Source organism: Clostridium sp. AM27-31LB (genome assembly GCF_003480745.1).
Classification (GTDB): Bacteria; Bacillota; Clostridia; order Lachnospirales; family Lachnospiraceae; genus Butyribacter; species Butyribacter intestini.
On record NZ_QUJS01000005.1, the window covers coordinates 173881 to 231551 of the forward strand.

A 57671-nucleotide genomic window follows, 5' to 3' on the forward strand; every position below is an offset into this window, starting at 1 on the left:
GCGACTGACAGCTCGCTGGCAGGTTTATGAATGTAAGAAATGCAAGGCTGAACTGTTACTTATTTCTAAAAAAGGAGATTTATCATGAATGTTTTCTATCAGACGGAGCGTCTTATTTTAAATATATTGCCGCCTTTGTGGGCACCTGCAGTTTTGAATTTTTATAAAACTAATAAGGATGTTCTTGAGGGCGTTGAGCCTGCAAGAAATTCACGATTTTATACCGAATCTTTTCAGAAAGCAAATCTCTCGGTAGAGTACAACAGCTTTTTTAAAAATAATTATATGCGCTATTGGATTTTTGACAAAAAAAATCCCGATTTTCCTATCGGGACTATTTGTTTCAGCAATTTTCTAAAAGGTGCTTTTAAAAGCTGTATGGTCGGTTATAAACTCGACAAAAATCATACCGGAAATGGCTATATGACGGAAGCACTCCGCTTTCTTCTCCCCGAACTCTGCCATAATTATCCCCTGCATCGCATAGAAGCCTATGTAATGCCTGATAACACAAGCTCCATACGGCTTCTCAACAATCTGGGATTTGTTAAAGAGGGATATCTCCACTCATTCGCAAAGATAAATGACAAATGGGAAGACCATCTTCTCTATACTTACTTTAGTGGATGAATCCAATAGCCGAATGTACCATTTTTGTCCTTAACTTCCCCTATAGGCTGAAAATATATAAAGCCATGCTGTCTTGCTATATTTTCATCATAGCTGTTATAAATCCCCGGCGAACCAACAGCATACTGCGTCTCTATGTCAGAAATCTTTATTTTTGCAAATATGATATGCCTGTAGCTGCAATAACCATGCAATAAAAATGTATTGTTTGCAAGTACCCACATTTTTATTGGAAGACAGCCTATGTCTTTCAATTCAATACGCACACTTTTATCTATTATTCCTGATGCAAACGGATACATCACCGGAAATGTGCTAAGTATCCTCTCCCCGAAATCTTTGTCGTTTTCCTCATAAACACTTGCTTTTATCACCATTTTTTCCGTATTTATGTCACTTTCCGCTCTTGTCTCAGCAACACTTGCGACCTCATCAGAGTCCATATTCTGCCCTGCATACTTTCCGAATTTTTCTGTATCATTCACCTCATATCCTTTGCCTGCCAAACTATTATCTGATAAATTATATACCTGCATACACTCATCACTAACATTTTCAAATATATTATTTTCATTTATTCTCTCTGCATTTTCTATATCTGATGTATTATTTTCATTCAGTCTTTTTTCATTTTCCATATCAAATACATTTTTCTCTTTTACGCTCTTCATATTGCCACTCTCATAAATATTTTTTCTCCCTGTATTGCTGCTCTCAGATATATTGTTTTCATTCAGTCTCTTTGTATTTTCTGTTTCAAAAATGCTGTCGGCAGGCATCTCCCTTGTTTTTGAAACAATCTCTATCTGCCCCAATTTAACCTCATCCCTCACCCATGAAGTCGCAAAAAACATTTCATCCGATATGTAAACCACAAGTCCGTCTATGTCATCAAATGAATAACCGGTCTGCTCAATATTGTTTTTATCAAGAGCAAATCTGCTGACAAGATTTCCCGATTTTGTCCCCATGTCCGACACTTCTATGCATTTTGCACCATGCTCTTTTTGAATATAAAGATATACTTTTGGAAACACTTCAAACGGAACCATCCTCATCTGAACAGTAAACCGGCACTGCACATCCATAAGTTCAATTCTTACAAATCCTGTATTCTGGCTTTTTGCACCATTTATATATTTGTATAAGTAAGATACCATTCTTTTATACTGACCCATAACATGCCTCCACTTTATAGCGTAAATTTTTGTGCATAAACCAGTTACCGGTCACAAATATTGTAAACAACATCAAAACCTCGTCACTGTCCACGCATACATTGCACGCAGCAACAAAAAATATGCACAACTTTAGTAACAGTTCAGCCATAAAAAGATAGTTGGCAGTACAATGAGCTTGTTCATTGTATTATTAAGTATCTTTTTATGGTAGAATAGCCTTTCATTTCTGAAATGAAATAAACATAAGCTGCATAGCAGCGACTGACAGCTTGCTGGCAGGTTTATGAATGTAAGAGATGCAAGGCTGAACTGTTACCAACTTTATGATATAAATATATGATATGTTTACAAAGATTATGACAAATGTATTTTTGACACTCCAAAACTAAAATGTTATACTACGATATTGAAGTTAATAAATAATTATGGAGGATAGTGCGAAAAATCCGATTTTTCGCACACAAGATTTGTGTCTGCGCACACTTGACACAAATTTGATATGCCCAAAAAACGTGTGCAGAAATGAGGATTATTATGAGTGAAAATTGTAATCATGACTGCTCTAGCTGTGGTGAAGCCTGTGCAAGCCGTGACCCTAAGAGTTTTATAGAAAAACCAAATGAAAAAAGTACAATCAAAAAAGTAATCGGTGTTATAAGCGGAAAAGGCGGTGTCGGCAAATCAATGATTTCTTCAATGCTTGCCGCAAACTTCCAGAAAAAAGGCTATAATACAGCCGTTCTTGACGCAGATATAACAGGTCCGTCAATCCCTAAGGCTTTTGGTATTACAGAGAGAGCCAGAGGTGATGAAAGCGGAATATACCCTGTTTATTCAAAAACGGGAATACAGACAATGTCCGTAAATCTTCTTCTTGATGATGCGACTGACCCGGTCATATGGCGTGGTCCTGTTATCGCCGGAACAGTAAAACAGTTCTGGCAGGATGTTATATGGACTGATGTTGATTATATGTTTGTAGATATGCCACCCGGAACAGGTGATGTAGCACTTACGGTATTCCAGTCAATACCGGTTGACGGAATCGTTATCGTAACATCTCCTCAGGAGCTTGTATCAATGATAGTTGCAAAAGCCGTAAAAATGGCACAGATGATGAATGTTCCTATTATAGGAATTATTGAAAATATGAGTTATGTGGAATGTCCGGACTGCGGAAAACACATCGAAGTATTTGGAAAAAGCCACCTTGCTGAAGTCGCCGCAGTATATAAACTGCCGATACTCGGTCAGATACCTATGACTCCTGCTATTGCAGCCGCAAGCGATGCCGGCGATGTAGAAAGTCTTGATGTTGACTGGTTTGATAAAGCAATAGAAGCTATAGTTGATGCCACTAAAGAATAACTGTAACACGCTGTAAACATATAAAATTTACTGATTATTGAATTATATATATTTACAGCCATAAGAAAAACAGCGTACAAATCATAAAATACAAAAACAGGGAGATAGAAACAATTATTTCTATCTCCTTGTCGTTTTTAACACTATCAATCACATATGCATATGTGCATATTTTTCCTTTGTAGCCATTCCTCCCCTTATATGTCTCTCTGATTTGTTCAGGTCAAGAACTTCCCTTACCTGCCCTGCCAGTGACGAATCAATGTTTTCGAGCCTTTCTGTAAGGTCTTTATGTACGGTAGATTTGCTTACTCCAAACACTTTAGCAGCCTGCCTTACGGTAGATTTATTTTCAATCATATAATTAGCAAGACTTACGGCTCTCTGACTTAATCTTTCATCTATTATGTATGCATTTTTTCTTCTCCTGTTTCTAAAATTTAGCTTTTCCACATTAAAAGCTCCTCTTATTTTTTTACATCATATGAGGAGCTTTTTTATTTTATGACAGGCTGCTGTTAAAAATTATTTAATGACACTCGCTTTACACCGTTTTTTATAACAGGCAATTCCATATTTAAAAATCCGCTACATACCATCATCACGAAGTTTTTCTTCATCCTAATATCTTCAAACTTCTGCCTGCTCTAACTCCCTCTGTTTCCAACTCATAAATCCATACATATCATTCATAAAAAATATACTAAAATTCACAACAACAGGAATATATGCCGGGTCTTTAAGTGATGCGAGCACCCACAGTATTATCAAAACAACATCGTTCGCAGCATACCACACCGCATAATACGATGACCTGAGCATCGTAAGTGACGCTGCAATAAAACTTGTAATTATCGAAATCGTACTAAAAATAATATTAGGTGTGTTAAAACTTTTAAGAATATAATAAAAAACTGCTGTCACAATTATTCCACTTATACAAAGTGCCACTATATGTTTTTTACTTAAAGACTGTATCTGTACTTCATTTCCATTATTTTCCGACGGATTTTCAATCCATGTTATCGTAGACCATACAGCCATTGGAAGCGTCATTCCGAGATATGTCATCATCTCTCCCCAGTAACGAAAGCGGAATGATATTATCCCGTAAAGAATACTAAAAAGTATCATAAGCACCTGACCACACACATTTCCTTTTGCGGCAAAAATAAGCGATGTTACACCTGTAAGTGCCGCAACAAGTGTGAGCAGGTCAAAATCTTTTGTCGCAAGATTTGATATTAGAACTATTATTATTGAGACAAGCCAGATAGACCATTCTTTTTTTGTCAATGTTTTTACCGGATTATTCATTATTATCTCCATTTCTTAAAAATCATTGTCTATTCTCCCATCTTCTTTACCAGCAATTCATGCATTACAATCATAAGTATAACAACGATAAACAGACCTCTCCAAAATGTTCCTATGTATAATAACATCAAAAATTTACGGTTTCAATGATAAATATCACACAAAAAAATACCCCATACAGACTATATTATAATAGTCACATACGGAATATTTCTTTTTACATTTCCACTAAAACAACTCAATCAATTCCAAATATTTCCGTACATATCTTCCTGCCGGAAGAAGTCTTAAAAATGCTGTCATATGCGTGTTTTACCGCCTTTTTTGACAGACTATCCTCATACATATTCACCAAAAAATCTGCTTCTACAAGAATTTGGTAATCAATGCCATCTATATCGTTATATGTATGATGACGACCAATAAGGTATTGCACTCTCTCTGACACATTCTGCGGAAAATCAAGACTTTCAAGCAACTTTTGTGCAAGTGCAGGTCCTTCTTTTTCCTGAAGTTTGCCATTGCAATCTCCATATTTTTCTTCGCACAAATGTATTCCTATATCATGTGTAAATGCCGCTGTTTCAATAATAAATAATGTGTCTTTATCGACATTTTCCATCTCGGCAATAAGTTTTGCATAGCTGTGGACTTTACAAAAATGCTGTATTCTTTTTGCGTCACCATTATATAATTTTATCATTTCAAAATGTAATTTATTTAACATTCCTACTCTTACTTCCTCACAATCCATCCGTAAATCCTTCTTTCTTTTTTATATTATGCTGTTTGTCATTCAGACTTAATCTGCCCTATTAACTCCAAAACCTTATCCTCTGTCTCCTCAATCTCGTCTGCTATCTGTGCTATAGCTTTGCCTTTGGCAAGTTTCTTTTTTATCTGTTCTTTTAAACTTTCGTTTCTTCCATTTTCTTCGCCAATCAGTATTCCCTTGTTATACATCTTCTTTGCTTCTGTCTCTATCACTTTTCCTCCCATAATTCCGTCAACTCCTTTCCTTATTCTCTCATATTTCCTTGCTATATTATCTATTACCTTTTTAGATAACTCAATAATTATTCTGCGTTCAAGTTCTGTCATTTTCCCCTGCTGTGTCAGTTCTTCCATTTTAATACATATTTCTTTAAACTCATTTACAAGTTCCTGTAATAAATTTTCATCCTCATTATACTTCGGAAAATTCGCTTCATGCGTAAATATATAAAACGGTATGAGCAAATAAATTTCTTTTTCCCATATATCCTCTAATGTATATGTCTGCATCTTTATTATCGGTATGTCATACTTTACCTCTCCACCGGGAGTCACAAACCTCATTGTCATAACATCGCCAGTATTTTTGTTTGAACGAAGATATAATACCGCTGAATGTGGGAATGTAACTGTTAATACTCCGTCACTCTTTTTGCCGCCATCATCACCGACTATCTTCTCAATAGTCGCATCATCGAGTGCTATCTGAGAATCATACTCAAAGAAACGAAGTACCATGCTGTTGTCTATCGTGCTTTGACACTCCAAATGATATTTCTTTTCTATATCACCTTTAATAACCTTGAAACTTGCGTCTGTGATTATCTTATCTTCCGCTCCTTTTTGTTTATTCTGATAATGATAGTCATTTGCAAAAACGATTGTTTCCGTGCCGTCATAGTTTTCCCCGAATACCTCATTCAGAAGCGGCAGTATAAATCTTGAGCAGTCGTTTAACATAGTTCGGAACACATCGTCATAAGGCGTGCCGGTTATGTTTTCACTATTTACTTTTTCGTAATTCTTTTTAATATCACTTGCTTTTATTCTAATATTATTATGATATTCCAAAGTGTTACTGTTTTGATTTTTATCATTTTTAATTTTATTCTCGCTTTTTTTCTCCATCTATGTACCTCCATTATACTTATTTTATATTTTATTTTCAATAAAATCCGTAACACTTCAGCCATAAAAATAATTGGCTGATTTATGAATTCAGAAAATGAAAGACTGAACTGTTATTCCAAAATTCAGATACTTCGTATTTGTGTCTTATTTTCAATTACCATTGCTGATTTTTATCTTTGAGTGAAGCGGGATATTGACAATTCGATTTACTACTGATACAGGCAAGTCCACACCTGCTATTTATTACTCTATGCAATAAAAACGTGGAAGTTTATTGATAGTGTCATATTTCAAAATTTAAGCCTTTTCTGATTTGATTATTTTAGTACCATAAAATTGTAGTTATCAGAGAGTAATTAACTCTCACATCTGCACTTATTTTTTATACTCCAAAAGCACCATATTGATTATTATTGATTTCTTTAATTATATGGATTATATTTGAGGAATTTTGTTTTGATTTTTAATGTAAAAATGACTACATGATATATAAATATCAAAAGAAAATATTTTCAATGAAAAAATGACTTAATACCTACATTAATAAAAATAAGAATATGCAAAAACATTACCGACAGCACCATATACGCATGGTTTTAACCGGTAACTAAATGTTTTCAGATATGGTAACATACACCCAGACTTTTTTCTATTGTAATTTTCCACAATTTTATTTTTTCTTTTTGTATATTTTCCACAACAACATTGATATATCCATGCACATGATTTATATTATTTACAGATAGTTTTTGTTTTCCGAAATCACTTTAGGAGGTACATATGAATTTTTTTGAATACACTGACAAAGAATTATTTTTCCGCAATGACGGAGAACTTCTAAGTATTATGGCATGGGGCAATAACAGTCTGCGTGTCCAGTCATCACTTATGGATAAAATTCCCGACGGATGCGTTGCTCTTATAAATCCTGATGTCGACAATATGTCTGATATTGATATTAAGATTACTGACGAACGCCATGCCCATATCCGAAACGGTCTTATCACCGCAAAATTATATGTTCAGGAATGGGGCAATGCCTTACAGATTTCTTTTTACAATGAAAAGAACGAACTCATTCTCCGTGAGATAGCAAACGGCGGTGCTCTTACCAAAAAAGCTCGTTATTTCCACACGCTAAACGGTGACAGTTACCGATTAAAAGCAAGTTTTGAGCCTTCAGCTTCAGAAAAGATTTATGGAATGGGACAGTACCAGCAGGAAATTTTTGACCTAAAAGGATGCAATCTCGAACTTGCACACCGCAATTCACAGGCAAGCATACCTTTTTATATTTCAAGTCTCGGCTATGGTTTTCTGTGGCATAATGCCGCTGTCGGAGAAGTTCATTTTGGCAAGAATACTACTGAATGGGTTGCCGAGTCAACCGACAAACTTGATTATTGGATAACCGCCGGAAATTCTCCTGCACAGATTGAGGAGCAGTTCGCCTGCTGCACCGGAAAATCCCCTATGATGCCTGAGTACGGTCTTGGTTTCTGGCAGTGCAAACTCCGTTACTATAATCAGAAACAGGTTATCGATGTCGCAAGAGAATACAAAAAGAGAGAGATTCCTATTGATGTTCTGGTTATCGACTACTACCACTGGTCACACTGCGGTGACTGGCATTTTGACGAGGAATACTTCCCTGAACCGGAAAAAATGATAAAAGAACTTAAAGATATGGGAATAGAGACAATGGTTTCTATATGGCCTCAGGTTGAATGGAACAGTGAAAATTTCGAGGAAATGAAGCAGCAGGGACTTCTCGTAAAGCAAAATTCGGGTATTGATGTTCAGATGACTTTTCACGGAAACAATGTCTTTATGGATGCGACAAATCCACGCACAAGAAAATATGTGTGGGAAAAATGTAAAAAGAATTATGCTGATATGGGAGTTAAGACATTCTGGCTTGACGAAGCTGAACCTGAATTTACCAATTATAATTATGAGCGTTACCAGTATCATGCCGGACCTGTCTCAAAAATCGGAAACATATATCCGAGAGAATATTCAAAACTTTTTTATGAGGGTCAGAAAGAGATGGGACAAAATGATATTGTCAATCTTGTGCGCTGTGCATGGGTAGGCAGTCAGCGATATGGTGCTCTTGTCTGGTCAGGAGATATTTTTTCTTCCTATGAAGATTTCCGCAAACAGATATGTGCCGGACTTCACATGGGACTCTGCGGTATTCCATGGTGGACAACTGACATTGGAGGATTTCACGGTGGAAATATTGAAAGTGATGATTTTAAAGAGCTTCTTTTACGCTGGTTCCAGTTTGGAACATTCTGCCCTGTCATGAGAATACACGGCTGCCGCCAGCCATACACAAACCTCAAAAACAAAGCCGGTGAAGTCCGTGAGGGAACGGGAGCTGACAATGAAGTCTGGAGTTACGGCGAAGAAGCCTATACGATAATGGTTAAATTCATCCATGTGCGTGAACTTATGAGAAATTATATCCGCAGCCTTATGAAAGAAGCACACGAAAAGGGAACTCCTGTTATGCGTACGCTTTTCTATGAATTTCCTGACGATGACTGTTGGAATATTTACGATGAGTATATGTTTGGCAGTGAAATTTTAGTTGCTCCGGTATGCCATGAGCATGAAACAAAACGAGAAGTTTATCTGCCATCCGGTCATTCATGGACTCTTGCACACAATGGCAAAGTGTATGAGGGCGGTAAAACTTACAGTATTGACGCACCGATAGATACGCTCCCTGTCTTTCTTAAAGACGGTTCAAACGAATATCTTATCGGTGAAATCTGATTTTATACTATGATGCAAGGGTCAAAAGCAGATAGCAATGTATGTTTACATACAAATTGCTATCTGGTGGCTTGACCCTCCAAACACCGACAATAAGCTTGGAGGTGTTTGGAGGATTGCGAAAAATGTATTGCTATCGGATTTGCTGAAAGCGAAATAAAAATTATTCTTAATATGCACAAAAAAGGATTTCCTTTAGAACAGATAGCTTTAGCCACTGACAAAAATATTGATGATATAAAAACTATTATTGATAGTCCCAAAAATAAAGCTATTTAATATTTTATTCACCCATACCTGCATCAATCCACGGCTCATTCTTCTCTCTCATAGCGTATATCTTTTCAAGCCATGATATAACAGCCTGTTTTTTCTGCACAAACGGCTCTCTGTGACTGAGAAGAACATATGGAGCCGCCATCTTTTTTAATATATCAATCTGCTGTTTCAAAATTCCGGCATTATAGACAGTCTTATCACCCTTATGAGCCGGATACAGAGCATCGCCAAGCAGACAATATTTATTATTAACCAAAAGAGCAAGCGAACCCTTAGCATGGCTTGACGGCATCTGAAAAATTCTAAGTTTTATGTCTGTTTCATCCACATTTATATCACTCTCAACAATCTCACCGATATGTGTATATTTGTATGTGTTTTTCCCCTGATACAGACTCTCCCACTTTATATGTTGCACATTTGCAATATGGTCAGGATGAAAATGCGACAAAATAATCTTAATCTTCTTTCCTTTTTGCTTTGAAATCTCCGCAAGCATTTCAGGAATATTTTCATTACTTCCAACATCATAAACCCACAGATACTTTTCACCCTCAATCACGGACACATTAGCAGAAAGCGGTTTTATAGCCGGCGTGATATAAGAAAAATAATCCGTAACACACTTCCATGTCGGAAACTGTTTATTATTGCTGTTATCAACATCCTGAATCTTTGTAATCTCTGCACTGTTTTCTCTCATATCCGCTGCCATAATTAACGCCCTCTCATTCTTCAATACATACAACTGCCAAACCCTTTTTTATCTGGTAAAGCAGATATTGGTGGTACGCTCTGCCACTTTGCGACTTCCTTGATAGGATTCAAATCTAACAGCATTGTAGCATTTTGTATATACAATTTCAATTACTTGCATCAAAAACAGCCGTAAATATGGATTATTAGTTACTGTCCACACCTACGGTGTTCTCCGAGCGAAAGCGTCACTGAGGTGAAATATAATCCTTATTTACGGCGTCCGTTTTCCAAATCCAAAAAATCTACAACTCTTCATCCATCTTAAGCAATGTATTTAAAAGTACATTTGCTCCTTTTAAGCAATTCTCAGGTGTGGAATATTCAAGTTCGCAATGACTGTGTCCCTCTACACTAGGCACAAATATCATTGTCGTTGGTATAACATCACACATATACTGTGCATCATGTCCGGCACCACTATACATTTTTTTGTATGTATAGCCGAGTTCTTTTACGCTGTCCTCGACAAATCCGACAAGTTTTTTATTAAAATATACAGTATCTCTTGCCCATGCTTCTTTTTTTTCGACAGTGCATTTTTCTAATGACTCAGGCAGATTTTTTATTACTTCGACTACCTGCTCCATGACTTTCGGGTCTTTATGCCTTGAATCAAGTGTCAGTTTCACTTCATCAGGTATTATCGTGTGAATGTTTGGATGTGCTGATATTTTTCCTGTCGTATAGACGAGTTCTGCATCAAGCTTATCAAGATTTTCATGCAGATAATCTATGACTTTTGCACAGGCATACAGTGCATCTTTTCTGTATTTCATAGGAAATGTTCCCGCATGGTCTGCCTGTCCACGCATCGTAAATTCATAATTTACCATGCCGCACACGCCCTCGACTATTCCGACCTCTTTATTTTCCGCATCAAGCACCGGTCCCTGCTCAGCATGAAGTTCCACAAGTCCTGCCGTCTTTTCAGGGTTCATCCTGTTTTCTTCACTGCCCTTATATCCGCTTTTTTCGAGTGCATCTTTAAAATAATATCCCGTAATATCTTTAGCTTCACTGTTAAGCATATCTTCCTTTTTAAATTTACCACACAAAACTCCGGATGACATCATTGCAGGCTCAAATCTTGCACCCTCCTCGTTTGTCCAGACAACAACCGTTATCGGATGACGATGTGGTATCTTGTCAGTGACTATTGTTTCAACTGCCTCCATCGCACTTAAAACGCCAAGAACACCGTCATAATTTCCGCCCTGTCTTACCGAATCAAGATGCGAACCACTAAGTATAGCAGGAAGATTTTCACTTCCTGGAATAGTGGCATATATATTTGCCATATCATCGGTCACGATATTTGCTCCAAGTTTTTTTAATCTCTCACAAAACTCCTCCCTTGCCGCCAAAGCCTCATCCGACAGCGAAAGTCTTGTAATACCGCCATTACCTGTATCACCAAACTTGCTAAAAGTTTTAATTTTCTCACTCAGTCTGTCTAAATCACATTTATACATAAAACCTGCCTCCCTCATCTAAAATCACAAAAGCATAGCACGAGCGTGCCTGCGTTATTATCCGTTATATAGACACAATCAACACAACCTGCAATATATTTTTCGCTCCAAAAAATCATACACTCATATACTTCTTACTAAGCTCATCCGTAAGTTCGTCCATCTGCCCCTGTGCCACAATTGAACCTTTCTGCATAATCAAAAATCTGTCACCAAGTTTTCTTGCAAATCTAAGGTTCTGCTCGACTACTATTATCGGTACTTTCTTTTCCTTATGATACCTTGTAAGTATATCCGCTATATCCGACACTATATTAGGCTGTATTCCCTCGGTCGGCTCATCTAGTATCAATATCTTTGGATCACTCATTAATGCTCTTGCGATTGCAAGCTGCTGCTGTTGCCCACCCGATAATACACCGCCTTTTCTCTTTAAGTGCTGTGTAAGTACCGGAAAATATTCAAATATTTCCTCAACTTTTTTTGCATAATCCACCTTGTGTGCCAATGCCCCAAGTTCAAGATTTTCCTGCACCGTAAGCTGTGGTATTATCTCCCTGCCCTGCGGAACATATGCTATTCCTTTTCTTGAACGCTCATACGGTTTTAGTTTTGTCACTTTATCTGAATTAAGACTTATATCTCCCGTTTTTGCCGGAAGAAGTCCTATTATGCTTTTTAATAATGTTGTCTTTCCAACACCGTTTCTCCCAAGTAAAATAAGTTTCTCGTCATCTTTTATCTCAAATGATACATTATAAACAACCTGACTTTTTCCATAACTTACCGATACATCATCTACTTTTAACATAGCAAGCCTCCTTAATCAGTTTTCAGATATACACGCACAACCTCAGGATTTGAGGTTATGTCATCATAACTTCCCTCGGCAAGTATCTCGCCCTGGCTGAGTACCGTTATCTTCTCTGAAATCTGTTTTACAAAATCAATATCATGTTCTACCACGATTAATGTTTTATCTTTCATCACATTTAAGATAAGTTCACCTGTCTTGTATGTTTCATCCGCCGTCATTCCCGCGGTAGGCTCATCAAGTGTTATTATCTCAGGATTTTGTGCAAGAACCATACCTATTTCAAGCCATTGTCTTTGTCCGTGTGAAAGATAGTTTGGAAGTATTTCTTTTTCATCTTTTAGATTTATCTGTTCCAGAATTTCGTCTATTTTTTCCTGAATGTTCTTTTTTCTTCGATATGTAAATGTCTTTAATAAACTGCTGTAACCAGAAAGTGCAACTTCTACATTTTCCTCGACCGTCATATAATCAAATATATTCGGTCCCTGAAATTTTCGTCCTACTTTAAATTTATCCGAAATTTCATATGCATCTTTGCCCGCTATATTTTTGCCATCTAAAAGTATGCTTCCATATGTAGGCTTTGTTTTTCCTGTTATCATATCTATTATGGTGGTCTTTCCCGCACCATTTGGTCCGATAAGCGTTCTGAGTTCACCCTTTTCAATCGTCATGTTCACTTCATTGACAGCACGAAAACCGCTAAATTCAACCGTCAGATTTTTTAATTCAAGATAGCCCATATAGTCACCTCTTTCTACGCTTTCTTTTTGGTTCTGCGATTATACTGGATATTTTTCAATGTTCCTATAACACCGTTTGGCAGGAACAATACGACTACTATCAAAATCACACCGAGTACAAGCTGCCATATCTCTCCAAAACTGCTTGACAATTTACTCTGCAGAAAACTTACAAACAATGCACCTATCATCGCTCCTGAGAGATTTCCCCTGCCTCCCACGGCAAGCCATACAAGCATCATTGTTGAAAATGTGACACCCGCACTTTCTATTGAGATAAATGATGTCATCGGTACATAGAGCATACCTGCATATCCTGCTATTGCTCCCGCAATGGCAAATAATGTCATCTTAAACACTGCCGGATTGTAACCTAAGAAACGAAGTCTTGCTTCATTATCTCTTACCGATTTGATGACTTTTCCAAATCGTGATTCAGTAATCCATAAACACAAAATATAAATAACAACAAGTGATATAAATGCTATGTAATACCACTGCACTATGCTTACCGGATGCCCGCCTATCGTTATCTTATTCAGTCCTAAAGCAATTCCGTTGACACCGCTTGAACCTCCGGTATAAGACTGGTTTGTTGTTATAAAAAGTTCAAACAACCCCGCAAATGCAAGCGTTATAACATTGTAAAATACACCTTTTATCTTGCTCGTAAAAATAAAATAACCAAGTACAAGTGCAACAAGTGCCGGAATTAAAACTCCGAGTATTATCGCAACAGGAATACTTTTGAGTGGTGCATAAATTGCCGGAAGTTTCCCAAGACTGCTCATAAATGCAGGAAGTCCGTCCTGACAGGCTAGAGAAATTCCAACGATATAACCGCCCATTCCAAAAAATACCGCAAAACCGAGATTCATCAGACCGCCATATCCCCAGAGGATGTCGAGTGCGAGAGCAGCAATCATATATGTTATAAATTTTCCTAAAATCTGTGTACTGTATAAATTTGCCACAAACGGTACAAATGCAAGTGCAATTATCACTATAATTGCAAGATATTTGTCGATGGTAGCTTTTTTTAATCTTTCTTTCATGGTACTGCCTCCTTTCCTATCTCTTATCCTTTGCTGAGAACAATCCCTGCGGCTTAAATCTGATAACAACTATTATCACGACAAATATAAGAAGTTTTGCCGTTACAAGACTCATAAAACTTGCCATTACCGAAACTGCTTCCTGAATGACTACCGAGCCAAACAGCGAGCCAACGATAGAATTTAATCCGCCAAGTATAACAACTAAGAAACTGTCTACGATATAGTCAGTTCCCATTCCGGGTGATACACTTGAAACAGGAGCGAGAAGTATTCCCGCAAGTCCTGCGAGTGCACATCCGTATCCGAATGTTATCTTGTCGATAATACCTGAATTTACACCGAGACACTGTGTCATTTGTCTGTTCTGTGTGATGGCTCTAAGCTGCATTCCATAAGATGTTTTATAAAACAATCCGAGTGTAACAAAAAGAACTATTAATGCCATCATTATAAGAAACATATCGTAATAAGGAATTGTCACACCTCCAAGATGCAGGCTTCCTTTTATCGGCATTGCAAGATTTTGATTTTCAGGTCCGAATATCATTCTCACTATCTGCTGTATGATATATGTAAGTGCAAAGGTTACAAGCAATGTCTCCGCAACCTTGCCATAAATCTTTCTTATCAGAAAATGTTCTATCAATGCTCCTATAAGTCCCGTTGCAATGACGGTCAGGATAACCGCCACCGCAAAAGGAAGGTGGAGACTGTTCACAAATACACATCCAAAGTATGCACCGAGCATTATCATCTCTCCATGAGCCATATTTACAACATCGAGCATACCGAATGTAATAACAAGCCCTATGGCAACGAGAAACAATTCCGCCGAGCCGCTTATTCCATTAATTATCTGAGAGACAACTAACTCCATATACATTCCTCCTAGTCATCATTTTATACATATGTAAAACTGTGCCTGCGTCAGTATTTGTTATATCCTCGCAATTAACACAACATATAATCCGTTTCACAAGTCTTTGATATTTTAGTCTGTAACCGGTTCTACGAGTCCGTCAGACTTTGAAACAATATCAAATGTAAGGTCTTTATTAACTTTTCCAATATAGATTGGAAGCCATGCGTGATGATTTTTCTCGTCCATCTTTATCTTTCCTGCCGGACAGCTTATCTCCATTCCTGCTGCCGCTTTTACAATATCAGCAGGTTTTGTCGAACCGACTTTTTCAATGGCATCCGCAAGCATATACACACCTGTATATGTAGACTCCGCACCGTTATTGACTGTTGTGTCAGTGCCGTATTTTTCTTTGTATTTCTTTACAAACTCATCTGATTCTGTAGTTCCAAGAACATTAAAATAATTAAAGCATGAATATGTTCCGACTGCTGCCTTGCCGATACCTTTTACAGTTCCCTCATGACAGGCAACTGAGCATATTGGAGTCTTTTTCATATCTATTCCGTACTGTGAGCAGTCTGAATAAAATGATACTGAATCATTACCTGCAACTGCTGAGAATATAACATCAGGCTTTGCACTCTTAATCTTATTTACGATAGAAGCAAAATCCGTTGTTCCTGACGGTGCATACTCCTCACCGACACATTCAGCACCGAGGTCTTTAAGTTTCTTCTTTGCATAACTTATAGTATTTTTAGGAAACTCATAATCTGAACCAACAAAGAATATCTTCTTTCCGATATTTTTTGTTATATATGGTAAAAATCCGTCTACCTGCTGACTTGGAACAGTATTTGTATAAAGAACATTGTCAGATGGTTTTTCACCCTCATAAAATGTATTATAAACAAGCAGGTTATCATATTTTTCGATAATAGGCTCTACTGAAAGTCTTGTCGATGTTGAGTTTGTTCCGACAATCGCACACACCTTGTCATTTAATATAAGTTCCTGTGCTTTCTCGGCTGCCATTGAAGGGTCTGAACCGTAATCGCTGTAGATTGCCTTAATCTTTTTGCCGTTTATTCCGCCTTTTTCATTTATCTCATCGATTGCCATCTGTGCACAGTTTTTCATAGGCGTTTCTGAAATTGAAAAATCACCTGTTGTACTGAGCAAAACTCCAACTTTTATAGTATCGCTCTTGTCGCCTGAGTCTGATTTTGACTCACTGCTGATAGCTGAGTCACAGCCTGTCATTCCAAAAACCATCGCCGCCGCTAAAACTAAAGATAATAATTTCTTTCTCATATATGCCTCCATTCCTGCACTATACTTTGTGCAAATCATATTTTTTTCTGTTAAACACTTTTTAATTTACGGCTTTCTGCCTTTTATTAAAAAAAGCCATTTGTCTTAAACAAGTTAATTTGTTGTTATAAAAAAAGAAGCCTCAAAGCCATATTTTCATATAACTTTTAAGACTCCTTTGTCTCATTTTTATCATTGCAATTTTCAATTTTCTTACCACGGCACTCCATCTGATATTTCACATATTGAATAATAACATCAGCACATCTTGTCCTGCCGACCTTGTCACTGTTTACAAACAAATCATAATTTGTAGGATTTGTCCAATCCTTTCCGGTATAATACCTGTAATAATCTGCCCTGTACTTATCCGTCTTTTTAATAAGCCTGTTCGCCTCTGCCTCGGTTACTCCCATCTTTGAAACAATCGACTTCACGCAGGCATCTCTCGGTGCATCAATATATATTCTGAAAACATTATCAAAGTAATCAAGAATATGGTCAGCACATTTGCCAACGATAATACAGGATTCACTAAGTGCAAGTGACCTTATTATCTGTGCCTGAAGATTAAAAAGATTAATGTCTGATTCAAAAGCTTTTTCCTCAGGTGATGCGACCGTTATTGTCGGAATCCCTTTTAAACGCTTTGAAAAAATACTTCCCCGCAGCCTTTCATCCGTCTGCTCAAACAATGTTCTGTTTAGACCGCTTCTGTCAGATGCCATGTCAAGGATTTCACGCTCATAACACGGAATCCCCAGCTTTTTTCCAATCTCTAAAGCAATCTGCTTTCCGCCGCTGCCAAAACCACGGGCAATCGTAATAACAAAATTGTTCATCTCACACCTCATTTCTACAAAGCCTGTAAGCCTGTTTTCAAAAGCAATACAACATCTTAAATCATTGACTGTCACACTTATGTTGTGAACAACGGCCTTAAATCTGCATTTTCTGCCGTTAATCAGTTAATACTAAAAAAGGGAAACAACATAGAAAATTTATTTTCTATCCTGTTCCCCTTTGAACAAGACCCAGTATAGCAATGTAATATATTATTTCATATGTGCACCATGCACAAATGATAGTGCATTATTTTGTGCACACAATACATACCATTTAATAAAGAAAACTATTGCCATATTGATATTTCTTATCATTTACTCCGACTGTCGCAGATACTTTCTTATTTTAAAAGCAAATCTGAGATTAAACCTTGTTCCGGCACTGTTTAAGTCTATTCCAAGTATCTCCTCAACCCTTATTATCCTGTAGCGTATGGTATTTCTGTGCATATAAAGATATTCCGCTGTCTCCCCGATATTGCATCCGAAATCAAGATATGTTTCAAGAGTATCAATATAATCGCTGTTATTCTCTTTATCATATGATATAAGCTCGCCAAGTCTTTGCATCATAAAATCTTCAAGTTCAACATCATTACCAAGTTCAAAGAAAAAACGGTATATACCTATCTCCTCAAAATACCTCGCCGAATGACAAATATTATATCCTCTCAAAAGACGCATTGCTTTCTTTGCTTCGTCAACGCACTCTTTCATTCTCTCAGGTTTATAGAAAATACTGCTCACACCTGCACTGACTGTATTGCCGTTAAGTTTATCCCCCATATCATGCTGCACGGCAGATAAAAAACGATTGACAATGTCTTTCACCGGCTCTTTCTGTGACAGTTCAAGCACAACAACAACACCGTCCTCATCAGGATAGACAACACTAAATAATGTCAATGAAAGATTTATTGGCATCACTAATGCAAGTTCCTCTATCATCTTCCCGTCAAAATCTGTTTTATCAAAACTGAAAAAAATTGCGATATGCTGCTTTTCATTTTTATAATTAAAATTGGCAAGTCTCAAAATTGCGTGCTGCTCATCACCATACAAAAGTTCTTTCATAAAAAGATTGCTCTCATCCTGCCTGTTCCTGTCCTCAAAAAGAGAATAATAAAGCTGCGGAACCGCCTGTGTAACCGCTGTCTCATACGGTATGATTATCAATGGAATACCCTTTTTTGCGGCATACAAAACAATATCTTCCGTTATTTCAGCCATCTCCGTATGTTTCTCAATAATCAGCCCTGCCGCCTGTTTATCCGTAAGACAGTCTATATATTTTTTGAGATTATCATCAAATTCTTTATTGTTTTTATCTCCAAAAGCCGTATCACACACAAAAAAGGCACCGCCCCTTTCTGCCTTTTCAGGAATATTGCTGCCATCTGACACATAAACAGCTTTCACCTGATGTTCTCCTCTTGTATCCCCCACCAGAACTGTTGCACCTTCAAATGGTTCAAGTCTCATTATTTCCTGAAAAAGCATGGCAATGCCTCCCTAAACTTTTAAAAATTTCAGGTTACTTACTCATATCTATCTAATATAACCATCATTTAAAACTTACTCTGTTGCCTGAATAGCATCGTAACCTGTTTCTTTTGTCCTTATCTTCTGTGCTGTTCTTATCTCATAACTGAAAATCTTTCCGTCACCTGTCTCGCCGGTAAATGCTGCCTCCTGAATGGCATTTATCGTCTTTTCCTCCCATTCCTCGGAGGAAACAACAATCTCAAACTTAATCTTAGGCTGCATCTGCATATCTACCTGCATACCTCTTACGATTTCCTTATAACCTCGCTGAATACCGCAGCCCATAACCTGCGAAACAGTCATTCCGTTTACACCTATCGCATTTAATGCCGCTTTTACATCTTCAAACTTTTCTTCTCTTATAAAAGCATCTATCTTAATCATCATACAATATTACCTCTTTTCTGCACACTGTTTTTATGCATATCAATTCCGCACATAAACTAATCCATATTTCCTGCACACTGTTTTCCTACTGGTCAAGTCCGTTGAAACTTGGATATGCACTCTCACCGTGCTGTGAAATATCAAGTCCAAGCTGTTCCTCACGCTTATCTACACGAAGCGTAGTAAACAATCTCACGATTGCAACACATATCAAAGTTCCTACAACTGCAACTGCCGCTGTTACAAGAATACCAACTATCTGTGCAGCAAACAAGTGATAATCACCAAATATAAGTCCATCCCATTTTGCCGTACTGTTTATTGATTTCTGTGTAAATATACCTGTTGCGATTCCGCCCCAGATACCACCGATACCGTGGCAGCCAAAAGCATCGAGTGCATCGTCTATCTTAAGTTTCTTCTTGATAAGAGAAACTCCAAAGTAACATATCGGACTAACAAGAGCACCGATAATAAATGATGCCCATATCGGAACAAAACCTGCCCCCGGTGTGATTGCCACAAGACCAACAACAAGACCCGTTGAAGCACCTACAAGTGTTGTCTTTTTACTGATAAGAGTATCTATAAGCATCCACGAAAGAAGTGCTGAAGCTGCCGAAATTCCTGATGTCATAAAAGCATGGGCTGCAAGACCATCTGCTTTAAGTGAACTTCCCGCATTAAAACCAAACCAGCCAAACCAGAGAAGTGATGCTCCAAGCACAACAAACGGTATATTGTGAATACGGTATGTCGTAACTTCATAACCGCGTCTTTTTCCCAAAATGATGGCTAATACAAGGGCACTGACACCTGAACTTATATGAACCACATCTCCTCCTGCAAAATCAACGGAACCTATTGCTGCAAGCAGTCCGCCCTCGCCCCATACCATATGAGCCATCGGATAATATACAATAACAGACCATATTGCAACAAATAAAAACAATGCCTTAAACTTCATCCTTCCTACAAGAGAGCCTGTTATAAGTGCAGGTGTTATCATTGCAAACATCATCTGAAATGCACAGAACACAAGATGCGGTATCGTATCCGCATATGGTCCCGGTTTCATACCAACATTATTCAATCCTATCCATCTTAAATCCCCTATGATTCCCCCATGATTGCCGCCAAAGGCAAGAGAATAACCAAACAACGCCCACATAACAACTGAAAGTCCCATAATAGAGACACAAGCCATCATTGTATTACATACATTTTTTCTTCTTACAAGTCCCCCATAGAAAAATGCAAGTCCCGGCGTCATAAAAAACACAAACGCCGTACTTATAAGCATAAACGCTGTATCACCTGAATTCATAAATAATTACCTCTCTTTCATATTTTTAATTCCCAAATTTTTTAAGATAAAATTTCAAAAAACAACAATGTTTCTAAAACCACCGTCATTACCGCCGGCAAAATATAATGACCGCTAAAAGTTTTTTAGAAAACAAAAAGATGCCTAGAGCTTTTTCAAGCTTTAGACATCTTCGTCATGGTTTGTATGATAGCACAATCGTTTATGGATTGCAACCATTTTTTTACAGAAATATCCCAAAATTGTGATGACATATATTATACCAACACTGATCTTCATATTATTCAGGAACTTGAAAACAAAGATATTGACCTTATTATGAGGTCTTTATCAGGATTAAACTAGATAATTTTAATGTACACGCTGTAATCGACCTAAATAAACCTACTTGCATTATAAAAATGGCATCACACTACATTACGAGCATTTTTATTTCTGAACTAAGACTAAACTTATTTAAGCAATGGAAAGATTTTATCCATCAAATCGTCACTAAACTCTTTAATCATCGTCTTATTAAACTTAAACTTTGGCGATATTGGATTTTCAACCGTATCCCTGTATTCTGCATACTGTGCATTTTCTTTTAAAACGCTTTCATTTTCGGGCTTTCCGTTTTTATAATGGTATGCCCCAAATTTTACATCTTCCCTGTTCAAAAACCATTTATTTGTAAAATTATCAATTTCTTTATCAATAATATCTGAACGCATCTTATTGAAAATAACAGACACATCCTGTCCCAGATATTTTTCCCTGTCATTTTCAATATCAGTGATAAGCATATGCAGCATTTCACCAACTTTTTGGTTATCCTTAGAAAATTCGTCAACCATCTCTCTAATCTCACTTATTTTGGCTTGAAAATCTGACTGCGTAAAACCATCTTTATTTTGATTTATCGACTCTAAAACCCCCTGTAATAATTCCATGATATAATCGAAATCAATACGAAGTTTATTGTATGCTATCAGATCATAATCATCTAATACCAATACCACATCTTCAACATCTATTTCGTCGTCATCAGGTTTTCTAAGTTCTTCCATCACATTTTTATACATTGCTGCATAATCTTCATATTCATCTTCCGAAAATTCAAAATCTGACAACATTTTATCATCATATGAAGAAAACGCTTTCAGATGAGCAAAATCATGATCCAGGTCACGGAACAGTTTGACAAATGATTTTTTCTGCTTTTTAGATAATAAAGCTATATCCTCAGGCTTTCTTGCAAGACCATGAATAGCCCTTATCGAAATTGAAAATGACTTTTTAACATCCTCAAAATCCTCAGCAAGAGTCTCTCCGTCACCTCCAAGAGAATACATCCTCAATGCACAGTCAATCGCCTCTTTAAATTCATCCGGTGACTGAAATGTAACAACCTGTCCATATTGTTTTGTATCATCAAAAAGTCTGTTTGTTCTTGAGAAAGCCTGTATTATCTCCTGAGGTTTCATAGGCTGCCTGTCAATAAAAATTGTTGACAGACACGGTGCATCAAATCCTGTAAGAAGCCTGTTTACAACTATGACTATATCGAGCTGCTGACTTCTCTCTAAATACCTCTTTTCCTTTCTCGCAAGACGGTCATTAAGATTTGCATTATATGCACTGATGCCCTCTACCTTATAACTTGTTCCAAACATTTGATTATAATCATCAAGTGATTTTTGCATCTTATCCTGATTTACTTTTGATGCTTCTTCATTTTCCGACACAGAATATGTAATTGCAAACTTAGGGAAATCAGGCAATGCCTTTTTTACTTTTTCACATATTTTTAATTCGTCATTTTCCTGTTTGATTTCATTAATCAGGTCATAATACTTTTGAGCTATAGCAATAGATTTTACTGTCAATATTGCCTCATAACTTCTGCCTTTTCCTTTTTCCATGCCAAACTTTGTGTATGATTGATTCAATATAACATCAAGCACACTTCTCATATGTTTTTTATCTTCATACACGGATTCATCAGTATCTTTATCCTTATGTCCAAGCGTTTCAACCATAAAGCCAAGTACAGCTTCATCATGTATAGCCTCTTTAATCGTATAACTGTGAAGAAGTTTTCCATATAACTCTTCTGTAGTCTGCGGAAGATCCCCTTTTCTTTCATAACCGTTCTCTTTAAAAATCGGAGTTCCCGTAAAACCATACCACAGTGAATTTACAAAAAATCGTTCTAAAATCCTTTTAGTTTCAGGTGTAACTGCACGGTGACATTCATCAACCACAAAGGCAACCTTTAATTTTTTTATCCTCTCATACTCTTTTGTTCCCTCTTTCAAACGCTTATTAACCATAGTCTGCATCTTCTGCCTTGTAGTAACTATCATCTGACGGTTTCCGTCTGACAATTTCTTTATAAGTGTATCTACATACTCTGTGTCATCAACATCAATCGTGTCATTATCCGCATAAGACTGAAAAGCCATCTTTGTCTGCATATCAAGGTCTTTTCTGTCAATAAGAAATATTGTTTTTTCAATCGAAGGAATATCCATCAAAAGATTTCTAGTCGCTTTATATGAAGTCATGGTCTTTCCCGAACCTGTAGTATGCCATATAAAACCTGAAATCCCTTTCTTTGAGGCATTACGCATAGCCCTTATTGCATGAATCTGATAAGGTCTGAGTATAAGAAGTTTCTGTTTATCATTATCAAGCACCGTATATTTTGTCACCATCTCATGTGCTTCCGGTATTTTTAATACTGAATTTGCAAAATCAAGATACTCACACACAGGCACATTATTTTCATCAATCCATCCTGTTATAAACTTTTTATTTAACTCGGTATCTCTTGCCGCTGAAAAATATTTAGTATCTACTCCGTTGCTGACAACAAACATCTGGATATTAGAATAAATCCCATGAAACTTACCCTCACTGATATACTTTTTAATCTGACGGAACCCATCCATATAAGAATGATTTTTATTTTTTAATTCAATATGAATCATAGGGATTCCATTTATAAGCAAAGTCACATCAAATCTTCTGTCTCTGGTTTCTTCGTCATCCGCTCCAAATGCCTGATATTGATTTATCACCTCATACACACTTGTTCCACCGGCAACATGTTCATTGTTCATAACGAGCAGATGCAATACATCATTACCACGCTGAACATGAACATAAACCTTTCCATTCTCACCCACAAGCCATTTTGCAGCATCATAAAAGGAGGCATGAGAAAGATCATTTTTTATCTTCGCAAACTCAGAATCACTAAGCGGTTCATCATTTAATTTAGCCTTATTATTCTGTTCTAATATATATTTGAAATTGTCCCATAACTGTTCTTCCGTTCTTATATCCGGTCTGTATGTCCACTGGGACTCTCCCGTACAAAGCTGCTCGATCAATCGTTTTTCTATAACCGCCTCTAATTCCGCCATAACTTCTTCCTCTCATATTTCAACTTTAACCTATCCAAAAATCTTATTTTACACCTCATATATATATTACACTGTCTGCATCAACTCTTTCTCGATTTCTTTTATATCTTCCTGTGTCAGACTCGTAAAAAACTCTGGTATATCCTCTATTGATAACTTCCCTGCTTTTATCATCTTTATTGCATTTTCTTTTGCTTCTTTTGTTGCTTTTTTTGTTGCCTCTTGTGCTGCTTTTTTTGCTGCTTCTTCTGCTGCATGATATTTTTCATACTCTATATACTCACGCAATATTTCTTTCTCATCATACATAGCCAACATAATAGACACAACCTCCTTTTCCCTGCTTTGCAAATATTCTCTTAATACATTTTTATCCTTGCAAATGCGAATTGTCTCCATGATTGTTTCTCTTGTTCTTCCATACTGTTTCATCTGCTCATTATAAACTTTTGTAAATGTCACATACTGGCTTATAATGTCATCTTCATCCGTTCCATATAATACCTTAACTTTTGCATCAATAAATCCGGTATGTCCTCCGAAAAACGCATCGGATAAGCTGATATATTCAGGATGTTCTTTTCTGTCTCCTGTATAAATCACATATAATTCAGGCTTTGGCATCTTTATTTTTCGGCTTGCATAAAGATTTTGCTTTGTTCTTTTAAAATAATCCTGATATGTTGTCATTAAGTATATCAAACTTCTTATCACGATATTTTCTGTCCATGTTGATTGTGCTTCCACTAATATAACAAGCCGGTCTCCTACCAGAAATCCCAAATCATTGTAAATATCATCCGTTAATATATTATGAATTGTTATATCCTTTAATTCAGCTTCAGTTACATCTTTATCCTCCGGATGTATTGTCTTATATAATTGTATAAGATACTTTTTGTCCTGAAACAAATTTGTAAAGACACTATCTTTAATCGTATATTTTGCTATATCCGTTTCGTTTAATCTATCCATTATCGTATTTTCATTCTCCAAAACATCACCTCTCCTTAACTTCATCCCACTCTCTACACTGTTTGCATCAACTCTTTCTTGATTTCTTTTATATCCTCTGGTGTCAGACTTGTAAAAAACTGCGGTATATCCTCTATTGATAACTTTCCTGCTTTTATCATTTTTATTGCATTTTCTTTTGCTTCTTTTGTTGCTTTTTTTGCTGCTTCTTTTGCTGCATGATATTTTTCATACTCTATATACTCACGCAATATTTCTTTCTCATCATACATAGCTAACATAATAGATACAACCTTTACAAATAAAATTTATTGTCTGTTACTCTTATATTTATTATAACAAATATAAATTTTTCTTCAATAAGATACCAATCATTTTAATTTTCTTGTGCATTTATAATACTTTTTACAACTTTTACACTTACACTGATGAAGAGTGATGAGGCGGTCTATGAACTGAAAAAAGTTGCCAATTTTGCCCTGCTCTTCATTATTTGGAAATGGAATTTCCAAATTACTTACTTGCTTCAAAGATAGATTTGGCTGTGCCCCTATTGTAGGATTTTGCTTTATAAAATCCTCTACTGTTCTTCCCTTTAAAACAATTGTAATATAATCAATTACACCTTCATTTAACCTTATTATTGCTAATGCTTGATTAGTATTAGCTGGCAAAACACTTGATTTTACTTTACTTACACGTCCTAATGTTCCCGCAATAGAAAATAAAATATCATCTTCTTTCAACTGTGAACGTTTTAGATATCCTTCATGCTCCTCTGCAGTAATTTTGGTAGTATTCTCTATTTCTCCATTATCTGGATTAATATTTTCAACTTTAATAAAATTTATCTCACCTAACCCTGATTTATCTTTTGGAGTTGTCCCTTTTGTTATCAAAGATGTCACCTCCCCCAGCTTACGCTGTTCCCAAGTTAAAGTATCTCATCCTTATTTAACCCCTGCACCCTATCAGAACCTTTTTGCCCTTAAATGCGAAACCATACTTTTTAATATTATCTATTGGTATTCCTTTTGCACTCAGATTTGTCTCATACTGCTTTTCTTCAATCTGTATAAGAGCATTTTCTACAGTTTCTTCCAGAGAGTCTTCCTTTCTTGGATTATAGACTTTAAACTCTAAAATAAAAGCCTCTTTACTCCTATCTTTTGGCTCTATCATTACATCATACCGCCCAAAACCACTCTCACGATTTGAAGTCACAATATAATCCTCTGCCAAATCAACAAGCAACCCCAATACAAACCCATGGTAAAATCTCTCCGGCTGTAATTTTGAAGGTTTTGTTCCAACATCAAAATTGCTGAATATTTCCTCAGAAATCACATTCATATACTCATTCATTGCTTCAACATCATTAATTAACAATGCTTTTACAAACGCATTATAGTTTCCTGCTGACTTTTTGAACCAACCTCTCACCATATCATAAAACATATCCAAGACTTCCATATTTGTCAGTGAAAGTTCATACAGTTGTCTCTTTCCAACTACTTTTTTTTCAATAGAAACTACTTTCAAATAACCACTTGCTAGCAAAAGACTCCAAACTGCTTCCGAATCATCATCCAGTTGATTATATACTATCTGCTCATCAATAGGACACAATATATTTTTGCCTTTTAACAATTCTTCAAAAACGGATTTTAAATCTGCATCTCCTTCTCTTACAAGTTTACTTACCAATCCATTACTACTGGTATTTGCCCAATATGTATCTATCTTTCCTTTATCCAGAAAGTTTAAAATAGACCACGGATTATAAATATCTGTTATTTTTCCAAACACAAACCCATCATACCATTTTTTAATTTCTTCTTTTTTATCCCCATATCCAAATTTCTCAAGCGAATTAAATACTTCTTCCTCAGTAAAACCAAAAGCCGTCATATATTTGTTTGATGTTGTTGTAACCACCTCAAGATTGTTTAAATCAGAAAAAACCGACTCCTTACTCACTCTTGTTATTCCTGTCATTATCGCTCTTTCAAGATATGGATTAGTTTTAAATGTAGAATTAAACAGACTTCTTGTAAATGAAGCCAACTCATCCCAAAATCCATTTACATATGCCTCCTGCATAGGCGTATCATATTCATCAAGAAGAATTATTACTTTTTTACCATAATAACGATACAAGTAGTCTGATAACTGATACAAAGACAAAGAAGCATCACTGTCATCCATATTTTCCGAGACCCGCCTAAAATATCTTTTATCCGCCTCGCCCAGCAAACCGGTAAACAAAAGAAATGAATATTCTTCATAAAGTTTTGTAATTAGTTGACATATTTTCTTTCTTGTCATCGGAAAATTTTTTTCTTTTATATTCGCAAATGACAGACTAATCACAGGATATGTTCCCTGCAACTGCCTGTACTCTTTTTCCTCCCATATTGAAAGTCCCTCAAACAAATCTTCTCTATCTTTATAATCTACCGAAAAAAACTGTTTAAGCATACTCATATTAAGAGTTTTCCCAAATCGTCTCGGACGGGCAATAAGCGTTGCCTTATCTTTGCTCTCCCACCATTCACGAATAAAATATGTCTTATCTATATAAAAACATTTACCATCCCTGATTTCATCAAATTCCTGTATTCCTATTCCAATTTTTTCAGTCATAAAAATGCTCCTCTCCGTGAAAACATTTATCCTCTAATATAAATTAAGAGTTTCCTGTTTTTCATTCTACTAAACTTTCTCCCTAACCTGCATCAGTGCATATCCTAGCAGATTTTGACCTCTCCACTCGTCAATGTTTAATCTTTTTGGATCGCTCATAGACAATCCTATACCCCATATTTTATCTCTCACGGCACATTCCGCCAGCATTGCATCACCTGTGTTTTTTAACATCTTTTTAAGTGAATAATTCTGAGAAAATTTTGCCAAAAGTCCCTCGTACACAATAATCTGTCTCTTTCCATTCCAAATATTATCATTATAATTTGAAATCTGCCGTCCTAATCTTTTAATTTCTGCAACATCATTTATTGAAAGAATTTCTTCTGCTATTTTTTTGTCAGAAAAGCAAACAGCTTTTTTATACATCATGTACTGCTCCATCGATGAAAATTCAATTTCATCAATAGAAAAATCTGAATGAAACCAATTACTTAAATAACCATTTTCCTCATCAGGATTGTGAAAACAAATTATCTCCATGATTTTACCTCACTTTCTGTATTACAATTCAAAATAATGCACTAATTACTTCCGTTACTTTTATCACTCTCCTTTTGCAAACATATTTTGTAACATATATTTTTTCACATTTTTTAATTCTTCGCACTTTCGTTGATGAAGAGTGATGAGGTGGTCGAGGGTATTGATAAACACCGATATTTTTCTTTGTTCCTGAATTTGCGATGGCATCTCAATATTAACATCTTTAAAAAAAGCTTCTACATCCACATTTAATAGACCATGATTTCTTGCTCCCTCAGCACATATTGCAGACACATCATGATACCAACTTAATGTGTCAAAAAAACACTCCAAATAGTCTGAATCAACTTCATCCGTTTCAATAGAAAAACAAATATACAATGTCGATAAACAGCCCTGTTCATAAGCATTTAACCGCTTAATCGAACCGTAATCAAATCCTTTAGAATAACTTTTATTATATGCAAATTCACCTTTTTTCAAAAGGTAATAATTACTCATATCTTTGGCTGCAATAACTTTATTAAAAAAGTCTCTCTGGTCAATCAAGCCATATTGTGATGCTATTGTAAGTGGCAAATCAGATTCATTATTCTTGTTTTTTCTGGTTACTCTTACACATACCTCCCCCAGCTTACGCTGTTCCCAATCGTTCGTAAATCCATTAAATCTGATTTCCGGATTTTTCTCTCCTTTTTTCGGAAACATTTTTTGAAGCATAATTTTTTTTACTTTTTTCACCTCGTCACACTTTCGCTGATGAAGAGTGATAAGGTGGTCGAGGGTGGAGAAATAGGCTCCGATTTTTGTCTGTTCTCTGTATGATGGATATCTCTCTTCAAACTGCATCACATCATTAACTGACAAATTTGTTTGCTTATTTCCATCATCGAATTTCAGGAAATATTTATTTCTATTCATCAAAATGTGTAAGAAATATGAATCTGTATGTTCATTAGGCGTGATACCTGCTATACGTTGATTTAACGTGTATTTTCCACTTTCATCAACCAAAAAAGTTCTTGCAATAGCTCTTCCATTTGGCACATCACTTAATACAAATGCAATTTCTCCTTCATACAACGGTTCTATCTGTTCAGCTGAAAACTTTCTTACTTCTCCGTCTGTAGAAACAAATTTTGAATTTACAACAACATATTTTCCAGTTTCTGAAATATTATTTTCATGTGCTTTTCCATTTCTATATTCAGCCACTTCCCCCAACTTACGCTGTTCCCAATCGTCCTCAAACCCTGCGAACCTAATATTCGGTTTTTTCGCCATAATCACACCTCCCTAAGCACTTTGATAAGCTCGTTCACTGCATTTTTTGTTTCCTCATTGCCAAAAGTAAGCTCTTTCATCATTCCAAGCAATGAATCCGTGCTTTCTTTTATACCTTTATCTGTTTCTGCCATATCTTTTGTCAACGCATTAAGGTCTATCTCAGGTTCTTCCTCTGTTGTATCTACATATCTCGGTATATTAAGATTAAAATCATTTGATTTAATATCTTCATAAGATGCAAGATATGCCTTTTTTTCAACTGTTTTCCTGTCCTTATAAAGTTTCAGAACACTTTCTATATGTTCATCTTTCATTTCATTCTGTTTTTTCTCTTTTTCATAAAATTCAGTACCCGATGCATCTATAAACAATACATCTCTGCCCTCACGGTGCTTTTTTAATACAACGATACAAGTCGGTATTGATGTATTGTAAAACATATTTGCAGGCAATCCTATTACAGCATATATTGAACCATTTTCCAAAAGTGTCTGCCTTATCGTTCCCTCTGCTGACCCACGGAACAATACTCCATGCGGCAACACGATTGCCATAGTTCCCGTCTGCTTCAAATGATAAAATCCATGCAATAAAAAGGCATAGTCAGCTTTAGATTTTGGTGCAAGTTTTCCACCATAGTCCATAAATCTTTCATCCTGCTTAAATCCCTCAGCAGCAGACCATTTTGCTGAATACGGCGGATTCATTGTTACTACATCAAACTCTGTTTCTTCGTCTGTCGGCCAGTCGGCATCCAATGTGTCACCATTTCTTAAATGCTGATTTTCAGGTAAAACCCCATGCAGAAACATATTCATTCTAGCCAGATTATATGTAGACGGCATAAGTTCCTGTCCGTAATATCTTATATAATCAGGTTCTTTTGAATAGTTTTTACAACTAAGCATAAGTGAGCCTGAACCCATACACGGGTCATATACCTGCAATCCCCTTTTTTCTTCAAGACCGTCCATTGCAATCTGGCAAAGCAACTGTGCCGGACCATGCGGCGTATAAAATTCTCCTGCTTTTTTTCCTGTTTCAGATGCAAACTGTCCGATAAGATATTCATAGGCATTACCAAGTACATCTCCTTTTGCATGAATCAGGTCGGCACCCTCAAGCACCTTGATAACCTCAGCTATCGTTGCACTTTGTTTCTGGTCTCCTGTTCCAAGACGATTTGAATACAGGTCAACATCCGCAAATAACCCATTAAACAGTTGGTCTGACTCCTGAATCCTGTTAAATGCCGCTTGGAGTTTTTCTCGATTAAATGAATTATTTTTTGCACTCTTAAGCATACTTACATATGTCATATCCGAATCTAAAGTATAATGAAGTGACTCTTTTAATTCTTCAAGCAAATCTTTTGCATCCTCACTCTCCATCACTTCTTCATAACACTCTTGTGCTTCTTCAAGGCTGTCCGGTTTCTCATCGTTCATCAAATCATATGCCTTTGACAAATACGAATCTGATAAATATTTATAAAAAACCAGACCAAGAAGATATGTTTTATACTCATTTGCATCCATCTTCCCTCTGAGTACATCTGCCCCACTCCATAATACCTGTAATAAATCCTTTCCCTCTGTCATCTTTTGAACCTCCATCTTATATAAATGTAAAATAATGCAATCCATGGCATTAGTTGGGGGCAAAATACCTTTTGATCCCAACATCATTAAAATTATACCATAAATTTGCATTGTAAATAACTTATTCTGCCAAAAACAACTTTCTCCTATCTTCCCCTGCATACCGCACATCCACCTTTGTTTCCCACGCAAAATGCACAATCCTTTATCCTCTCCCCATACTCTTTCTTCGTCACAAGATAAATCCCAACACAACTTTTTGCCGGGTGCATATTTCCGCTTTTATCAACTGACACACCCACTTTCTCTGCCCCCGTTATTTTCACAAGTTTTGGCACCGCTGATATATCCATCCCATAAAATCCCGGTCCAAATGAATCCGTCACATATTTTTTATGCCTTACGCTGTGCTTCCTTTCTATATAACTTCTAATCCAGTCTCTCAACACATCTGTTGCCGCTATCATCAGACATTCGACATAATATTTTTCAAGAAGTGAACTTTCTTCCAACACTTTTTCATCAATATCCTTTATTCCAAATGCGTACAGATAAGCACTGTCTATGTCGCCGTACGCCACATTCATTTTTTCCAGTGCGTTACATTCTATTGTCTGCTCTCCAAATACAAATCCGGCGGTTGTCACCACACTTTCGTCAATCTGTTTAAGAATGACTTTTACTTTTTTCTCACTGAAAAATTTATCATATGCTGCATTTATTATCTCCTTATGCTGTCTTTTCATCTCCGCATCCATTGACTCAAATCCACATGAATGTTCTATTTCCGTCTCCATATCCACAATCAGCTCACTTATATCCACTTCAAGAATTTCATCTTTTGACATAAGGCACTTAAGCACCTCTTCATAATTTGCCGCCCTGTGTGGAAAAGTACATTTTGAACAGTCTTTTATTTTTTCTCCATTTGCCGTCACAAAGTAAACAGGATTTCCGGGACACTTTTCTTTAAGATATAAAGGACAATAGCAGAAAAGGCAATTAAAGTCCTTTTCTGCTATCTCATCTGATACTTTGTGGCATGGAAAATACTCGCATTTCTTATTTGAAAAAAATGAATAATTTTCTGCCATCTTTATTCCTCATTTCATTTTTATTGCTTATTTATTTGCTCTTGCAATCGCTCTTGCTACATGAACTCCACTTGCCGATGCGTGTGACAATGAATGTGTTACACCGCTGCAGTCACCGATAACATAAAGTCCTTTAAGCGGAGTTTCAAGGTTTTCATCTATCTCAACTTCCATGTTATAGAACTTGACTTCAACACCATAAAGAAGCGTATCGTCATTTGCTGTTCCCGGTGCTATCTTATCGAGTGCATATATCATTTCTATAATACCGTCAAGTATTCTCTTTGGCATTACAAGGCTTAAATCACCCGGAGTTGCCGAAAGCGTAGGTGTCACAAATCCCTCAGCTATACGAGTTGCATTGCTTCGTCTTCCTCTTATAAGGTCACCAAATCTCTGCACTAAGACACCGCCGCCCAGCATATTTGAAAGTTTTGCTATGCTCTCTCCATATCCGTTGCTGTCTCTGAACGGCTCTGAAAAATGTTTTGCAACGAGAAGTGCAAAGTTTGTATTTTCAGTGTGTTTGCTTGGGTCTTCATAACTGTGACCGTTTACCGTAACTATTCCGTTTGTGTTTTCATTTACTACAACACCATGCGGATTCATGCAGAATGTACGGACAAGATCCTCAAATTTCGCTGTTCTGTAAACTATCTTGCTCTCATAAAGTTCATCCGTGAGATGTGAAAATACTTCTGCCGGAAGTTCAACTCTGACACCAATATCAACACGGTTTGACTTTGTCGGAATATCAAGCTCTGAACAGACTTTTTCCATCCATTTACTTCCGCTTCTTCCCGCTGATATGATACATTTATCACACTGATAATCACCTTTTGCCGTCTTTATAAGATAACCGTCACCATTCTGTAAAACACTGTCTACAGGCGTGTCAAAATAGAAATCTACTTTGTCTTTAAGTTCTGCATAAAGATTTTCGAGAACAACATAATTCTTATCTGTTCCAAGATGACGGACAGACGCATCAAGAAGATGAAGACCGTTCTGAACACATAGTTTCTTTATCTCTGTATTGGCTGTCGAATAAAGTTTTGTACCCTCACCGCCATATTTAAGATTTAACTCATCTACATAATACATAAGGTCGAGCGCCTTATTTTTTCCTATATATTCATATAAAGTACCGCCAAACTGATTTGTTATATTATATTTACCGTCTGAAAAAGCACCCGCCCCGCCAAAACCGTTCATTATAGAGCAGCTTTTACAATTTATACAGCTTTTTATCTTATCGCCGTCAATAGGGCAGACTCTCTTTTCAAGTGAATGACCTGTCTCAAATACGGCAGCCTTAATCTCAGGATTTTTCTTAACCAATTCATATGATGCAAAAATACCTCCGGGGCCTGCACCGACTATAATAATGTCATATCTCATACGCATAAATCCTCCTTTCAGGACACAAGAGTTACTTAGCCATTAACAAATCCTGACATTCCGTATCAGACCTGTAAATGAAAAATAACTACAAAAATACAGAAGCAGGGCTAAATCCATTTCAAAACTTAACTCGCTTCTGCATTTATTTTACACTATATACATTATTTATGCAATTAAATATGTCAAATTATATGCCCTCAACCATTTTTAAAAGGAGCAGTTTTTCCCCTTTATGGACTATGTCACCACTTAAATCATTTAGCTGGCTGATACTCTCAACGGTCGTGCGGTATTTTTTCGCAATATCCCACACCGGTGTATCTTTTATCGCATAATAACCTACTATTCCGGGCAGTTTATGAAGCCGCTCAAAATCAAGTGGTTCAATATTTACATCAAAAATATAATTCTCCTCAAAATTTGAAAAAGCAATGGCACATAATGTTATATTTGCCTTGACCTCAATTTCCGAACTGTCAAGCATCATAACATTTATGTTGTTTATCTCAAATTGCAATTCATAGTAACATTCAGGACTAAGGCCATCAATCTCGATAACATGACGAAACGGCATTACCACCTTTTCGATAGATAAAGGATTAGAATCATTTTCCGTCATATACAAAACATCAAGCTGCATCACGCCGTCAAGCTGTATCCCGTCTTTTACAACCTGCTGTTCATCAATCGTTATCTTTCCCGTTGTATTGCATATTTGAAGTATTTTATCCTGATTGTCTATATTAAATTGCTCAGAAAGTCTCAAAACACTCTGATTTTTCATAATAAGCCTGTTTAGTGACATAGTCTTTCTTACCGGCTCAAGCTCCATTGCCGTTGAATAAGCATCGTCAAGTATCTGAGTTTCTTTATTCTCATAAAACTTCATTTGCAATTTCAGTGTCAGCTCAAAACTTATTATCCTGTTTTCACCATCCTCATCAGGCTTTCCTGAAAGCTCCCTGCTGCCGACACTCACATCAATATCAGGAATCATATCCTCATTGCAGTTATTACAGTTTATAATCTCGTCAAAAGCCGCTTCTGTCTCAAAATATTCAAGGCTCCGCTCCTCATTTTCAGGAGTATATAAAACAAAAATATTCAAATCCCCCATAAGTCTTACACCATCCTCGACAACTTTAGTCTGGATGTTAAGAGGTCTTATATTATAATACAATATTGAATCAATATTCGGTTTTGCTTTCGGCAGATTTATCTCCTCGTAAATACGATGTATATCATTTTTGCTGATAACAAGATGTGTATATGCTACATTCTTTAACTTTGAATATAATCCCTCCGACTCCGTCATTGCTATATCCTCAGAGTCCGAAAGTGATGACACTGCCTCATAATTATCGCTCACCGGCTTGCAGCAATGTATCCCTATAATGGCATTTATGCTCAGTTTTCTTGAATTTATAAGGTTTGCCTGACAGTCATCAATCTCAAAATGACAGTCAATATCATCTCCCTCCGAAACCTCATCAAGCCCTACCGACTCATCAAAATTTATACTTCCGGAAAGATTATGTACTGGAACAATATCGTCACTGCTCGTATATAAAATAAAATAATCAAGGGTTCCTTTTATGCCTGCCCTGCCGTCAAGTGCCACAACCGAATTAGATAAAATATTTCCCTCTATTTTAATTATCTTATCTATATCGGGTTTGCTGTCAGGAACATTCATATCATTTTCCAATGTAATCTGTGTATCACTGTGACAAACTATCTGATTTGAAGTTATCTGTGCGGTTTTAAGTTCCATAGAAATCTCCTTAAATTTATTTAATTGCCATAGATGATTGCGAAACTAATTATATGTTGTGTTAACTGTGAGATTATGATAGTTTCGCAAATGTCTAATTTTATTGTCAGGGTAAAAATTGCCCCGCTGATATATAATTCATATGCAATAATATTTTATTCAACTGCATCTAAAAATATTACATCTTAGCAACTGTTCAGGCATAAAAAGAGTATCGGCATATAACGAGCTTGTTCATTGTTTGCCAAATTTTCTTTTTATGACAGAATATCAAATAAGACTAACCCAAAATATTATACTTGTGGTAAAATATATTAAGAAACAAAAAGACTGCTTTTTAAACATACGATGCTGTAAGTAACAGTCGGAAATGTCTGTAATATTGATTTGCAAATACAAACATAAAATCAAATACAATGAAAGTCTATAAAATTGATGTTTAAAAAGAGCAGCCAAATATTTATATATAAACAAAAAAAGGATAACAAACATTATGAACAAAGAAACTAAGATAACATATGTAAACAATATAAGCGTTGAAGATTATAATGCACTCAGAAAATCAGTAAACTGGATAAATGTAACTGAAAAAAGGGCAGCAATTGCCCTTAAAAACTCATTTTATCTCTGCGTAGCAGTCTGTGACAATAAACCTGTCGGTATGGCACGCATCGTAAGTGACGGCGGCTATACATATTTCATAACAGATGTAATCGTACACCCGGACTATCAGGGACATCACATAGGTACGGAACTTATACGCCGTGAACTTGACTACATACAAAAAGATGTAGTGGCAGGGGAAACCGTAATGGTAAGCCTTATGGCAGCCTACCATCGTGAAAGTTTCTATGAAAAATTCGGTTTCCACACAAGACCATTCGGAAATCACGGTCCCGGAATGTCAATGTGGGTGTCACGCGATGTAACCGGAAACCCCATGACTTTCTAAACAAACTTGTTCATGCTGCCATCATACTTATAATCGATGGCAGCAAGTTTATTTTCAAGTTCTTCCCTGTCAATGTCAAGTGATTTGCACATTTCTTCAATGTCAGGGTAAAAATCCCTAAGCTGCGTATTCACATAACTAAGCAGCATCACCGGGTCTTTTGGTATCGAATCATTGCTCATTTCAATCCTCCATTCTAAACCGTCCTTTTGCATGGCAGTGCCACTCAAAGTCAATAATATTCGCAAAATACTCTACTTACTAGTAACAGTTCAGTCTTGCATTTCTTACTTTGTACCGCTATTCCATTTTCAGCCAAACAATGATTACTTAGCAGCACTGTTTATAAGACCAACTATCTTTTCTATTGAATTGTTAAGCTGGCTCTTGTTCATTGCAGCTATATACTTTTCTTTATTGTCAAATGCCTCATTTACGGCGGCAAGAAGTTTTTCATTGGTAACTTCCTCCTCCTGAATAACTATACTGTAACCAAGTTTTTCAAATGATGCCGCATTTAATATCTGGTCACCGCGGCTTGCCTGTGCAGACAATGGTATGAGTATATTAGGCTTTTTAAGTGCAAGTATCTCACATATGGCATTTGCCCCGGCTCTTGAAATCATTATATCAGAAGCCGCCATAAGGTCAGGAAGTTCCTCACTTATGTACTCATACTGCACATAACCTTTTGTACCTACAAGTGAGTCATCTTTCTTTCCTTTTCCGCAAAGATGTATTACCTGAAATTTCTTCAAAAGTTCCGTAAGTATCCCTCTTACCGCATTGTTTACGGCAACTGCTCCAAGACTTCCTCCTATTATAAGAATAACCGGTTTTGAATTATCAAATCCACAAAATTTAAGTCCTTTTTCTTTATCTCCCTTAAAAAGTTCTTCCCTTATAGGCGAACCCGTAAGTACAGCTTTTTCCGCTGGAAGATGCTTTAGTGTCTCAGGAAAATTTGTGCATACTCTCACTGCACATGGAATACATATCTTATTTGCTAGTCCCGGTGTCATATCTGACTCATGTATGATACATGGAATTTTTCTTGATTTTGCCGCAACAACAACGGGAACTGATACAAATCCTCCCTTTGAAAATACAACATCAGGCTTAATCTTTTTAAGAAGTTTCCTCGCCTGTGCAAATCCTTTTAATACCTTAAATGGGTCGCTGATATTCTTAAGATCAATATATCTGCGAAGTTTTCCGCTTGAAATCCCATAATAAGGTATTCCCAGTTTTTCTATAAGTTTCTTCTCAATTCCCTCATAAGAACCGATATAATAAATCTCATATCCCGCTTTTTTAAGCTCCGGTATAAGTGCGATATTAGGTGTGACATGACCGGCTGTTCCACCACCGGTTAAAACTATTTTCTTCATTAGGAAATATCTCCTTTCAGATCTATTTTAAATAGGCGTTTGCGAAACTAACTATATGTTGTGCTAATTGTGATACTATTTGTTATATCCGCACAATTTAATCAATATTTATGATAGTTTCGCAATTTTCTGCTTTTGACTCCTGCATCACATTATTATAATACAAAAAACAGAAAGCAACAATATATAGAATTTTTAACATTTTTGTAAATAAATTGAACTTTTTGTAAATCGAAATAGCGATATTGCACAAATTCAAACCGTATTTTTTTGCTAAACCAGCATTTATTATAGTAATTGTGACGAAATCTTTAATATTCTGTGAATAATAATTGCAAATATTTCACAAAAAGGATATTATGATGTTGTATTGAAAAACAAGCACTTAACATGAAAGGAGAAAATTTATGCGACTTCGCAAAAAAGTAATGGCTGTATTATTATCAGCAGCCATGATCGCCACAACAGTTTGTATTCCGGAGAAGAATGTGCAGACTGTTTCAGCATCATCATTCAACAATCTTAATCAGACAGAGATCACCAAAGCAATGGGAGCAGGCTGGAATCTTGGAAACCAGCTTGAAGCATCCTCAAACGGAACACCAAACGAGACAGCCTATGGCAATCCAAAGATTAACGAGGAACTTATCCTTGCGGTAAAAGATGCAGGATTTAAGTCAATCAGAATCCCAGTGTCATATCTTAGCATGATTGATGACAGCAACGGATATAAAATTGATTCCTCTTGGCTCGACAGAGTTAAACAGGTTGTCGATATGTGTGTTGACAACGGACTCTATGCCATAGTCAATATGCACGGTGACGGATATACGACTGTTTCAGGCGGCTGGCTTCTCTGCGGAAATGGTGAACAGACTAAGATTAAGGCAAAATACAAAGCCTGCTGGGAGCAGATAGCCGACACATTTAAAAACTACGACGAGCATCTTATATTTGAATCAATGAATGAAGAATTTGACGGTACATATGGAAATCCTTCTTATAATGCATATGCAAATATAAATGCTTATAATCAGATTTTTGTTGATACAGTCAGAAAATCAGGCGGCAACAACGATAAAAGATGGCTTCTTATTCCCGGTTGGAACACAAATATCAACTATACGGCAGATAATTATGGATTTGAAATGCCTTCAGATAAATATCTTTCATCTTCAATTCCATCAGGCCAGAAAAGAATAATGGTTTCTGTACATTATTATGACCCGTGGGATTTCTGTGGTACAGAATCATCAACCTGCACACAGTGGGGCGAAAAAGCTACAAACCGTTCCAAAGTGGCAAGCTGGGGCGATGAATCCTATATGGCATCACAGTTAAAGAAAATGAACACAAAATTTGTAGCAAACGGTTATCCGGTAGTAGTCGGCGAATTTGGTGCGATAGACAAATCAGCCTTTGATTCGCAAAATGCTGCCTGCCGTGCAGACTACTACGAAAAATTCTGTTATTACTCAGATATGTACGGAATCATTCCTGTTGCATGGGACAACGGCTACAACGGAAATTATGGTTTCGGCTTATTTGACAGATATTCATACAAAGTTACACAGCAGTCAGTTATCAATGCAATCATGGAAATTTACGGTGACTCCTCATCGGCAACTGCCACCGGCATAAAACTTGACCAGACTTCAATGATAATAAATATCGGTGATGAGAAAAAACAGCTCAATGCAACTCTCACACCTGCTGACAGCAAAGACAAGATTACATGGAAATCAAGTGATGAAGAAGTTGCAACTGTCAATTCTAAAGGACAGGTTACGGCAGTAAATGCAGGCACTTGCAAAATCACGGCATCAGTCCCTCTCGGCTACAGTGCTTCATGTGAGGTAACAGTGCCAAAAGCCAATTATGTACGAGCTAAGCTCTATCTCCTTGAAACAGCAAGCTGGCAGTCAGTAGTCAGCGACGAATATGTTGATATTTATTCAAAAGGAGGTACATTCTCACTCAGTCTCGATGCAACACAGAGCCAGTTAAGCAACATAGGCTCACTTTACATAAGAGACATAAATGTAGGTGATGAAGATGCTTCTGCTTTCAATAAAGCAACTATAAAAGTCTCATCAATAGAGGTAAACGGTACTGCATATTCAATGAAGAATGATACTTTCCTCTATGACACATCAAAGAAAGCTTCTGATGACGGACTCACCTGCCCGATATTTAACTTCTCATTTATAAATGTATGGGCAAACACACATGTAAATAATGTCACTGTAGAAAACGGAAATTATAAGGCATACTTTAACAATGTATCCTATCAAACACTAAACAATGTAAAGATTAACTTCACTGTATCTGATATTGACGGTAACTCAGCAACAGCAGCTCCGACGATTGCTCCGACAGTTGCCCCGACAGTTGCTCCGACAGTTGCCCCGACAGTTGCTCCGACAGTTGCCCCGACGATTGCTCCGACAGTTGCCCCGACAGTTGCTCCGACAGTTGCCCCGACAGTTGCTCCGACAGTTGCTCCGACAGTTGCCCCGACAGTTGCCCCGACAGTTGCTCCGACGGTTGCCCCGACGGTTGCTCCATCAGGTTCTGATGACATAACCGGCTCAGTAAAACTTGAAAGTGACTGGGGAAGTGGCGGAATCGTTACGATTTCACTCAAAAACAACACTTCTAAAACATTTACATCAGGATGGACGGTCGAGTTTACTCTCTCAAGAGAAATCACATCAATGTGGAGCGGTAATTGCGAAAGTCTCGGAAACAACCGCTACAGAGTAAGCAATCCTGCATGGTCCGGTTACTGGGGTGCTTCAGATACTATCACACTTAACGGTGCTATTGGTTCAGGAAGCGGTACACCTGTTATCACTGATATAAAACTTGTAAAATAATAATATTATGTTTGGGTCAAAATACCTTTTGCCCCAAACATCCTATTATAAAATCCACACTTTATAAGCTATTAAAATTATTTATCAGACAAATAAATGAGCAGAGGAAAACTTTTCCTCTGCTCATTGTAATTTAATACTCTTTTCTACACACATTTCTAAGTACATCGGTTTTGGACAAGTGCACTCAGACACAAATCCGTGTGTGAAAACTTTTATTAGTCTTAAATTTATTTGATAACTTTTATCCATCCTTCAGGAGCTTCGATTCTGCCCATCTGGATACCTGTAAGTGTATCATAAAGTTCTTTTGTCTTTGGTCCCATCTGCTCCATTCCGCTTGGGAAACAGATTTCTTTGCCGTGATCAACAATCTTTCCTACAGGAGAGATAACTGCTGCCGTACCGCAAAGACCACACTCAGCAAAATCCTTAACTTCATCAAGATATACTTCTCTCTCTTCAACTTCCATTCCGAGATAATCTTTTGCAACAACCTCTAATGAACGGCGTGTGATAGATGGAAGAATACTGTTTGACTTAGGAGTAACAAACTTACCGTCTTTTGTGATAAAGATAAGGTTTGCTCCACCAGTCTCCTCAATCTTTGTACGAGAAGCTGCATCAAGGTAAACATTCTCATCAAATCCTTTCTGATGAGCATCAACTATTGCATGAAGACTCATAGCATAATTAAGTCCTGCCTTGATATGACCTGTTCCATGAGGAGCTGCTCTGTCGAAGTCACTAACACGGATAGTGATAGGCTTTGCACCACCCTTAAAGTAAGGTCCTACAGGTGTTGTAAATACTCTGAACTGATACTCATTGGCAGGTTTAACACCAATGATGGCATCACTACCAAACATATAAGGACGAATATACAATGTTGCACCAGAACCATATGGTGGTACATAATCAATATTTGCCTCAACCACTTTAGCAATAGCATCTACAAATCTATCTTCAGGAAATACCGGCATCTCAAGTCTGCTTGCTGAATCTGCAAGACGAGAAGCATTTAAGTCAGGTCTAAAGCATACCACTCTGCCATCCTCTGTAGTATATGCTTTCAATCCTTCAAATACAGTCTGTGCATACTGGAGTACACAGGCACACTCGCTGATAGTAATCATATCATCATCTATAAGTGCTCCGTCATCCCATGCTCCGTCCTTGAAGTTTGACACATATCTTTTGTCTGTCTTTACATAACCAAATCCAAGATTATTCCAATCGATGTCTTTTTTTGCCATAACAATACTTCCTTTCGTAACCCTAATTTATCGGGTGAATTATTTGCAAAAGATTACATATCAATACAATCAATACACATATACTGTATAATATTAAATACATTGATAAAAATCTTTTATTCTAACATATTTCTAATGATACTCCCATGATTTTATACTGTCAAGAATTTAATCTCTACCGTTTACACCTAATCTTCCTCTATCATATTTATTCTTCTGATATGTCTCTCATCATTTGAAAATTCAGTATTTAAAAATGTATCGACAATCTTTAATGCAAGTCCCGGTCCTACCACTCTTGCACCCATTGCCAGTATATTTGCGTCATTGTGTTCTCTTGTTGCCTGTGCACTAAATGTATCATGGCAAAGAGCGGCTCTTATTCCCTTAACTTTATTGGCTGTTATAGAAATTCCTATACCTGTTCCACATATAAGAATACCTTTTTCACACTCACCTGACACTATCGCATTTGCAACTTTTTTTGCATAAACAGGATAATCGCATGATTTTTCATCATAACATCCATAATCCTTATACTCTACACCCTGTTCCTTTAAATGAGCCATAATCTCCTGTTTAAGCCCATATCCGCCATGGTCACTTCCTATTGCTATCATTTTAACTTACCTCCATATCTTTACTGTTTAACTCTTTATTATTTACATCTTTGGCATCATCATCATTTTCATGATACTCTGCTTCCATGTGTAAAATCACCTTTTCAATCTTTTCTGCAACTTCCTCAAAGAACTTGTCATATAATGTTTCATCGGGGTCTAACGGATCTGATATATCCGCATCATCCTCTATATATTCTCCCAGCGTATATACATTGTTTGATACACCGAGATCTTCTATTACTTTTAACTTGTCGCTAAATGTCATTGTGAGTATCAGCGTATCTTGTCCAATATTCTCCATCTCTAACTGTTTTGAGTTTTCATGATTACTTATATTTATATCATGACTGCTCAACAAAACATTTACTTTTGGATTTATCGGCTCTGAAAACAGTACAACAGTTCCTCTTGACATGGATTCAGGCAGCCAGTTAGGTGCCTTGTCCCTGTAAATAGCTTCAACAAGAGGACTGCTGAATGTATTTCCTTTGCTCACAAATATGACTTTGTCATAACTTTTCATCTGCTTCTCCTTTTATCGTTCATTCTATAATGTCAATATATCCGTCTGCTCTGTCTGAACTAACAAATTTACATTATGGCTTAAAATAATTTTGATGTCCTGTTTTATACATGAATCACATGATGCCCTGCAGCTTTTATCATCCTGTTCATTATCGCTCCGCCAAGTCTGTCGTCACTAAAGCTCTCAGCATATATATCCTGTGCACCTATATGATCCATATCTCTTAGTATATCATATAACCCTGCTGCAATGGAACCTTCAGTTTTTCTTGAACCGATACTTTTTACCGTACCGTATTTATATCTGTATTTTGTCTCATCAGTCGCAATAACGGCAACATTTCTTCCATCAGCAATTTTTTCTTTGGAAAGCTCATTTATCTTTGCCACAACATTATCAATATCACCCTCTACGATTGTCATCTGTCCTTTTGGTGCATAATGACGGTATTTCATTCCCGGAGCTTTTGCAATAATATTTTTCTTGGGTGCTTCTCCCACGATGGCAGGGTCAACTTTCACTTCACCCACTACATTTTCAAGCATTTCCTTTGTTATGTAGCCCGGTCTTAAGATAACAGGTATATCTTCACTCATATCCACTATCGTCGATTCAAGACCAATACCTACACTACCGCCGTCTATTATCATATCTATCTTTCCCGAAAGGTCTTCTATAACATGCTCTGCCTTTGTGGGACTTGGTCTTCCCGAAGTGTTTGCACTCGGTGCAGCTATGTAAACTCCAGACTGTCTTATAAGCTCTCTTGCCACCGGATGACTCGGCATCCTTACTGCAACCGTTTCAAGTCCCCCTGTCGTTGACATAGGGACATTTTCTTTTTTTCTAAAGATAAGTGTCATCGGTCCAGGCCAGAAAGCGTCCATAAGCTTCTCTGCTTTTTTTGAAACCTCTGATGCTATTTCGTCAAGACTTTTTCTGTCTGCTATATGTATTATAAGAGGATTATCCGATGGTCTTCCTTTTGCCGCATATATCTTTGCTGATGCTTCCTTGTGCATACCGTCACCGCCAAGACCATAAACTGTTTCTGTCGGAAACGCTACAAGACCGTTTCTTTTTAATATCTCACAAGCCTCTTTAAGTTCCCCGTCATCAAACATTTCCGGATTTACTTTGATAACCTTTGTATCCATACTCATCTAATGAGCCTCCTTCTGAATATATTCACTAATTCCCTGTGCTATCGCTGATGACATTTTTTTCTGATATTTATCATCAGACAAAAGTGCTGCCTCCTGCGGATTAGACAAAAATCCACATTCAACGATAATCGCAACAGGACTGCTGTTTTTTAATATATAATAATCTGAATTTGCTTTTTCTATCCTATGATTTCCATCATTTATACATGATGCTATCTTTTTTTGCATTATCCCTGCAAATTTTTTTCCCTCCTCAGATGTACTCTGATAAAAAACCTGTGCCCCTTTTGAACTCTCACCTGTAAAACTGTTCTGATGAATACTCACAACAAGTTTTACATCTGACTGATTCATTATCTCTATCCTTTTATGAAGATCTGCAATCTTTTTATTTGTATCGCTCTCGTCGTAAAGCCCCGTATCTTTTTCCCTTGTCATGATAACCTTATAGTTTTTGTCCTGTAACTCTTTTTTTAGATATTGGGATATTGCAAGATTAATGTCCTTTTCAAGTGAACCGTCAACACCGACTTTTCCAGGGTCCCCGCCACCATGTCCCGGATCAATGACTATAACATTTTTTTCACTATTTTTAAATACAGGCATATTTTTCATCATACCTACACTTATGACTGCTCCTGATATGGCGGTACATACAAATAATGATATAATACATTTTTTTAACAGATACATATAAAACTCCAATTCCACGCCAATACTCAGCATTGCACTTTTCACACCTGCAGTGCGGCTGAAATACAAAATGTGCGTTTATGTTTTCTCATACTATATATGCCATCTGTTTAATTTTATGACTTTACTGTGCCATATATTTTTCTATTGTATCCCAGACATTCTTTTTCTCCATGCCTGCTTTCCAGAATGCAGCTCCAGCCATCTTATGTGAATTTACTGTTTTAAGTTTCATAGCAAGAGATTTTGAGTTTTCAAGCCATATCTTATATAAAGCATTGTCCTTTGTATATTCAGCATATTCAAGTCCCGTCTGTTCATTCCATTTAAGCTCTGCTTTTGCATCACTTATCAGCTCCTCAGCATATTTCATCGAACATGCCTCTGATGAAAGTTTTGTCTCTCCGTTTTTGGTAGTTTCTTTCCATAATCTTGAATAAAACGGCAAACCTATTATTGACTGATTTGCAGGAACTTCTTTCAATATATTTTCAGAAGCATTTCTTACATAACTGATAGATGAAACCGGCCCTGCCTCCTTAGAGCCGGAATAAAATTCATCATATGCCATAGTTATAACATAATCCGCCACTGCAGCCTGCTCATTTCTGCTATAATAAGCTGAATAGCTTGCCGGAGGATAATTGTCAATAGATAAAACAATTCCGTTGTTGCGGCACATTATTCCTAATTCTCTTACAAATTGGATAAAATCATCCCCGTTAGCTTTCTTCACATTTTCAAAATCAATATTTATTCCGTCAAGACTGTATCTTATAGCCTCAGCAAGAAGATTTTTCTCAAGTCTTTCCCTGCGGCTCGTTCTGCTAAGAACCTTTCCTATCTTCATATCCGGTGCAAAATCATTGCAAAGTCCCCAGACCTGTATCCCCATGGAATGAGCCTTTTCCACATAGTCATAACTTGCTATAGATGATATATTTCCGTTGTTATCACTTGTTCCAAACCATGTCGGTGCTATAACATTGACTTTCTTTGTCCCGGACAGCACATTGGTAAGATTTGCGTTTGCAGACTGTGTCGTGACCTGATGCCATAAAAGATTTACTTTTCCACTTAAAAGTATATGCGGATATGTCTCCTCAACAAAATCAGTCTTTGGAACATACTCATATGTATCACCTAAAGACGACATTTTGATATATCCTATAACACCACTCTCCGAAAGCACCTTATCAAACCCACTTTTATCCGTATTTTCTTCAAGTATCCTTAATTTATCTTTTTTCTTTACATCTATAAGTATCCTGCTCTTTATACTTGGTTCAAATCTAAGCTTTGCCCCTTCATCTGCCTGTACCCATTTCTGCTTATCTCCAAATTTATATGTCAGTACAACTCTGTTAGGATTTTTATATGTCTTATATTCCAAAGCAGTATATTCCTTAATAAAATCAAGTGCAATATAAAGTTTATCACCCCTAAGCTTAGCGATAACATAATCTTTAGTATTGCTGCTTTTGTTTATATCATATGTCTTACTGTCAAGTCCTGCTTTTATAACAGATGTCGCCGTTGTATATATAAGAAGATTTTCGTTAGCATCCCAGTAAAATCTCTTATTCAATACTCCTGATACAAATTCATCATCAATATATATATGTCCATCATCATATAATGCTTTATTTTTATTTATATTTTCTTCAGCTATGACCGTATAACCTTTTTCACTTTCCCCGTAATACTCTGCGAGATTCATATAATCATTGCACGGCATATTTTTCTTTATGATAAAAACTGCCGCAACTATAATAAAGATTCCTACCGTAAATATAAGTGGTAATACTAATTTTTTATTTTTCATAAGCGATACCTTTCTTTTATAATCACTAATTTTTCTATAATTCGATTATCATACCCTCTTAACTATATTTTGTTACCGTTCACACCTCAGGGCTAACAACAACTTCTTTTTCTGTTCATTCAGATATAATCCTCATATATCAGTATATCACTTATGTTTTTTTGAGTAAAGGCACATATAAAAATCATACAATGCAGCCTTTGTAACGGATGGGTTAAAAGGCTGCATTTTTCAATTACCATTTTCTTATTTGATATTAACTTTTGTTTATCATCATTTCACAATTATTATTGTGCATTTTCCTGCACATATTATGTTTGTGTAACACACAAACCCGACATTTTTTACAATAAAAACTTACAACTCATACTATGTATAATGGAGTGGGGATATCCGAATATAAAGCTTCAACCCCCTTATTTATAAACGATTAAATTCGACCTGTACAATCTTACCCTTGTCATCACTGACATAATCTTCCATATAATAATTGTCCTCTCTGACATGATCAATTACTTCAGAACTTTCTCCCGTATAAAACATCCCATCTATCTTAACTTCAACCCCATATAATGACCACTTTGAAGCTTCAGCTAAAATCCATGCTGTTGTTCTATCCTCTCTCTCTTCTGAGTCATTCCTCATTTTACCAACCTCCTAAGTCACTTCTAATTTTAAAATGGACATACAGCTATATAATTATCTGACTGCTTTGTAAGCATTTGTCTGGCACCGTCCGCATTATAAATACAAACAGCAGCACTTGTTGTGATTTAACGTCAATTTTCCCTGTCCACCTTTACCATCTCCAGATCAACGATTCAAAAAGCATCTGGTAAAACGCATATCATTGGCAAACCTTATCGTATATAAATATTAAATGAATTTTCTTTTTATCAGTGCCGCCTATATGACTCTAACCGGCAACATTAAATTTTTCATTTGCCCTCTTCCTATAAACTCACCTCCAATCAAATAATCGTCTCTCTGTGCTGACTATTATATGATGACATTTTATACATTTTCAACACAAAAATCACCGTATTATCAACAAATCTGTCCTCAATTTTTTGATACATTTGCACAGAAAAAAATGTGTTTTAATGAGATTTACTAAGATTTCAAAAATGTGTTTAAAAATATGCAAAAAATTCTAGTATTTATTATTAACTTTTTACAAACCATATTCACAAACACATTCTTACTTATTAAAGCACTCCGCTCTCACTCATATCATATAATGATGTTGAGAGTAAAAATTATTTTGCCCATAATCAGATAAATGGTGATTTTTTCTCTTATATATACGATAAAATAAGTATTCTGCCGCCTTTAAATTATTGACTTGAACACGATATTAACCTATAATTTAACTATAAGAATACTTATAAAATAAATTTTGTTTAGAAAGGGAGTGAGCCTATGCGAATTGAAAAAATCAATGATAATCAAATCCGTTGTACACTCAATAAAAAAGACTTATCCGACAGAGAACTTCGTATCAGCGAACTTGCATACGGAACAGATAAAGCCAAGGCTCTATTTCGTGACATGGTGCAGCAGGCATCCTACGAATTCGGCTTTGAAGCTGAAAACATCCCACTCATGATAGAAGCGATTCCAATGTATCCTGATACCCTAGTTCTGTTAATCACAAAGGTTGAAGATCCTGATGAACTCGACACAAGATTTTCAACTTTTTCAGAATCACCTGATAGCGAAGATTATGAACCTGCAGGTGAATTTACATTTGATGATGATGACGAAACAGATTTTGACGATGATGAGGATATTTATGAGCTCGCCGGCAACATAAGCTCTGATGACGAGGAAATACCTCTTGAGCCGACTTCATCATATGACCGGAACACCGACTTCATCTCATTGTCAGAAGCATTGGGTATGGAGCCACGCCCAAAGAACACCGATAAAAAAGTTCCGGTAAATATCGCAAGGATTTTCTCCTTTAAATCGATAAATGACATTTCATTATTAGCAGATAATCTTTGCCATATATATACAAGTGAGAACACTTTGTATAAAAATGATAAAACCGGGGAATATATTCTTATCATGCAGCAGGGCAGTTTATCACCTGAATCATTTAACAGAATATGCAATCTTGCCAGCGAATATGGAACACAGCTAAAAAATGTTCCTGCAAATATTTCTTATTTTGAAGAACATTTTGAACCTCTTATAAAATATGATGCTTTGCAAAAGCTCGTTTAAGTTGTATTATACCGCTACCCAAAGTTCACTCAAGCTAACTATTTTTCCTTTATTTTCAATGCTTTCAGGGGTTGTCAAAAATAAAAAACTGCGTTATAATGAATGCACAAAATCAATAAGGAGGGACAACAAAATGGCATATGTAATTAGTGATGATTGTGTTAGCTGTGGAGCTTGTGCTGGCGGATGTCCAGTAGGCGCTATTTCTGAAGGAGATGCTCATTACCAGATTGATGCAGATACATGTATCGAATGTGGTGCTTGTGCAGGAACATGCCCTTCAGGTGCTATTTCACAGGAGTAATTTTATCCGGAAACTTGTTTTTAAAACAATGATTTCTATTGACGAATTTTTTTACTTTATGTAAAATAAAGCTGCTGATAAAGGAGTCTTTCTCCCGTACAGTAGCTTTTTCGTTTTTAATAATTTTTTTTCAAAGGAGATCAGACTATTATGACAGAGAGAATTTCTAAAGATATGATAATTGCAGATATGCTTAAAGTCGATGCCGGTATCGCTGCTATCCTTATGGCTTCAGGTATGCATTGTATAGGATGCCCATCAGCTCAGGGTGAATCACTTGAAGAAGCTGCTATGGTTCACGGACTTAACGCAGACGAGCTTGTAGCTAATGTTAATGATTATCTTTCAAAGAAATAATTACTTGGCAAAATAAAGCTAAACATAATGTGGGTGTTTCTTTAAGACAATTCAAGAAACACCCACTTATTTTAAACAACAATTCTTATTTTCTTTCCTCGATTGCAAACCTTTCAAACTTATCACGAACCTGTTTGAAAGTTTCCAAAAGCTTTGGCGAAAATGTTCCACATTCACCATTCATTATCATATTAAATGCTTTTTCATTAGAAAAGGCATCTTTATAACATCTCTCATTTATAAGAGCATCATATACATCGGCAAGCGAAACAAGCTGTGCTGATACCGGTATCTCATCTCCCTTTAAACCATCAGGATAACCTTTTCCATCGTATCTCTCATGATGATAGCGGATTATATCATAACATATCTGTTTAAGTTCCTCGCTCTGTTCAAGATTAACCGCCTGAATAAGTTCGCACCCCTTTACCGTATGTAGTTTCATATATTCAAATTCTTCTTTTGTAAGTTTGCCCGGTTTCAAGAGAATTTTGTCAGGTATTGATATTTTTCCAAGGTCATGTAAAGCACTTGCCTCGACTATATTATCTATCGTTTCATCCGTAAGGTTATACTCAGGATACAGTTCTTTGAACTTCTCGGCAAGAATCTTAGTATATCCTTTAACCCTCATAATATGCTCGCCACTTTCAAGATTTCTAAACTCTACTATCGTACCAAGCATATCCAGAATGTCTTTATTTAATTTTTCTACTCTTTCTTTCTGTTTCTCCAATTTTTCATATGCTTTTCTCAAAACAGCAGTCTGTTCCTGAACCTGTTGTTCAAGATGATTTTTATAAACATATATATTTATCATGTTCTGAACACGCTTACGGACTATCGATGTCTTAAAAGGTCGTCCTATAAAGTCAAATACCCCATACTTAAAACAGATATTTTCATTTTCGGCACTTATCTCCGAACTAATTATCATTACGGGAACTTTCTTCATAATTCCTTTTTTCGACAATTCCTCTATAACACCAAATCCATTAATCTCTGGCATAATAAGATCCAAAAGGATACCGTCTATCTGCTCCTTATGTTCTATCATTTCCAATGCTTTTTTGCCATTTTCTGCTTCTAATATATCATATTCATCCTTAAGCATTTCTTTTAATAATTCTCTATTTATATACGAATCGTCAACAATAAGAATTTTATACCTCATATATGTTTTCCTTTCTGACTACTCCAGTCAAGCCTGCTCTATCCTAAACTCTTTATGATAACACCAACAAAACCTGTTATTGTCCTCACGCAAAATGCAGCCGCAAACTAATTTCCTGTTGTCGTTTATCCCTCATTCTGAAGTTCTCTTATCGTTTCTATCATACTCTCATATTTTTCCTTAACAGCCTCAAATAATGGCTCTGTACCCTCCGTACTATGTCCTCTGAGTTTCTCCGTTAATTCTGAACTAAGCTTATTCAGTCCGTTAAAACCAAGATTTAAGCAGACTCCCTTTAAAGTATGAGCTGCGCGAAATGCCTTTTCTCCATCATTTTCCTCAAGCCCCTCTTTTAACTGTTCAAAGCTTGGATCATTCAAAAAACTTATGGCAAATCTTTTTACCATTGCCTCACTTCCAAATCGTGAAAGAATTTCCTGATAATCTTCTCCTATTTTTTCGTAACATTCCTGTATTGTCATAATAATTCATCTCCCTTAATATCCATTTTACTAATTTGCCGTGAAATCATGTCATAAGCACAAAAGGGTGGTACATTGTCAAATAACAATATATCACCCTTACTTTATTTATTGCATATAAACAGTATATTTCACAACATTTATAATTTAGTATCGGTTTATAATACATCGTCTTTCTTTTTAAGACCATGATGTATCAAAAAGTTTATTTATAATATATTATGTTAGCATAAATATACATATCTTTCAATATTAGCAATCTCCATATAAGACTATAAATTCGGCATATTACAACTGTAATTATTCAAAAAAACAATAATATCTTCTTTCTGTGGCATTACCTTTAATGCTCCTCTTTTTGTCGTAATAATCGACGATGCTGCACTGGCAAATTTAAGCATATGTAAAATATCGGATTCTGTAAGATTATTTAATCCTTTTTCAAGAACACTGTTTAAAACACATGCCATAAATGTATCTCCGGCTCCGGTTGTCTCCACTGTATCTTTCCTTATAAAGGCTTTTTGACAAAAGCTCTGCCCTTTATAATATGCAATGCTTCCGTTTTTTCCTTGTGTAGCACAAATCAGTGCCGGCTGATATTTTTTCAGAATTTTTTTCACTCCTTTCTCAATATCAGCTTCTTCTGTAAGAAAACTAATCTCATCATCTGATATTTTTAAAACATCACATTTACTTATCCCATACCACATCTGTTCTTTTGCTTTTTCCAAATCATCCCATAAAGGTGGACGCAGATTTGGATCAAATGATATAACAGCTCCGAAATCTTTAGCTTTATCTAATGCATACTTTGTTGTTTCTGCTATTTTTTCTTCCGTCATTGAAAGTGTCCCAAAGTGAAAAATTCTTGTATTATCAAGTAAGCTTTCATTAATCTCTTTTTTTCTAAGCATCATGTCAGCTCCGGGGCTACGGTAAAACGAAAAATCCCTGTCACCATCTTCTTTTGTATGAACAAATGCAAGTGTTGTATGAACTTCACCATCAAGAATAATATTATCTATATTTATTCCCTGTTCTTTCACAATATCTCTAAGCATTTTTCCAAAATTATCATTGCCAACTTTTCCTATAAAAGCTGTTTTTTTGCCAAGTCTCTGTAACATCGACAATACATTACACGGAGCTCCTCCCGGATTTGCTTCAAGCAAAACATTTCCCTGACTACTCATACCATTTTCAGTAAAATCTACAAGCAGTTCTCCTAATGCAACTACATCATACTTTTTCATTTAAAGCCCTCCTATCTTACAGATATACCATGCTTTTCAATATTTATAACTGCAGTGTTATTACATTCAAAACTTATCTCATCAGCCTCAACAGGTGTATAATAAGTCATACTTAACACTTGCGAACCATCATTTACAAATATTTCTACTGAATATTTATCCAAAATAACTCGAAGCTTTAAACTTTGCTTTGGATATCTCACTTTTACTTTTCTTGTACCTATTGTATCACGATTCATTCCGGAATAAAGTCTGTTTATTTCAATTTCATTTTTACTCTTATCATAAATTATACTCGAACTAAATTTATCATTCTTTGCAAAATTTATTTTAAATTCATCATAATCACCATCTTTAATTTCAACTGTCATATCAAGGACACGCCCGTTTATCTTTGGAAAACTGCACTCTCCCTCTACTGTTTGCTCCACATAGTTAATAGAATCCGTATAATATTTTTTTATCTCTCTTACAGGATTTTGTATAATTCTTCCATCTATCAGCTTTATCTCCCTTGGAACAGTCATCATACATGACCATTTTTGTTTAAAAGGTCTTATATTTGAATCCCAAGACTGCATCCAGCCTATCATTACTCTTCTTCCATCAGGCATGAGCGTAGTCTGCGGTGCATAAAAATCAATGCCATCATCTAATGCATAAACTTTATTATAATCAAATTTATGCATATCTCTATCATAATTTCCAATAAAATATACTGAATTATTTCCATTATGAAATTCATCATCAGCACACATATCCTGAGGAGATGCTATCAATATATATTGTCCATTTATCTCAAAGAAATCAGGACACTCCCACATTGTTCCATATTTTCCGGTAACATCCTCTGCCAATACAGAAACATATCTCCAGTCATACATATCTTTCGAGTGGAACAAAACAACCTGAGGTTTACCATCATTTGTTTTATTTCCAGCAACAAGATAATATCCATCATCCTCTTTCCAAACTTTAGGATCCCTAAAATGTTCACGACTAAAATTCTGTGGCATGATTTCTCCATTTATAACCGGGTTATTTTCTATTTTTTTATAACTTTTTCCATCCCCTAAAGCAACGCATTGATTTTGATATTCATTTTTTTTACCGTCATTTTCTTCATGAGTTACACCTGTATATACCAGCATATGACCTTCATCTGTTTCTATAGCAGAACCCGAAAAGCATCCGTCCATATCATATTTCATATCAGGAGCCAATGCAACCGGATAATATTCCCACTTTATTAAATCACTACTGACACAATGTCCCCAATGCATAGGTCCCCATTCTTTACTATACGGATGAAACTGATAGAACAAATGTACCATGCCCTCATAATACGAAAAACCATTTGGATCATTTATCCATCCAACCTGTGGGGCCACATGAAATTCCGGCAATTCTTTATAATCTACCTTATTTTTTTCTATATAATCATTTGCTTTTTTTAACTTATCCATAAAAACCTCATTTCTACTATTGTCAAGCAGATATTCTCAATCTGCTTTGCTGCTTTCTCATAATGTTATTGCATCTTCCGTCACCTTGTCAAAGAAATGCATTCTATGTGGTACAAAAACAAATTCTATTTCCTCACCAACATCAGACACCTCATATTTTGAAACTCTTGCTACAGATGATGAACCTCCAAATTCAAAATAAAGATTATTTTCATTTCCCATAATTTCAGTATTGTCAATAACTGCTCTCTGTTTATTTTCTTTAAATATGTCCAGATTTTGAGGATCAAACTTTATATCCTCACCGCGTATTCCAAGAATCACTTCCTTATAATTCCTTAATTTGTCAGCCATTTCATCATTTAATACCATACTGTTTCCATCTGTAAAAGAAATCTTATTTCCATCAACTTTAACATTGTAGAAGTTCATCTGTGGGGAACCAATAAAACCTGCAACAAATTTATTAACCGGATATTCGTACAGTTCCATTGGCTTTCCTATCTGCTGAACAATACCATCCTTCATAATAACAATTCTGTCTGCCATAGTCATAGCTTCCACTTGATCATGCGTTACATAAATCGTCGTGCTGCCAAGATTGCGGTGTAATTTGCTAATCTCATTTCTCATGCTTACACGAAGTTTTGCATCAAGATTTGAGAGCGGCTCATCCATAAGAAATACTTTCTGGTCTTTTACGATTGCACGTCCTAAAGCAACTCTCTGTCTTTGACCACCTGAAAGATTTTTAGGTTTACGGTAGCGATATTCAGAAAGCCCTAAAATCTCTATAGCCCAATCTACTTTCCGCTTTATCTCATCTGCCGGAACTTTCATATTTTTAAGTCCATAACTTATGTTTTTTTCGACTGTCATATGCGGATACAGTGCATAGTTCTGAAACACCATAGAAATTCCTCTGTCTCTAGGAGCTACTTCATTCATCTTTTTTCCATCAATATAAAGTTCTCCACTTGTAATATCCTCGAATCCTGCAATCATACGCAATGTAGTCGATTTTCCACATCCTGATGGACCTACAAATGCTATAAATTCCTTTTCATCTATTTTAAGATTAAAATCTGTCACTGCCTTTTTATTTGTATTTGCATACTGTTTACAAACATTCTTTAACTCAATAAAACTCATAATCAGCCCTCCTTAGACCCTGTAGATACAACGCCTTCAACAATCTGTTTTGAAAATAATGAATAAATTATAATAACCGGTATAGTTATCATAGTAATAACCGCTAGTGTCTGTCCCATAGTCGTATTGTCATTTGATGTTATTGCATTTAATCCAATCTGTGCTGTAAGCAGATCACTTGATGTAAATACAAGCGATGGCCACAGATAATCATTCCATACATTTAAAAATGTAAATACGCTGACAGTTGCAACAACACTTTTTGACATCGGTAATACCATAGTAAAAAAATATTTTACCGGACTGCAAAAATCTAACTGTGCAGCTTCATAAACATCATCCGGCAGGCTTATAAATACCTGTCTGAACAAAAATATATTAAAAGGATTAACTATCATAGGGAGCACATATCCTATTACCGTATTCAACAATCCAAGTTTTGCTATAAAAAGAAAATGTATTGTAATTATCGTCTCCATTGGAACTATCATCAATAGCATTATAATTAGAAGCCATCTCTCTTTAAACGGAAAATTTATTTTTGCAAGTGCATATCCTGCAAGTCCATTTACAATAATTCCAAGTATTATTAAAATAGCTGCATAAAACAATGTATTTAACATGTAATGTATAAAGCTCGTATTTGTTAATATTGAAACATAATTATCAAAAAAACTTCCATTTAATGCAGGTGGTATAAATGCCGCAATAGAATTCATATCTTTCGTTATTGCAGCATCTGGCTTAAATGAGTTTGCAATCATCCAGATGACAGGAAAAAGAAAGAATAATGACATTACTATCATAATCGCTGCAATAATCCAATTAATTGTTTTTTGTTTTCTTGTTAGCATGTTTTTTCCCCTCCTTATCCCGAGTCAGAATAGTCTGTATAACGGTCAGTATCATAACAAAAAATGCAAATACTATAGCCATTGTAGAAGCAAGACCGATTTCCCAATTAACTGTACCTGTTTCATAAATATCATATACCATTGTATATGTAGAATGTGATGGTCCACCGCCTGTCATAACCATTGGCTGAACTAACATTCTAAATGCTCCTATAGTAATCGTTATAAATACAAAAATACAAAGTGGCTTTAACTCAGGTAATGTTATATCTTTAAATTTTTGCCATCCGCTGGCATGATCCATCTCAGCAGCCTCATAGAGTGCAGGATTTATAGCCTGTAATCCGCCTAAGAATATTATCATCTGATATCCGACTCCCTGCCATGCACTCATAACAGCTATAGACGGCAGTGCCTGTGACGCACTGTTAATAAACGGCTGTGCATTTATTCCAATATGGGCGAGAAGTGAATTTAAGATTCCTTCCGGACTGTAAATCTGAACCCATAAAGTAGATACTACTGCAAGAGACATTACAACAGGTATGAAAAATGCAACTTTAAAATATGTTTTGCAATGAGTCACTTTATTTATAAGCAACGCAAGTCCTAATGCACCTAATCCTTGCAATGGAACTATTATAACAACAAATTTTACCGTATTTCCAAAAGCTTGTCTGAAATCATCGTCCTTAAACACCTGAAAATAATTTTCAAGACCAACAAAATGTGTCAGACCAGGATTTAATGCAAAAAAGTCTGTAAAACTAAACACAAGTGTCAGTATCATCGGTATAAAAAGAAATATTGTAAGAAGTACCAATGCCGGACCAAAAAATGCCATTCCTAATATTGATTCTGATTTTTTCTTCATTATTTATATGTATAACGCTTCAGCTTTGCGTTAATCCTTTCTACTGATTTATCCAGCTGTGTCTTTGGATCTTCTCCAGTCAGAACACAATTTTCAAGTACCTGCTGAAATGATGTACTTACCTGTGGATATGCAGGTGTCTTTGGTCTTGGATGACCATACTTGCTCAACTGATAATACAGTTCCTTATAATTTTCATCTTTCTTAAAAACATCAATTGATTCGTATGCTTTATAGGTTGATGGAAATGATTTTGATTTTTCCCACAATCTTTTTCCGCTTTCAACTCCACTCATCCATTTTACAAGCTCCGTAGCCCCCTCAATATTTTTAGTTTTTGAAGATGCCGCAAATGCCCATGAGCCTGTAGGTGTATATCTCTCGCCGTTCCAGTTGTCACCTGTTATATATGGTACAACACCAATATTTATATCTTTATAGCTTGTGTAAACAGTGTTTACCTCCCATGCACCATCAAACTTGAATGCGGCTCTTCCACTTTCAAATAAGTGGTCGATTGGAACTTTTGACATATATCCATTTGACAATAGTCTGCAAAAATAATTTATAGTTGACACATTCTCTTTTGAATTAAAAACCCCATCTGCCTTTAACCCGGTATTGTCAATCAAATTCCCTCCGTTTGACCAGAAAAACGGTGCATAGTAATAGATTGTTGCCTCTCCAACCGGAAATGTCATATCAAGTGCATAACCCTTTTTCTTGTCTGTAACTTTTTTGACTTTTTCAAGTACTTTCAAAAACTCTGAAAATGTCCACGGATGGTCGGCATCCGGCACATCTATGCCAGCTTCTTTAAGAATATCCTTATTGTAATAAAGCCCAACACTTGACTCCATTGCTCCAAGA

General features: G+C 36.2%; 52 protein-coding genes and 1 pseudogene (1 of these 53 running past the window's edge). 9 read left to right on the forward strand and 44 right to left on the reverse strand.

The genetic code is table 11. The features are described 5' to 3' along the window. Positions 1-84: 84 nt before the first annotated feature. Positions 85-630 (forward strand): GNAT family N-acetyltransferase, encoded by a 546-nt coding sequence (locus tag DW721_RS09160; RefSeq protein ID WP_022013076.1) that lies wholly within the window; start codon positions 85-87, stop codon positions 628-630. Here DW721_RS09160 and DW721_RS09165 read toward each other — a convergent pair. Continuing rightward, complete coding sequence (locus DW721_RS09165) at positions 615-1808, reverse strand: DUF6128 domain-containing protein (RefSeq protein WP_118745563.1); 1194 nt, start codon at positions 1806-1808, stop codon at positions 615-617. The genes DW721_RS09160 and DW721_RS09165 overlap by 16 nt on opposite strands. A gap of 537 nt (positions 1809-2345) precedes the next feature. On the opposite strand from DW721_RS09165, the gene DW721_RS09170 reads away from it, so the two are divergent. Then, the gene (locus tag DW721_RS09170) at positions 2346-3179 is read left to right on the forward strand and encodes an Mrp/NBP35 family ATP-binding protein (protein WP_022013078.1); all 834 of its coding nucleotides are present in this window, start codon (positions 2346-2348) and stop codon (positions 3177-3179) included. 150 nt (positions 3180-3329) lie between these two features. Here the strand turns inward: DW721_RS09170 and spoIIID are convergent, their stop codons facing one another. From spoIIID to DW721_RS09190, 4 genes are all read right to left on the reverse strand, one after another. Then, positions 3330-3584, reverse strand: a complete 255-nt coding sequence (gene spoIIID, locus DW721_RS09175; protein ID WP_055945646.1) for a sporulation transcriptional regulator SpoIIID — start codon at positions 3582-3584, stop codon at positions 3330-3332. Positions 3585-3809: 225 nt separating this feature from the next. Beyond that, positions 3810-4496, reverse strand: a complete 687-nt coding sequence (gene pnuC, locus DW721_RS09180) for a nicotinamide riboside transporter PnuC (protein ID WP_118745564.1) — start codon at positions 4494-4496, stop codon at positions 3810-3812. A 238-nt stretch (positions 4497-4734) separates the two neighbouring features. Then, complete coding sequence (locus tag DW721_RS09185) at positions 4735-5223, reverse strand: HD domain-containing protein (protein ID WP_118745622.1); 489 nt, start codon at positions 5221-5223, stop codon at positions 4735-4737. 65 nt (positions 5224-5288) lie between these two features. Then, a complete protein-coding gene (locus DW721_RS09190; protein WP_118745565.1) occupies positions 5289-6398 on the reverse strand; it encodes a hypothetical protein in 1110 nt (369 codons plus the stop codon). A gap of 783 nt (positions 6399-7181) precedes the next feature. Between DW721_RS09190 and DW721_RS09195 the strand changes: the two genes are divergently transcribed. Both DW721_RS09195 and DW721_RS16095 read left to right on the forward strand, forming a co-directional pair. Beyond that, positions 7182-9188, forward strand: a complete 2007-nt coding sequence (locus DW721_RS09195) for a glycoside hydrolase family 31 protein (protein ID WP_118745566.1) — start codon at positions 7182-7184, stop codon at positions 9186-9188. A gap of 108 nt (positions 9189-9296) precedes the next feature. Continuing rightward, on the forward strand, positions 9297-9467 hold the full coding sequence (locus DW721_RS16095) for a hypothetical protein (protein WP_182436281.1): 171 nt from the start codon (positions 9297-9299) through the stop codon (positions 9465-9467). 4 nt (positions 9468-9471) lie between these two features. Here the strand turns inward: DW721_RS16095 and DW721_RS09200 are convergent, their stop codons facing one another. From DW721_RS09200 to DW721_RS09300, 22 genes and pseudogenes are all read right to left on the reverse strand, one after another. Continuing rightward, positions 9472-10182: an MBL fold metallo-hydrolase gene (locus DW721_RS09200; RefSeq protein WP_118745567.1), complete on the reverse strand. Its 711-nt coding sequence runs from the start codon at positions 10180-10182 to the stop codon at positions 9472-9474. Positions 10183-10468: 286 nt separating this feature from the next. Next, positions 10469-11698 (reverse strand): Zn-dependent hydrolase, encoded by a 1230-nt coding sequence (locus DW721_RS09205; RefSeq protein ID WP_118745568.1) that lies wholly within the window; start codon positions 11696-11698, stop codon positions 10469-10471. 115 nt (positions 11699-11813) lie between these two features. Further along, positions 11814-12509: an urea ABC transporter ATP-binding subunit UrtE gene (gene urtE, locus DW721_RS09210; protein WP_118499132.1), complete on the reverse strand. Its 696-nt coding sequence runs from the start codon at positions 12507-12509 to the stop codon at positions 11814-11816. 11 nt (positions 12510-12520) lie between these two features. Next, positions 12521-13258: an urea ABC transporter ATP-binding protein UrtD gene (urtD, locus tag DW721_RS09215; RefSeq protein ID WP_118745569.1), complete on the reverse strand. Its 738-nt coding sequence runs from the start codon at positions 13256-13258 to the stop codon at positions 12521-12523. Between the two features lie 14 nt (positions 13259-13272). After that, positions 13273-14313, reverse strand: a complete 1041-nt coding sequence (locus DW721_RS09220; protein ID WP_118745570.1) for an urea ABC transporter permease subunit UrtC — start codon at positions 14311-14313, stop codon at positions 13273-13275. 16 nt (positions 14314-14329) lie between these two features. Continuing rightward, a complete protein-coding gene (gene urtB / locus DW721_RS09225; RefSeq protein ID WP_182436282.1) occupies positions 14330-15193 on the reverse strand; it encodes an urea ABC transporter permease subunit UrtB in 864 nt (287 codons plus the stop codon). Positions 15194-15307: 114 nt separating this feature from the next. Then, entirely contained in the window at positions 15308-16495 is a 1188-nt protein-coding gene (locus DW721_RS09230) for a transporter substrate-binding protein (RefSeq protein WP_182436283.1), read from the reverse strand. 167 nt (positions 16496-16662) lie between these two features. Continuing rightward, a complete protein-coding gene (locus DW721_RS09235) occupies positions 16663-17337 on the reverse strand; it encodes a cytidylate kinase-like family protein (RefSeq protein ID WP_082440762.1) in 675 nt (224 codons plus the stop codon). Between the two features lie 318 nt (positions 17338-17655). Next, positions 17656-18840 carry a helix-turn-helix domain-containing protein gene (locus tag DW721_RS09240; protein WP_055944952.1) on the reverse strand — a complete coding sequence of 395 codons (1185 nt, stop codon included), beginning with the start codon at positions 18838-18840 and terminating at the stop codon, positions 17656-17658. Positions 18841-18915: 75 nt separating this feature from the next. Beyond that, the gene (locus DW721_RS09245; RefSeq protein ID WP_022013083.1) at positions 18916-19272 is read right to left on the reverse strand and encodes a P-II family nitrogen regulator; all 357 of its coding nucleotides are present in this window, start codon (positions 19270-19272) and stop codon (positions 18916-18918) included. Between the two features lie 85 nt (positions 19273-19357). Then, complete coding sequence (locus DW721_RS09250; RefSeq protein WP_118745573.1) at positions 19358-20599, reverse strand: ammonium transporter; 1242 nt, start codon at positions 20597-20599, stop codon at positions 19358-19360. Positions 20600-21051: 452 nt separating this feature from the next. Then, positions 21052-24012 (reverse strand): HsdR family type I site-specific deoxyribonuclease, encoded by a 2961-nt coding sequence (locus DW721_RS09255; RefSeq protein WP_118745574.1) that lies wholly within the window; start codon positions 24010-24012, stop codon positions 21052-21054. Positions 24013-24078: 66 nt separating this feature from the next. After that, entirely contained in the window at positions 24079-25032 is a 954-nt protein-coding gene (locus DW721_RS09260) for a hypothetical protein (protein WP_118745575.1), read from the reverse strand. Between the two features lie 8 nt (positions 25033-25040). Beyond that, positions 25041-25268, reverse strand: a complete 228-nt coding sequence (locus DW721_RS15910; RefSeq protein WP_147355397.1) for a hypothetical protein — start codon at positions 25266-25268, stop codon at positions 25041-25043. 90 nt (positions 25269-25358) lie between these two features. After that, positions 25359-25910: pseudogene (locus DW721_RS09265) on the reverse strand (restriction endonuclease subunit S); the annotation flags it as partial. A 31-nt stretch (positions 25911-25941) separates the two neighbouring features. Continuing rightward, positions 25942-27633 carry an AAA family ATPase gene (locus DW721_RS09270; RefSeq protein WP_118745577.1) on the reverse strand — a complete coding sequence of 564 codons (1692 nt, stop codon included), beginning with the start codon at positions 27631-27633 and terminating at the stop codon, positions 25942-25944. Positions 27634-27702: 69 nt separating this feature from the next. After that, positions 27703-28176, reverse strand: a complete 474-nt coding sequence (locus DW721_RS09275) for an NADAR family protein (protein ID WP_118745578.1) — start codon at positions 28174-28176, stop codon at positions 27703-27705. A gap of 63 nt (positions 28177-28239) precedes the next feature. Continuing rightward, positions 28240-29463 carry a restriction endonuclease subunit S gene (locus tag DW721_RS09280; protein ID WP_118745579.1) on the reverse strand — a complete coding sequence of 408 codons (1224 nt, stop codon included), beginning with the start codon at positions 29461-29463 and terminating at the stop codon, positions 28240-28242. 2 nt (positions 29464-29465) lie between these two features. Next, positions 29466-31067 carry a type I restriction-modification system subunit M gene (locus DW721_RS09285; RefSeq protein ID WP_118745580.1) on the reverse strand — a complete coding sequence of 534 codons (1602 nt, stop codon included), beginning with the start codon at positions 31065-31067 and terminating at the stop codon, positions 29466-29468. Positions 31068-31213: 146 nt separating this feature from the next. Then, complete coding sequence (locus DW721_RS16685) at positions 31214-32161, reverse strand: cysteine-rich small domain-containing protein (RefSeq protein ID WP_118745581.1); 948 nt, start codon at positions 32159-32161, stop codon at positions 31214-31216. A gap of 27 nt (positions 32162-32188) precedes the next feature. Next, positions 32189-33562 carry an NAD(P)/FAD-dependent oxidoreductase gene (locus DW721_RS09295; RefSeq protein WP_118745582.1) on the reverse strand — a complete coding sequence of 458 codons (1374 nt, stop codon included), beginning with the start codon at positions 33560-33562 and terminating at the stop codon, positions 32189-32191. A 190-nt stretch (positions 33563-33752) separates the two neighbouring features. Next, complete coding sequence (locus DW721_RS09300) at positions 33753-35339, reverse strand: SPOCS domain-containing protein (protein ID WP_118745583.1); 1587 nt, start codon at positions 35337-35339, stop codon at positions 33753-33755. A gap of 493 nt (positions 35340-35832) precedes the next feature. Between DW721_RS09300 and DW721_RS09305 the strand changes: the two genes are divergently transcribed. After that, positions 35833-36291 (forward strand): GNAT family N-acetyltransferase, encoded by a 459-nt coding sequence (locus DW721_RS09305; RefSeq protein WP_022013653.1) that lies wholly within the window; start codon positions 35833-35835, stop codon positions 36289-36291. On the opposite strand, the gene DW721_RS09310 is transcribed toward DW721_RS09305, so the two are convergent. Both DW721_RS09310 and DW721_RS09315 read right to left on the reverse strand, forming a co-directional pair. Continuing rightward, positions 36288-36473, reverse strand: a complete 186-nt coding sequence (locus DW721_RS09310; protein WP_118745584.1) for a DUF4250 domain-containing protein — start codon at positions 36471-36473, stop codon at positions 36288-36290. The genes DW721_RS09305 and DW721_RS09310 overlap by 4 nt on opposite strands. Before the next feature lie 144 nt (positions 36474-36617). Then, positions 36618-37682, reverse strand: coding sequence for an undecaprenyldiphospho-muramoylpentapeptide beta-N-acetylglucosaminyltransferase (locus DW721_RS09315; protein ID WP_118745585.1), 1065 nt, complete (start codon positions 37680-37682; stop codon positions 36618-36620). A gap of 407 nt (positions 37683-38089) precedes the next feature. Here DW721_RS09315 and DW721_RS09320 point away from each other — a divergent pair, with 407 nt between their 5' ends. Continuing rightward, entirely contained in the window at positions 38090-40561 is a 2472-nt protein-coding gene (locus DW721_RS09320) for a cellulase family glycosylhydrolase (RefSeq protein WP_118745586.1), read from the forward strand. Positions 40562-40791: 230 nt separating this feature from the next. Here DW721_RS09320 and DW721_RS09325 read toward each other — a convergent pair whose 3' ends face one another. The 7 genes from DW721_RS09325 to DW721_RS09355 form a co-directional block, all read right to left on the reverse strand. Beyond that, positions 40792-41817, reverse strand: a complete 1026-nt coding sequence (locus DW721_RS09325; protein WP_055944981.1) for a branched-chain amino acid aminotransferase — start codon at positions 41815-41817, stop codon at positions 40792-40794. Between the two features lie 188 nt (positions 41818-42005). Further along, complete coding sequence (rpiB, locus tag DW721_RS09330) at positions 42006-42437, reverse strand: ribose 5-phosphate isomerase B (protein ID WP_022013658.1); 432 nt, start codon at positions 42435-42437, stop codon at positions 42006-42008. Position 42438: 1 nt separating this feature from the next. Then, the gene (locus tag DW721_RS09335; protein WP_022013659.1) at positions 42439-42963 is read right to left on the reverse strand and encodes a protein-tyrosine-phosphatase; all 525 of its coding nucleotides are present in this window, start codon (positions 42961-42963) and stop codon (positions 42439-42441) included. 104 nt (positions 42964-43067) lie between these two features. After that, complete coding sequence (locus DW721_RS09340; protein ID WP_055945652.1) at positions 43068-44123, reverse strand: L-threonylcarbamoyladenylate synthase; 1056 nt, start codon at positions 44121-44123, stop codon at positions 43068-43070. A gap of 6 nt (positions 44124-44129) precedes the next feature. After that, positions 44130-44825 carry an N-acetylmuramoyl-L-alanine amidase CwlD gene (gene cwlD, locus DW721_RS09345; RefSeq protein WP_055944987.1) on the reverse strand — a complete coding sequence of 232 codons (696 nt, stop codon included), beginning with the start codon at positions 44823-44825 and terminating at the stop codon, positions 44130-44132. A 124-nt stretch (positions 44826-44949) separates the two neighbouring features. Next, the gene (locus tag DW721_RS09350) at positions 44950-46650 is read right to left on the reverse strand and encodes a glycosyl hydrolase family 18 protein (RefSeq protein ID WP_118745587.1); all 1701 of its coding nucleotides are present in this window, start codon (positions 46648-46650) and stop codon (positions 44950-44952) included. 420 nt (positions 46651-47070) lie between these two features. Continuing rightward, entirely contained in the window at positions 47071-47295 is a 225-nt protein-coding gene (locus DW721_RS09355; protein ID WP_022013663.1) for a hypothetical protein, read from the reverse strand. Positions 47296-48072: 777 nt separating this feature from the next. Here DW721_RS09355 and DW721_RS09360 point away from each other — a divergent pair. From DW721_RS09360 to DW721_RS09370, 3 genes are all read left to right on the forward strand, one after another. Further along, the gene (locus DW721_RS09360) at positions 48073-48882 is read left to right on the forward strand and encodes an adaptor protein MecA (RefSeq protein WP_118745588.1); all 810 of its coding nucleotides are present in this window, start codon (positions 48073-48075) and stop codon (positions 48880-48882) included. Between the two features lie 133 nt (positions 48883-49015). Then, positions 49016-49186, forward strand: a complete 171-nt coding sequence (locus DW721_RS09365) for a 4Fe-4S binding protein (RefSeq protein WP_022013665.1) — start codon at positions 49016-49018, stop codon at positions 49184-49186. Positions 49187-49336: 150 nt separating this feature from the next. After that, positions 49337-49543 carry a DUF1858 domain-containing protein gene (locus DW721_RS09370; protein ID WP_022013666.1) on the forward strand — a complete coding sequence of 69 codons (207 nt, stop codon included), beginning with the start codon at positions 49337-49339 and terminating at the stop codon, positions 49541-49543. Positions 49544-49628: 85 nt separating this feature from the next. Here DW721_RS09370 and DW721_RS09375 read toward each other — a convergent pair whose 3' ends face one another. The 8 genes from DW721_RS09375 to DW721_RS09410 form a co-directional block, all read right to left on the reverse strand. Continuing rightward, positions 49629-50717 carry an HD domain-containing phosphohydrolase gene (locus DW721_RS09375; protein ID WP_022013667.1) on the reverse strand — a complete coding sequence of 363 codons (1089 nt, stop codon included), beginning with the start codon at positions 50715-50717 and terminating at the stop codon, positions 49629-49631. 125 nt (positions 50718-50842) lie between these two features. Continuing rightward, the gene (locus DW721_RS09380) at positions 50843-51199 is read right to left on the reverse strand and encodes an Hpt domain-containing protein (RefSeq protein WP_022013668.1); all 357 of its coding nucleotides are present in this window, start codon (positions 51197-51199) and stop codon (positions 50843-50845) included. A 272-nt stretch (positions 51200-51471) separates the two neighbouring features. Further along, complete coding sequence (locus DW721_RS09385) at positions 51472-52455, reverse strand: carbohydrate kinase (protein ID WP_022013669.1); 984 nt, start codon at positions 52453-52455, stop codon at positions 51472-51474. Between the two features lie 11 nt (positions 52456-52466). After that, the gene (locus tag DW721_RS09390) at positions 52467-53921 is read right to left on the reverse strand and encodes a glycoside hydrolase family 32 protein (protein ID WP_118745589.1); all 1455 of its coding nucleotides are present in this window, start codon (positions 53919-53921) and stop codon (positions 52467-52469) included. 57 nt (positions 53922-53978) lie between these two features. Further along, the gene (gene ugpC, locus DW721_RS09395) at positions 53979-55073 is read right to left on the reverse strand and encodes a sn-glycerol-3-phosphate ABC transporter ATP-binding protein UgpC (protein ID WP_022013671.1); all 1095 of its coding nucleotides are present in this window, start codon (positions 55071-55073) and stop codon (positions 53979-53981) included. 2 nt (positions 55074-55075) lie between these two features. Then, complete coding sequence (locus DW721_RS09400) at positions 55076-55927, reverse strand: carbohydrate ABC transporter permease (RefSeq protein ID WP_022013672.1); 852 nt, start codon at positions 55925-55927, stop codon at positions 55076-55078. Next, complete coding sequence (locus tag DW721_RS09405; RefSeq protein ID WP_022013673.1) at positions 55899-56801, reverse strand: sugar ABC transporter permease; 903 nt, start codon at positions 56799-56801, stop codon at positions 55899-55901. Before DW721_RS09405 ends, DW721_RS09400 begins: the two co-directional genes overlap by 29 nt. Next, positions 56801-57671: the 3' portion of a sugar ABC transporter substrate-binding protein gene (locus DW721_RS09410; protein WP_055945011.1), read on the reverse strand. Its footprint extends 452 nt past the window's final position; the window shows 871 of its 1323 coding nt (coding positions 453-1323); its start codon lies beyond the right edge, outside the window; it ends in the stop codon at positions 56801-56803. Before DW721_RS09410 ends, DW721_RS09405 begins: the two co-directional genes overlap by 1 nt.

Bases quoted from the DNA above. Each gene is read 5' to 3' on its own strand.
- pnuC (WP_118745564.1), bottom strand. From the start codon at position 4,496: ATGAATAATCCGGTAAAAACATTGACAAAAAAAGAATGGTCTATCTGG.
- urtD (WP_118745569.1), bottom strand. From the start codon at position 13,258: ATGGGCTATCTTGAATTAAAAAATCTGACGGTTGAATTTAGCGGTTTT.
- DW721_RS09245 (WP_022013083.1), bottom strand. From the start codon at position 19,272: ATGATGATTAAGATAGATGCTTTTATAAGAGAAGAAAAGTTTGAAGAT.
- DW721_RS09340 (WP_055945652.1), bottom strand. From the start codon at position 44,123: ATGGATACAAAGGTTATCAAAGTAAATCCGGAAATGTTTGATGACGGG.
- DW721_RS09335 (WP_022013659.1), bottom strand. From the start codon at position 42,963: ATGAAAAGTTATGACAAAGTCATATTTGTGAGCAAAGGAAATACATTC.
- DW721_RS09295 (WP_118745582.1), bottom strand. From the start codon at position 33,562: ATGAGATATGACATTATTATAGTCGGTGCAGGCCCCGGAGGTATTTTT.
- DW721_RS09305 (WP_022013653.1), top strand. From the start codon at position 35,833: ATGAACAAAGAAACTAAGATAACATATGTAAACAATATAAGCGTTGAA.
- rpiB (WP_022013658.1), bottom strand. From the start codon at position 42,437: ATGATAGCAATAGGAAGTGACCATGGCGGATATGGGCTTAAACAGGAG.
- urtE (WP_118499132.1), bottom strand. From the start codon at position 12,509: ATGTTAAAAGTAGATGATGTATCGGTAAGTTATGGAAAAAGTCAGGTT.
- DW721_RS09270 (WP_118745577.1), bottom strand. From the start codon at position 27,633: ATGACTGAAAAAATTGGAATAGGAATACAGGAATTTGATGAAATCAGG.
- DW721_RS09255 (WP_118745574.1), bottom strand. From the start codon at position 24,012: ATGGCGGAATTAGAGGCGGTTATAGAAAAACGATTGATCGAGCAGCTT.
- DW721_RS09250 (WP_118745573.1), bottom strand. From the start codon at position 20,599: ATGAATTCAGGTGATACAGCGTTTATGCTTATAAGTACGGCGTTTGTG.
- DW721_RS09405 (WP_022013673.1), bottom strand. From the start codon at position 56,801: ATGAAGAAAAAATCAGAATCAATATTAGGAATGGCATTTTTTGGTCCG.
- DW721_RS16685 (WP_118745581.1), bottom strand. From the start codon at position 32,161: ATGGCAGAAAATTATTCATTTTTTTCAAATAAGAAATGCGAGTATTTT.
- DW721_RS09200 (WP_118745567.1), bottom strand. From the start codon at position 10,182: ATGGCAGCGGATATGAGAGAAAACAGTGCAGAGATTACAAAGATTCAG.
- DW721_RS09355 (WP_022013663.1), bottom strand. From the start codon at position 47,295: ATGAGGAATGACTCAGAAGAGAGAGAGGATAGAACAACAGCATGGATT.
- DW721_RS09205 (WP_118745568.1), bottom strand. From the start codon at position 11,698: ATGTATAAATGTGATTTAGACAGACTGAGTGAGAAAATTAAAACTTTT.
- urtB (WP_182436282.1), bottom strand. From the start codon at position 15,193: ATGGAGTTAGTTGTCTCTCAGATAATTAATGGAATAAGCGGCTCGGCG.
- DW721_RS09285 (WP_118745580.1), bottom strand. From the start codon at position 31,067: ATGACAGAGGGAAAGGATTTATTACAGGTATTATGGAGTGGGGCAGAT.
- DW721_RS09310 (WP_118745584.1), bottom strand. From the start codon at position 36,473: ATGAGCAATGATTCGATACCAAAAGACCCGGTGATGCTGCTTAGTTAT.
- ugpC (WP_022013671.1), bottom strand. From the start codon at position 55,073: ATGAGTTTTATTGAGTTAAAGAATGTTTGTAAACAGTATGCAAATACA.
- DW721_RS09325 (WP_055944981.1), bottom strand. From the start codon at position 41,817: ATGGCAAAAAAAGACATCGATTGGAATAATCTTGGATTTGGTTATGTA.
- DW721_RS09190 (WP_118745565.1), bottom strand. From the start codon at position 6,398: ATGGAGAAAAAAAGCGAGAATAAAATTAAAAATGATAAAAATCAAAAC.
- DW721_RS09170 (WP_022013078.1), top strand. From the start codon at position 2,346: ATGAGTGAAAATTGTAATCATGACTGCTCTAGCTGTGGTGAAGCCTGT.
- DW721_RS09390 (WP_118745589.1), bottom strand. From the start codon at position 53,921: ATGGATAAGTTAAAAAAAGCAAATGATTATATAGAAAAAAATAAGGTA.
- DW721_RS15910 (WP_147355397.1), bottom strand. From the start codon at position 25,268: ATGTTAGCTATGTATGATGAGAAAGAAATATTGCGTGAGTATATAGAG.
- DW721_RS09400 (WP_022013672.1), bottom strand. From the start codon at position 55,927: ATGCTAACAAGAAAACAAAAAACAATTAATTGGATTATTGCAGCGATT.
- DW721_RS09375 (WP_022013667.1), bottom strand. From the start codon at position 50,717: ATGAGGTATAAAATTCTTATTGTTGACGATTCGTATATAAATAGAGAA.
- DW721_RS09385 (WP_022013669.1), bottom strand. From the start codon at position 52,455: ATGAAAAAGTATGATGTAGTTGCATTAGGAGAACTGCTTGTAGATTTT.
- DW721_RS09235 (WP_082440762.1), bottom strand. From the start codon at position 17,337: ATGAACAATTTTGTTATTACGATTGCCCGTGGTTTTGGCAGCGGCGGA.
- DW721_RS09360 (WP_118745588.1), top strand. From the start codon at position 48,073: ATGCGAATTGAAAAAATCAATGATAATCAAATCCGTTGTACACTCAAT.
- DW721_RS09230 (WP_182436283.1), bottom strand. From the start codon at position 16,495: ATGAGAAAGAAATTATTATCTTTAGTTTTAGCGGCGGCGATGGTTTTT.
- DW721_RS09350 (WP_118745587.1), bottom strand. From the start codon at position 46,650: ATGAAAAATAAAAAATTAGTATTACCACTTATATTTACGGTAGGAATC.
- DW721_RS09220 (WP_118745570.1), bottom strand. From the start codon at position 14,313: ATGAAAGAAAGATTAAAAAAAGCTACCATCGACAAATATCTTGCAATT.
- DW721_RS09370 (WP_022013666.1), top strand. From the start codon at position 49,337: ATGACAGAGAGAATTTCTAAAGATATGATAATTGCAGATATGCTTAAA.
- DW721_RS09365 (WP_022013665.1), top strand. From the start codon at position 49,016: ATGGCATATGTAATTAGTGATGATTGTGTTAGCTGTGGAGCTTGTGCT.
- cwlD (WP_055944987.1), bottom strand. From the start codon at position 44,825: ATGTATCTGTTAAAAAAATGTATTATATCATTATTTGTATGTACCGCC.
- DW721_RS09195 (WP_118745566.1), top strand. From the start codon at position 7,182: ATGAATTTTTTTGAATACACTGACAAAGAATTATTTTTCCGCAATGAC.
- DW721_RS09280 (WP_118745579.1), bottom strand. From the start codon at position 29,463: ATGGCGAAAAAACCGAATATTAGGTTCGCAGGGTTTGAGGACGATTGG.
- DW721_RS09320 (WP_118745586.1), top strand. From the start codon at position 38,090: ATGCGACTTCGCAAAAAAGTAATGGCTGTATTATTATCAGCAGCCATG.
- DW721_RS09185 (WP_118745622.1), bottom strand. From the start codon at position 5,223: ATGTTAAATAAATTACATTTTGAAATGATAAAATTATATAATGGTGAC.
- DW721_RS09275 (WP_118745578.1), bottom strand. From the start codon at position 28,176: ATGGAGATAATTTGTTTTCACAATCCTGATGAGGAAAATGGTTATTTA.
- DW721_RS09300 (WP_118745583.1), bottom strand. From the start codon at position 35,339: ATGGAACTTAAAACCGCACAGATAACTTCAAATCAGATAGTTTGTCAC.
- DW721_RS09380 (WP_022013668.1), bottom strand. From the start codon at position 51,199: ATGACAATACAGGAATGTTACGAAAAAATAGGAGAAGATTATCAGGAA.
- DW721_RS09240 (WP_055944952.1), bottom strand. From the start codon at position 18,840: ATGCTTTTTCAGGAAATAATGAGACTTGAACCATTTGAAGGTGCAACA.
- DW721_RS09260 (WP_118745575.1), bottom strand. From the start codon at position 25,032: ATGAAGTTAAGGAGAGGTGATGTTTTGGAGAATGAAAATACGATAATG.
- DW721_RS09165 (WP_118745563.1), bottom strand. From the start codon at position 1,808: ATGGGTCAGTATAAAAGAATGGTATCTTACTTATACAAATATATAAAT.
- DW721_RS09315 (WP_118745585.1), bottom strand. From the start codon at position 37,682: ATGAAGAAAATAGTTTTAACCGGTGGTGGAACAGCCGGTCATGTCACA.
- DW721_RS09160 (WP_022013076.1), top strand. From the start codon at position 85: ATGAATGTTTTCTATCAGACGGAGCGTCTTATTTTAAATATATTGCCG.